Annotated in this window: 46 protein-coding genes and 1 tRNA gene (1 of these 47 running past the window's edge); 15 read left to right on the top strand and 32 right to left on the bottom strand. The window is 34.1% G+C overall.

All coding sequences use genetic code 11. The features are described from left to right. Positions 1 to 69: 69 nt before the first annotated feature. A complete protein-coding gene (gene ruvB, locus ACRBBL_RS14245; RefSeq protein ID WP_431369739.1) occupies positions 70 to 1,092 on the bottom strand; it encodes a Holliday junction branch migration DNA helicase RuvB in 1,023 nt (340 codons plus the stop codon). A 227-nt stretch (positions 1,093 to 1,319) separates the two neighbouring features. Here ruvB and ACRBBL_RS14250 point away from each other — a divergent pair, with 227 nt between their 5' ends. Then, positions 1,320 to 1,514, top strand: a complete 195-nt coding sequence (locus ACRBBL_RS14250) for a hypothetical protein (protein WP_431369740.1) — start codon at positions 1,320 to 1,322, stop codon at positions 1,512 to 1,514. 102 nt (positions 1,515 to 1,616) lie between these two features. On the opposite strand, the gene ACRBBL_RS14255 is transcribed toward ACRBBL_RS14250, so the two are convergent. From ACRBBL_RS14255 to ACRBBL_RS14290, 8 genes are read right to left on the bottom strand one after another with little or no spacing between them, the layout of a single operon-like run. Beyond that, complete coding sequence (locus ACRBBL_RS14255) at positions 1,617 to 3,416, bottom strand: cytochrome c oxidase subunit I (RefSeq protein ID WP_431369741.1); 1,800 nt, start codon at positions 3,414 to 3,416, stop codon at positions 1,617 to 1,619. A gap of 39 nt (positions 3,417 to 3,455) precedes the next feature. Beyond that, positions 3,456 to 4,517 carry a cytochrome c oxidase subunit II gene (locus ACRBBL_RS14260; protein ID WP_431369742.1) on the bottom strand — a complete coding sequence of 354 codons (1,062 nt, stop codon included), beginning with the start codon at positions 4,515 to 4,517 and terminating at the stop codon, positions 3,456 to 3,458. A gap of 26 nt (positions 4,518 to 4,543) precedes the next feature. After that, complete coding sequence (locus tag ACRBBL_RS14265; RefSeq protein WP_431369743.1) at positions 4,544 to 5,950, bottom strand: quinol:cytochrome C oxidoreductase; 1,407 nt, start codon at positions 5,948 to 5,950, stop codon at positions 4,544 to 4,546. Positions 5,951 to 5,978: 28 nt separating this feature from the next. Next, positions 5,979 to 6,548, bottom strand: a complete 570-nt coding sequence (locus ACRBBL_RS14270) for a c-type cytochrome (protein ID WP_431369744.1) — start codon at positions 6,546 to 6,548, stop codon at positions 5,979 to 5,981. Between the two features lie 8 nt (positions 6,549 to 6,556). Next, positions 6,557 to 7,081 (bottom strand): DUF3341 domain-containing protein, encoded by a 525-nt coding sequence (locus ACRBBL_RS14275; protein WP_431369745.1) that lies wholly within the window; start codon positions 7,079 to 7,081, stop codon positions 6,557 to 6,559. Further along, positions 7,074 to 8,465 (bottom strand): NrfD/PsrC family molybdoenzyme membrane anchor subunit, encoded by a 1,392-nt coding sequence (nrfD, locus tag ACRBBL_RS14280; protein WP_108113223.1) that lies wholly within the window; start codon positions 8,463 to 8,465, stop codon positions 7,074 to 7,076. The genes ACRBBL_RS14275 and nrfD overlap by 8 nt, the downstream gene beginning before the upstream one ends. 47 nt (positions 8,466 to 8,512) lie before the next feature. Beyond that, positions 8,513 to 11,677, bottom strand: a complete 3,165-nt coding sequence (locus tag ACRBBL_RS14285) for a TAT-variant-translocated molybdopterin oxidoreductase (RefSeq protein WP_431369746.1) — start codon at positions 11,675 to 11,677, stop codon at positions 8,513 to 8,515. Between the two features lie 33 nt (positions 11,678 to 11,710). Beyond that, positions 11,711 to 13,009 (bottom strand): cytochrome c3 family protein, encoded by a 1,299-nt coding sequence (locus ACRBBL_RS14290; RefSeq protein WP_431369747.1) that lies wholly within the window; start codon positions 13,007 to 13,009, stop codon positions 11,711 to 11,713. A 213-nt stretch (positions 13,010 to 13,222) separates the two neighbouring features. On the opposite strand from ACRBBL_RS14290, the gene ACRBBL_RS14295 reads away from it, so the two are divergent. Then, positions 13,223 to 13,630: an SPOR domain-containing protein gene (locus ACRBBL_RS14295; RefSeq protein ID WP_431369748.1), complete on the top strand. Its 408-nt coding sequence runs from the start codon at positions 13,223 to 13,225 to the stop codon at positions 13,628 to 13,630. 74 nt (positions 13,631 to 13,704) lie between these two features. On the opposite strand, the gene infB is transcribed toward ACRBBL_RS14295, so the two are convergent. From infB to rimP, 3 genes are read right to left on the bottom strand one after another with little or no spacing between them, the layout of a single operon-like run. Beyond that, a complete protein-coding gene (infB, locus tag ACRBBL_RS14300; RefSeq protein ID WP_431369749.1) occupies positions 13,705 to 16,596 on the bottom strand; it encodes a translation initiation factor IF-2 in 2,892 nt (963 codons plus the stop codon). Between the two features lie 48 nt (positions 16,597 to 16,644). Next, entirely contained in the window at positions 16,645 to 17,877 is a 1,233-nt protein-coding gene (gene nusA, locus ACRBBL_RS14305) for a transcription termination factor NusA (protein ID WP_431369750.1), read from the bottom strand. A gap of 13 nt (positions 17,878 to 17,890) precedes the next feature. Then, positions 17,891 to 18,355: a ribosome assembly cofactor RimP gene (rimP, locus tag ACRBBL_RS14310; RefSeq protein WP_431369751.1), complete on the bottom strand. Its 465-nt coding sequence runs from the start codon at positions 18,353 to 18,355 to the stop codon at positions 17,891 to 17,893. Between the two features lie 152 nt (positions 18,356 to 18,507). On the opposite strand from rimP, the gene ACRBBL_RS14315 reads away from it, so the two are divergent. Next, positions 18,508 to 19,332, top strand: a complete 825-nt coding sequence (locus ACRBBL_RS14315; protein ID WP_431369752.1) for a universal stress protein — start codon at positions 18,508 to 18,510, stop codon at positions 19,330 to 19,332. A gap of 77 nt (positions 19,333 to 19,409) precedes the next feature. Here ACRBBL_RS14315 and ACRBBL_RS14320 read toward each other — a convergent pair whose 3' ends face one another. Next, complete coding sequence (locus ACRBBL_RS14320; RefSeq protein ID WP_431369753.1) at positions 19,410 to 20,795, bottom strand: hypothetical protein; 1,386 nt, start codon at positions 20,793 to 20,795, stop codon at positions 19,410 to 19,412. A 321-nt stretch (positions 20,796 to 21,116) separates the two neighbouring features. Between ACRBBL_RS14320 and ACRBBL_RS14325 the strand changes: the two genes are divergently transcribed. The 3 genes from ACRBBL_RS14325 (at position 21,117) to ACRBBL_RS14335 (ending at position 23,718) form a co-directional block, all read left to right on the top strand. Continuing rightward, on the top strand, positions 21,117 to 22,874 hold the full coding sequence (locus tag ACRBBL_RS14325; protein WP_431369754.1) for a helix-turn-helix domain-containing protein: 1,758 nt from the start codon (positions 21,117 to 21,119) through the stop codon (positions 22,872 to 22,874). 121 nt (positions 22,875 to 22,995) lie between these two features. Next, on the top strand, positions 22,996 to 23,166 hold the full coding sequence (locus ACRBBL_RS14330) for a hypothetical protein (RefSeq protein WP_431369755.1): 171 nt from the start codon (positions 22,996 to 22,998) through the stop codon (positions 23,164 to 23,166). A 405-nt stretch (positions 23,167 to 23,571) separates the two neighbouring features. Next, a complete protein-coding gene (locus ACRBBL_RS14335) occupies positions 23,572 to 23,718 on the top strand; it encodes a hypothetical protein (RefSeq protein ID WP_431369756.1) in 147 nt (48 codons plus the stop codon). Positions 23,719 to 23,805: 87 nt separating this feature from the next. On the opposite strand, the gene ACRBBL_RS14340 is transcribed toward ACRBBL_RS14335, so the two are convergent. The 5 genes from ACRBBL_RS14340 to ACRBBL_RS14360 all read right to left on the bottom strand — a co-directional run bounded on the left by ACRBBL_RS14340 (position 23,806) and on the right by ACRBBL_RS14360 (position 29,132). After that, complete coding sequence (locus ACRBBL_RS14340) at positions 23,806 to 25,206, bottom strand: TolC family protein (protein ID WP_431369757.1); 1,401 nt, start codon at positions 25,204 to 25,206, stop codon at positions 23,806 to 23,808. Positions 25,207 to 25,208: 2 nt separating this feature from the next. Next, positions 25,209 to 26,561 (bottom strand): HlyD family secretion protein, encoded by a 1,353-nt coding sequence (locus ACRBBL_RS14345; RefSeq protein ID WP_431369758.1) that lies wholly within the window; start codon positions 26,559 to 26,561, stop codon positions 25,209 to 25,211. A 5-nt stretch (positions 26,562 to 26,566) separates the two neighbouring features. After that, complete coding sequence (locus ACRBBL_RS14350; protein ID WP_431369759.1) at positions 26,567 to 28,225, bottom strand: peptidase domain-containing ABC transporter; 1,659 nt, start codon at positions 28,223 to 28,225, stop codon at positions 26,567 to 26,569. Between the two features lie 507 nt (positions 28,226 to 28,732). Next, positions 28,733 to 28,805 (bottom strand) — tRNA-Gln (locus tag ACRBBL_RS14355). Between the two features lie 135 nt (positions 28,806 to 28,940). After that, complete coding sequence (locus tag ACRBBL_RS14360; RefSeq protein WP_431369760.1) at positions 28,941 to 29,132, bottom strand: hypothetical protein; 192 nt, start codon at positions 29,130 to 29,132, stop codon at positions 28,941 to 28,943. A gap of 184 nt (positions 29,133 to 29,316) precedes the next feature. On the opposite strand from ACRBBL_RS14360, the gene ACRBBL_RS14365 reads away from it, so the two are divergent. Both ACRBBL_RS14365 and ACRBBL_RS14370 read left to right on the top strand, forming a co-directional pair. Further along, a complete protein-coding gene (locus ACRBBL_RS14365; protein ID WP_431369761.1) occupies positions 29,317 to 32,586 on the top strand; it encodes a protein O-mannosyl-transferase family in 3,270 nt (1,089 codons plus the stop codon). Between the two features lie 15 nt (positions 32,587 to 32,601). Then, a complete protein-coding gene (locus ACRBBL_RS14370; protein ID WP_431369762.1) occupies positions 32,602 to 33,255 on the top strand; it encodes a polysaccharide deacetylase family protein in 654 nt (217 codons plus the stop codon). Here the strand turns inward: ACRBBL_RS14370 and ACRBBL_RS14375 are convergent. The 4 genes from ACRBBL_RS14375 to cphA all read right to left on the bottom strand — a co-directional run bounded on the left by ACRBBL_RS14375 (position 33,252) and on the right by cphA (position 38,887). Continuing rightward, complete coding sequence (locus ACRBBL_RS14375; RefSeq protein WP_431369763.1) at positions 33,252 to 33,548, bottom strand: thioredoxin family protein; 297 nt, start codon at positions 33,546 to 33,548, stop codon at positions 33,252 to 33,254. The genes ACRBBL_RS14370 and ACRBBL_RS14375 overlap by 4 nt on opposite strands. A gap of 88 nt (positions 33,549 to 33,636) precedes the next feature. Beyond that, a complete protein-coding gene (locus tag ACRBBL_RS14380; RefSeq protein WP_431369764.1) occupies positions 33,637 to 34,944 on the bottom strand; it encodes a metallophosphoesterase in 1,308 nt (435 codons plus the stop codon). A gap of 150 nt (positions 34,945 to 35,094) precedes the next feature. Beyond that, positions 35,095 to 36,108, bottom strand: coding sequence for a LamG-like jellyroll fold domain-containing protein (locus ACRBBL_RS14385; RefSeq protein ID WP_431369765.1), 1,014 nt, complete (start codon positions 36,106 to 36,108; stop codon positions 35,095 to 35,097). Between the two features lie 124 nt (positions 36,109 to 36,232). Beyond that, a complete protein-coding gene (gene cphA, locus ACRBBL_RS14390) occupies positions 36,233 to 38,887 on the bottom strand; it encodes a cyanophycin synthetase (RefSeq protein ID WP_431369766.1) in 2,655 nt (884 codons plus the stop codon). Positions 38,888 to 39,073: 186 nt separating this feature from the next. Here cphA and ACRBBL_RS14395 point away from each other — a divergent pair, with 186 nt between their 5' ends. Continuing rightward, the gene (locus ACRBBL_RS14395) at positions 39,074 to 39,937 is read left to right on the top strand and encodes a cyanophycinase (RefSeq protein ID WP_431369767.1); all 864 of its coding nucleotides are present in this window, start codon (positions 39,074 to 39,076) and stop codon (positions 39,935 to 39,937) included. A gap of 291 nt (positions 39,938 to 40,228) precedes the next feature. Here ACRBBL_RS14395 and ACRBBL_RS14400 read toward each other — a convergent pair whose 3' ends face one another. The 6 genes from ACRBBL_RS14400 to ACRBBL_RS14425 all read right to left on the bottom strand — a co-directional run bounded on the left by ACRBBL_RS14400 (position 40,229) and on the right by ACRBBL_RS14425 (position 44,696). After that, positions 40,229 to 41,680: a S41 family peptidase gene (locus tag ACRBBL_RS14400; protein WP_431369768.1), complete on the bottom strand. Its 1,452-nt coding sequence runs from the start codon at positions 41,678 to 41,680 to the stop codon at positions 40,229 to 40,231. A gap of 103 nt (positions 41,681 to 41,783) precedes the next feature. Further along, complete coding sequence (locus ACRBBL_RS14405) at positions 41,784 to 42,923, bottom strand: helix-turn-helix domain-containing protein (protein ID WP_431369769.1); 1,140 nt, start codon at positions 42,921 to 42,923, stop codon at positions 41,784 to 41,786. A gap of 21 nt (positions 42,924 to 42,944) precedes the next feature. Then, positions 42,945 to 43,880 (bottom strand): isoaspartyl peptidase/L-asparaginase family protein, encoded by a 936-nt coding sequence (locus ACRBBL_RS14410; RefSeq protein ID WP_431369770.1) that lies wholly within the window; start codon positions 43,878 to 43,880, stop codon positions 42,945 to 42,947. Positions 43,881 to 44,055: 175 nt separating this feature from the next. Beyond that, on the bottom strand, positions 44,056 to 44,190 hold the full coding sequence (locus ACRBBL_RS14415) for a hypothetical protein (protein ID WP_431369771.1): 135 nt from the start codon (positions 44,188 to 44,190) through the stop codon (positions 44,056 to 44,058). A 108-nt stretch (positions 44,191 to 44,298) separates the two neighbouring features. Further along, the gene (locus tag ACRBBL_RS14420) at positions 44,299 to 44,433 is read right to left on the bottom strand and encodes a hypothetical protein (protein WP_431369772.1); all 135 of its coding nucleotides are present in this window, start codon (positions 44,431 to 44,433) and stop codon (positions 44,299 to 44,301) included. Positions 44,434 to 44,597: 164 nt separating this feature from the next. Beyond that, positions 44,598 to 44,696, bottom strand: coding sequence for a bacteriocin (locus tag ACRBBL_RS14425; RefSeq protein WP_431369773.1), 99 nt, complete (start codon positions 44,694 to 44,696; stop codon positions 44,598 to 44,600). A 140-nt stretch (positions 44,697 to 44,836) separates the two neighbouring features. On the opposite strand from ACRBBL_RS14425, the gene ACRBBL_RS14430 reads away from it, so the two are divergent. Next, positions 44,837 to 45,634 carry a hypothetical protein gene (locus ACRBBL_RS14430; protein ID WP_431369774.1) on the top strand — a complete coding sequence of 266 codons (798 nt, stop codon included), beginning with the start codon at positions 44,837 to 44,839 and terminating at the stop codon, positions 45,632 to 45,634. Positions 45,635 to 45,708: 74 nt separating this feature from the next. Here ACRBBL_RS14430 and ACRBBL_RS14435 read toward each other — a convergent pair whose 3' ends face one another. Beyond that, complete coding sequence (locus ACRBBL_RS14435; RefSeq protein WP_431369775.1) at positions 45,709 to 45,906, bottom strand: hypothetical protein; 198 nt, start codon at positions 45,904 to 45,906, stop codon at positions 45,709 to 45,711. Between the two features lie 274 nt (positions 45,907 to 46,180). Between ACRBBL_RS14435 and polA the strand changes: the two genes are divergently transcribed. Further along, positions 46,181 to 49,012: a DNA polymerase I gene (polA, locus tag ACRBBL_RS14440; protein ID WP_431369776.1), complete on the top strand. Its 2,832-nt coding sequence runs from the start codon at positions 46,181 to 46,183 to the stop codon at positions 49,010 to 49,012. 373 nt (positions 49,013 to 49,385) lie between these two features. On the opposite strand, the gene ACRBBL_RS14445 is transcribed toward polA, so the two are convergent. Both ACRBBL_RS14445 and ACRBBL_RS14450 read right to left on the bottom strand, forming a co-directional pair. Beyond that, positions 49,386 to 49,913 (bottom strand): hypothetical protein, encoded by a 528-nt coding sequence (locus ACRBBL_RS14445; protein WP_431369777.1) that lies wholly within the window; start codon positions 49,911 to 49,913, stop codon positions 49,386 to 49,388. A gap of 204 nt (positions 49,914 to 50,117) precedes the next feature. Next, positions 50,118 to 50,636, bottom strand: a complete 519-nt coding sequence (locus tag ACRBBL_RS14450) for a hypothetical protein (protein WP_431369778.1) — start codon at positions 50,634 to 50,636, stop codon at positions 50,118 to 50,120. Positions 50,637 to 50,869: 233 nt separating this feature from the next. Between ACRBBL_RS14450 and ACRBBL_RS14455 the strand changes: the two genes are divergently transcribed. The 3 genes from ACRBBL_RS14455 (at position 50,870) to ACRBBL_RS14465 (ending at position 53,922) form a co-directional block, all read left to right on the top strand. Next, entirely contained in the window at positions 50,870 to 51,292 is a 423-nt protein-coding gene (locus tag ACRBBL_RS14455) for a hypothetical protein (RefSeq protein WP_431369779.1), read from the top strand. Positions 51,293 to 51,373: 81 nt separating this feature from the next. Then, positions 51,374 to 53,296, top strand: coding sequence for a tetratricopeptide repeat-containing sensor histidine kinase (locus tag ACRBBL_RS14460; RefSeq protein ID WP_431369780.1), 1,923 nt, complete (start codon positions 51,374 to 51,376; stop codon positions 53,294 to 53,296). After that, positions 53,293 to 53,922, top strand: coding sequence for a response regulator (locus ACRBBL_RS14465; RefSeq protein WP_431369781.1), 630 nt, complete (start codon positions 53,293 to 53,295; stop codon positions 53,920 to 53,922). Before ACRBBL_RS14460 ends, ACRBBL_RS14465 begins: the two co-directional genes overlap by 4 nt. Before the next feature lie 44 nt (positions 53,923 to 53,966). Here ACRBBL_RS14465 and ACRBBL_RS14470 read toward each other — a convergent pair whose 3' ends face one another. Next, complete coding sequence (locus ACRBBL_RS14470; protein ID WP_431369782.1) at positions 53,967 to 56,594, bottom strand: DUF5916 domain-containing protein; 2,628 nt, start codon at positions 56,592 to 56,594, stop codon at positions 53,967 to 53,969. 307 nt (positions 56,595 to 56,901) lie between these two features. Between ACRBBL_RS14470 and ACRBBL_RS14475 the strand changes: the two genes are divergently transcribed. Further along, positions 56,902 to 57,671: the 5' portion of a nucleotidyltransferase domain-containing protein gene (locus tag ACRBBL_RS14475; RefSeq protein ID WP_431369783.1), read on the top strand. 13 nt of this gene lie beyond the right edge of the window; only the first 770 of its 783 coding nucleotides appear in the window; it begins with the start codon at positions 56,902 to 56,904; its stop codon lies off the right edge, out of view.

The following is a 57,671-nucleotide window of genomic DNA, read 5'->3' on the forward strand; positions in this document are numbered from 1 at the left end:
GCTCTTGGCTCTTGGCTCTTAAAAGAAACCTTTTTTCAATTTAAAATTCAACATTTAGAATTTTTCATTTCAAAAAAGTCCGCCTTGCGTTCCACCTTTTACTCTTCCGAGATGTTTGTAAGCAAGTTCAGTGACTTCTCTCCCTCTTGGTGTTCTGATGATGAACCCTTGTTGTATGAGAAATGGTTCGTACACTTCTTCGATGGTTTCACCACTTTCGGAAACTGCCGTTGCTAAGGTTGTAATTCCAACTGGTCCACCTTTAAATTTGTCAATAATTGTGGATAGGATTCTATTGTCCATTTCGTCCAAACCGTATGCATCCACATTTAATGCTTTTAGACTGAATCGTGCTATTTCTATATCAATAGTACCGTTTCCTTTGATTTGTGCAAAATCACGCACTCTACGCAATAATGCGTTTGCAATACGCGGCGTTCCACGACTCCTTCCTGCAATTTCAATAGCAGCTTCCATACTTATTGGAACATTGAGTATTTGTGCACTTCGCTGAACGATTGTAGATAACAATTCTGTTGAATAGTATTGTAATCTACTTGCGATTCCGAATCGTGCACGCATTGGTGCTGTTAATAATCCTGAACGTGTGGTAGCTCCAACTAGTGTAAATGGATTGAGGTTGATTTGAACTGTCCTAGCATTTGGTCCAGATTCAATCATGATATCAATCTTATAATCTTCCATTGCCGAGTAGAGATATTCTTCTACTATTGGGCTAAGTCGATGTATTTCATCTATAAATAACACATCACGTTCATCAAGATTGGTAAGCAAACCTGCTAAGTCGCCTGGCTTATCTAATACAGGTCCCGAAGTTACCTTGATACCTACACCAAGTTCGTTTGCTAGAATATGTGCTAGTGTTGTTTTTCCTAATCCGGGAGGTCCGTGAAATAAGGTATGATCTAATGCTTCATCACGAAGATTTGCGGCTTGTACGAAGACTTGTAAATTTTCTAGTACTTGATCTTGTCCTGTAAAGTCTTCAAAAGATAATGGTCTTAATGCTTTTTCAACGTCTAATTCTTCTGGCGAGTAGTTATCGCTATTGGGATTTAAGTGTTCGTTCATAAAGATTTGTGTTCAGATATAAGCCATTATTCTTCTACTTCTACATATAACAGCTTCATAACAAAGATAAGAGAAAAACACCATAGCATCATGATTAGAACTTTGTTGTTTTTACAATTTCAACATCTGGCTATATCTCGACTTTTATAAAAATAGACATGTAGGATTTTTATTTCGAAATAAAAAGTAATAATATCACATTTTATATAACCAAAAATTATTTAATCATGTTAAAAAACATTTTACAATTGGAAGGTTTAAAACCTTTATCAAAAGAAGTACAAAGAGAAATTAATGGCGGAATGTTTCCATTTAGATGCGATGTCTTATGTCCAAATGGATGTCATTGTATAAATGCCTACAATGATTATTGTGTATTTAGCAGTGGACCAAGGCAAGGAGACTATTGCGTATCATTGTAATACTCAAAAAAAAAGAGTCGTTTAAAATTTAAACGACTCTTTGTATATATTTTACTCACTTGAAACTTTGATTTCTATGAGATCTTTATTTTCGTGGAGATTTTAGTGATGTAACTCTTCTTCACCTTCTTTCATTGGGACTGTTTGAGGAACAAAGTCATCATCATGTCCTGGTTTACTATAATCATACGCCCAACGGTGTACATGAGGAATTTCTCCTGGCCAGTTTCCATGAATATGCTCTACAGGAGTTGTCCACTCTAATGTATTTGATCTCCATGGGTTTTGAGGTGCTTTCTTTCCGTAGAATATACTACTAAAGAAGTTGTATAAGAATACCAACTGGAAGATTCCACCAACAATAGCAAATAATGTGATTACAACATTTACGTCTGCTAAATCGTCGAATAATGGAAATTCTGAGTTTGTATAATAACGTCTTGGTAATCCTGCCATTCCAATAAAGTGCATTGGGAAGAATACTCCGTAAGCACAGACTGCTGTTACCCAGAAGTGAATATAACCTAAGTTTTTATTCATCATTCTACCAAACATTTTCGGGAACCAGTGATATATACCTGCAAACATTCCGTATAGTGCAGAGATACCCATCACCAAGTGGAAATGCGCTACTACAAAGTACGTATCATGCACGTTAATATCTAATGTACTATCACCTAAAATAATACCTGTTAATCCACCAGTGATGAATGTAGATACTAATCCGATAGAGAATAACATCGCAGGGTTTAACTGCAAGTTACCTTTCCAGAGCGTAGTGATATAGTTAAATGCTTTTACCGCGGATGGTATGGCAATTAATAGTGTTGTAAATGTAAATACAGATCCTAGGAATGGATTCATTCCTGAGATAAACATGTGGTGACCCCAAACAATTGTAGATAAGAATGCAATTGCCAAAATTGAGGCGACCATGGCTCGATATCCGAAAATCGGTTTTCGCGAATTGGTGGCTATAATTTCGGAGGTTATACCTAATGCTGGAAGTAGTACAATATATACTTCAGGATGCCCTAAGAACCAGAATAAGTGTTCAAATAGTACGGGCGATCCACCTTGATAATGCAATACTTCACCTTGTATAAATATGTCTGACAGATAGAATGATGTTCCAAAACTTCTATCAAATATTAATAATAAAGCTGCTGATAATAATACTGGGAATGATACAACACCAATAATAGCTGTTACAAAGAATGCCCAAATTGTTAATGGCAATCTTGTCATAGACATTCCTTTTGTTCTAAGGTTGATTACCGTAACGATGTAGTTTAATGATCCTAGTAAAGAAGATGCAATAAATATTGCCATTGATACTAACCATAATGTCATTCCTAATCCTGATCCAGGAATTGCTTCTGGTAACGCACTTAAAGGAGGATATATTGTCCAACCTGCAGATGCTGCTCCACCTTCAACAAATAAAGATAATATCATGATTACACTTGAAATAAAGAATAACCAGTATGATATCATGTTTAAGAAACCTGAAGCCATATCGCGAGCTCCAATTTGCAATGGAATTAGTAAGTTACTAAATGTACCACTTAGTCCTGCCGTTAGTACAAAGAATACCATGATGGTACCGTGAATGGTAACTAATGCTAAATATTTATCAGCACTTAATACTCCATCAGGTGCCCAATTCCCTAAGAACATTTCAAATATTGTAAATGATTCTTTTGGCCATGCAATTTGCATACGGAAAAATATAGACATCATAACCCCAATAACTCCCATGATAGTACCTGTGATTAGATACTGCTTGGCAATCATTTTGTGATCTTGACTAAATATATATTTAGTCATGAATGTCTCTTTATGATGATGTCCGTGATCGTCGTGTCCGTGATCTCCTGCGTGTGCTGCTGTTGCTGACATATCTATATATTATATCTTTAAATTTATTTTTTATTTATTTTATTTTCCGAAAGTTGCTTGCTGTGCAATCCACTTATCGTAATCTTCTTGGCTTTCTACAATTACTTTCATTTGCATATTGTAGTGAGATTCACCACAAATTTTATTACATAATAAAAGGAAATCGAATTCGTAAGGCTCTAAAGCTTCTTGACCTTCGTCAACTAGTTTTTTACTTTTCTCTGCTCTGATTAAATTGATACGACTCACCTTATTGATAATTTTAGGTGTTTCGCGCATTTCTACAGTTGTTTTTGTAGGTTTCATTGCAAATTCAGTAGTTTGCCCAGGAACACAGTTCATTTGCATTCTGAAGTGTGGCATGTAAGCAGAGTGTAATACGTCTTGTGAACGCATTTTAAATACTACTTTTCTACCAACTGGCAAATGCAGTTCTTGTACAATGATATCATCTTGAGCATACTTGTCCTCTCTGTCTAAACCTAAGATATTTGGATTATCGCCTAAGTCAATTAAACGAACATTTGCTTTTCCAAGAACATTGTCTTCTCCAGCGTATCTAGCTTTCCAGTTGAACTGTTGTGCATATAATTCTACTACGATTGGATCATCATCCATGTTTACATCCATGATTTCATTCCAAGTAAACAATCCATAAAGAATTAAACCTGCTAATGTAATTACTGGAATAATTGTCCAAATAAATTCTAATTTATCATTATCAGCATAGTACAATGCTTTTCTTCCTTTTTTACCTCTGTATTTGAAAGCAAAATAGTGTAATAAAGCTTGTGTAATTGTTTGCACGAAAAAGATCAATACCATTGATATGATCATCAATGTATCTACACTTGTTCCATGTTCAGAAGCTGAATTTCCGATTAGTGGCAAATCTCCCCATTTCCAGAAACAAACTATCGTGATGATGTATATGAACATCAAGAATCCCATCATAAGGTATCCATTGATGTTATTATCCTTGTCATTCGCTATTTGAGTATTATCAGCTTTCGCTTGTGATAAGTCAAATATCTTCGTCAACTGCCAAATTGCGATTGCAATTAGGATAAGTACTATAAACGTTAGTAAACCAGTAGTCATCTTATTTTATACTGTTTTGAAATTAATTAATAATGAAATTGTTTACTTTCTTCAATAAACGGATTTCGCTTTGCCAATAATGGTTTCTTTGTCAATGCTGTAAACACTACAAAGATGAATAATCCTAGGAATAATAATACTGCTCCTATTTCTGCCAATCCAAGTGACCAATTTGGTCCTACCGTTGCTGGCATTACCATGTTGAATACATCTATATAGTGACCGAATAGGATTATAACTCCTGCGATTACAATAATCCAATTTAACCTCTTGAAATCACTATTCATTAAGATTAATAATGGGAATATTAAGTTTAAAGCTAACATTCCAAAGAATGGTAGATTATAGTCGTCAATTCTTGTAAGGAAGTATGTTACTTCTTCTGGGATGTTTGAGTACCAGATTAACATGAATTGAGAGAACCATAAGTATGTCCAGAAAATACTAATACCGAACATAAATTTTGCTAAATCGTGTAAATGGCTATCATTTACATATTCTAAATATCCTCTTGATTTAAGATATATTGTAACTAATGCGATTACCGTGATTCCAGATACAAACATACTTGCAAATACGTACCATCCAAATAATGTACTAAACCAGTGGTGATCGAAAGACATAATCCAGTCCCAAGACATCATAGATTCTGAGATTAAGAATAATACTAAGAATACCGCAGCCAATCTGAAGTTTTTCTTGAAGTTGCTGTTATCTGTTGCATCATCTTGACGAGATGAGAAGCGTCTTGAAAGAATACTATACACAATCCAAATAGAACTATATATTACAGCTCTGATGATGAATCCTGTTCCGTTTAACCAAGCACTTTTTCCGTAGGTAAGTTTGTCAAATTTATCATTGTCAGGCATTATCAATTCTGGATCCATCCAGTGAAATAAGTGGTTTAATTCACCCACTGAAATCGCAATTAATATAATAATCGTAATTGTTCCTGGAATAATGTACGATCCAATACCTTCCATAACTCTAAATAATACTGGAGACCATCCAGCTTGCGCTGCTCGTTGTATTGCATAGAATGCTAATACTCCAAGAGAAATCATCATAAAGAAGAATGCAGCAACATATATAGCTGCCCAAGGTTTGTTTTGTAATTGACCTAGTTTGTGTTCGTCCGCATGTGCATCACCGTGATGACCAGCTTCTGCTCCATGAGCATCAGCAGTTTTTTCAGCATGATGATCTTCTGTTGCGTGTGCAGCATCTGTTTTTTGATCGTCATGATGTGCTGTTTTTCCATCATCATGTTTTGCTTCTCCATGACCTGAATCATGTCCATGAGCTGCTTCCATTGCTTTCATCTCAGGAATATCTGCAGGTGTGTTATAAAAACTCAACCCTACCATGATAGCTCCAAGCGCAAATGAAATAATTGCAAAAAGTCTTAATCTATTTGAAAACGTATACATTGTATATAATTCTATATCGTTATTGGTCTTATTTTAATTCTAATTTCAATTTTAATACATAATCAACAACTTGCCAGCGTTCTTCTGTATTTAATTGATTAGCGTGCGATCCCATATTGTTTTTACCATACATAATTACATGATAAATACTTCCTTCAGTAATTCCTCTTACAGAATCATTGTATTTAGGTATCCCTAAGAATTTTTCGCGCTTTACTAAAGTTCCTTGTCCATCACCTTTATTTCCATGGCAAATGGCACAGTAAAGTCCGTAAAGCTCTTTTCCTTTTGCTAGATTTTCTTCAGAAGCTACTAATGGATTTTTCAATTCAATTTTTGCTGCTTCATATCCTTCATTTGTATTGTCATACTCATAAGGCATCCAACCTCTTTTCACACTTCCATCAGCAGGAATTTGTGCTTCCATTTTAGATTCGAATCCTCCATAAGGCACACCATTAACTTCTTGATATGCTTCATAGCCTACAGATTCATACATATTTGGAAAATACTGATAGTTTGGCTGTGATTTATCAAAGCATGAAGTCACAAGCAACGCTGCTCCAAAAATGACTCCTATTTTTATAAGGCTCTTCATAATTCTTATTAATGCTTTTCTGTAACTTTAATTTCTGTAGCACCAGTTTCTAATAAAAGTGCTTTTAACTCTTCTTCATCTCCATGAACTGATACTTCCATTAAAAAGTGATCATCTGTTGTTCTTGGGTCTGGGTTTTCAGCTTCTTTAAATGGCCACAATCTACTTCTTAAGTAAAAAGTGATTACCATTAAATGCGCTGCAAAGAATACCGTCATTTCAAACATAATTGGTACAAATGCTGGCATATTTTCTAAGAAAGAAAAACTTGGCTTTCCTCCAATGTTTTGCGGCCAATCTTTAATCATGATATAGTACATCATGGTAACTGCAACAGACAATCCAATACATCCATATATGAATGCTGTAATGGCAAGTCGTGTAGGCTCTAATCCCATCGCTTTGTCTAGTCCGTGTACAGGAAATGGTGTATACACTTCTTCGATATGATGATTTTCTTGACGTACTTTTTTCACTGCTGACATTAGCACATCGTCATCGGTATACATTGCTTGTATTACTTTACTACTCATGGTTACCGTCTCTTAGTTTTTTATATTTTTCTCCTGATGATTTTAAGATTGATTTTACTTCTGCCTGTGCAATTACAGGGAATGTTCTTGAGTATAGTAAGAACAATACAAAGAAGAAACCGATCGTACCAATAAATATTCCTATATCTACAAACGTTGGTGAAAACATCGTCCATGAAGATGGAAGATAATCTCTGTGTAATGATGTTACGATAATTACGAAACGCTCAAACCACATTCCAATGTTTACAACAATAGAGATTATGAAAGAGAACATAATACTTGTTCTTAATTTCTTAGACCACATAAATTGTGGAGAGAACACATTACATGTCATCATTGCCCAATATGCCCACCAGTAAGGACCTGTTGCTCTGTTTAAGAATGCATACTGCTCATATTCTACTCCAGAATACCATGCAATAAATAACTCAGTAATATATGCACATCCTACGATAGAACCTGTAATCATGATTACAATGTTCATTAGTTCGATGTGTTGTAATGTAATATAGTCTTCCATATTACATACTTTTCTCATAATGATTAATAAGGTGTTTACCATGGCAAATCCTGAGAAAATCGCTCCTGCCACAAAGTATGGTGGGAAGATTGTAGTATGCCATCCTGGTATAACTGACGTTGCGAAGTCAAACGATACAATTGTATGTACAGAAAGTACTAATGGTGTTGCTAAACCTGCAAGTACCAATGATACTTCTTCAAAACGTTGCCAATCTTTTGCACGTCCACTCCATCCGAAACTAACTAAGCTGTATATTTTCTTTTGGAAAGGTTTTACCGCTCTATCTCTAATCATTGCAAAATCTGGAAGTAAACCTGTCCACCAGAATACTAATGATACAGATAAATACGTAGAGATTGCAAATACATCCCAAAGTAGTGGTGAGTTAAAGTTTACCCAGAGTGATCCAAATTGGTTTGGAATTGGCAATACCCAATATGCTAACCAAGGACGTCCCATGTGAATGATTGGGAACAATCCTGCTTGCACTACCGAGAATATGGTCATGGCTTCCGCAGAACGGTTAATTGCCATTCTCCATTTTTGACGGAAGAGTAAAAGTACAGCAGAAATCAGTGTTCCTGCGTGACCAATACCAACCCACCAAACAAAGTTTGTAATATCCCAAGCCCAACCAACGGTTTTGTTAAGACCCCAAACTCCAATTCCGGTAGAGATTGTATAAATGATACATCCAATTCCCCAAAGGAATGCTACCAAAGCAATTGAGAATACTATCCACCATTGCTTATTTGCTTTTCCTTCTACTGGAGCTACAATATCAAGAGTTACATCATGATATGATTTATCTCCAGTTACTAAGGGTTTTCTTATAGGTGCTTCGTAATGCGACGCCATAATCAGTTTATAATTATTTCTTATTAATTATTTTTTTATGCTTCTTCTTAAGTGTTTCTCACTTTTACGTGATACTGAACATTTGGTTTTGTTCCTACATGCTCCAATAAATGGTACATACGGTCATCTTCATGCAATTCAGCAACTTTACTTGACTTATCGTTAAGATCTCCAAATACCATTGCTCCAGAGCTACACGCCGAAGAACACGCTGTTTGGAATTCACCATCTTTGATTTGGCGACCTTCACGTTTTGCATCCAAGATTGTTTTTTGTGTTTTTTGAATACACATAGAACATTTTTCCATCACACCTCTAGAACGTACAACTACATCAGGGTTTAATACCATACGACCTAAGTCATTGTTCATGTGGTAGTCAAACTCATCATTCTTGTTGTATAAGAACCAGTTGAATCGACGTACTTTATATGGACAGTTGTTTGCACAGTAACGAGTTCCAACACAACGGTTATATGCCATATGGTTTTGACCTTGACGTCCGTGTGATGTTGCTGCTACTGGACATACTGTTTCACATGGTGCGTGATTACAGTGTTGACACATTACAGGTTGGAAAGCCACTTGAGGATTCGCTGAAGGATCTTCCAATTCCACGAAACCACCTAATGAACCTTTCTCTCCAAATAATCCACTAAATTCTTCTTTCTTTTTATCGTCTTCAGAGAATGTTTCTTCAGATGAATAATATCTATCAATACGCAACCAGTGCATATCTCTACTTCTTCTTACTTCCGTTTTACCAACTACTGGCACATTGTTTTCAGCGTGACATGCAATTACACATGCTCCACAACCTGTACAAGCGTTTAAGTCTATCGATAAGTTGAAGTGATGTCCAACAGAACGATCAAACTTAGCCCACATATCTGCTTCTTGACTCGTAGCATCAATCATTTCATGATCTCTAGATACATGTGGCGGAATATTCCATCCATGTTTCTTATCAAGTTTAGAATATGTATTAAATATCTCTAAAGTCGTTTCTTTAACGATATCACCTCTACCCATTAAGGTATTGTGCAACTGCACACATGCAAATTCATGCGCTCCTTCTGCACCACCAATTGAAACATTTTGAACACTGTTAAAGTTGTTATACACTTTATAAGCATTCACTCCTGTTTGCATGTCTTTTTTGATCCCGGCTTTTTTACCGTAACCTAATGCTAAACCAACTGTTCCTGGCGCTTGACCTGGCTGAATGATTACTGGAACTTTTAAATCGACTCCATTTACGGTAATTTTCGCATACGAACCGTTTAAACCTCCATTTGCAACATTCCAGTTTTTTATTTCTTTCGCTTCAGCGTCTGCTTTAGAAATTGTTAAGTAGTTATCCCAAGAAGCTCTAGTAATTGGATCAGGGAATTCTTGCAACCAAGGGTTATTTGCTTGCTGTCCGTCTCCCATTCCTGTTTTTGTATACAATACTAACTCCATTCCTGAAGCTTGTGCAGTTCCAGCTAATTTTCTAGCTTGTGCAGAAACATCAGTAGTAGTTGTTGCAACTTCTTCTGTTTCGTTTTCTTCAGCAGCATCCGCAGCTTCTATAGCAACATTTGCTTCCTCAGCTAAACTAACTGTAGCAGTTGTTTTGAATACTCCATCATGTACTGCTTGATTCCAAGGTGTTCCGCCTAAAATATCGGCAGTCCAACTTTCTCTTAAGTATTGATAGTATGCTTTGTCATTTCCAGTCCACTTTAATAAAGCGTCTTGAAATTGTCTTGTATCAAATAATGGACGAATTGTAGGTTGCGTAAGACTGTAGTGACCTTTTTTAAGCTCTACATCTCCCCAAGATTCTAAGTAATGTGGAGTCGCAGCTACATATTTCGTATTTAAAGCAGTCTCATCTTCTTTTTGAGTAAACGTTACCGCTAAATCTAATCCTTTTAAGCTTTCGGCAAATTCATCGCCGTTTGCTAATGTATATACAGGATTTACTCCTGCCATAATGATTCCGCCAACAGCGCCACCTTTCATATCACTGATAAGTTTTGCTACAGCCTTGTCATTTCCTTGTCTTATTTTACGTGGTGCTTCTTTATCAAAAACTTCGCTACCAATTGTTTCATTAATTGCCAACACTACGCTTTGTGCATCTACATCATTGATTCCAGATACTACAACAGCTTTTGACCCAGCCATTTTAATTTGACCGATTGCATTTTTGATTGCACTTTCTGCTTTGTCAGACAATTGTCTTCCTGAAACACTGTTCCCAGTAACACCTGCATAAATTTTTGCCAATGCTACTTTCTGATCTGCTACAGATAATGGCACACGCTTATCAGCATTTGCTCCAGACAATGTCATATTCGCCTCAAACTGGACGTGTCTTGACATTTTTTGATGTCCTTTTTTTCCGTGTGGAATTCTTCCTTTAGCATATCCGTCATCATATCCACCACCTTGCCAGTCTCCTAAGAAGTCTGCTCCGACAGATACAATTATTTCAGCTTTAGAAAAATCGTAATCAGCTAATGCTCTTTCACCATACTTCGCTTCAAACGCATCTAAAGCAGTTGATTCAGAAACCGCATCATATACTACATGGTTTACATTTCCATACTTTGCTTTGAACTCTCCAACTAATTTAGCTACAGATGGACTTGCAAAAGTTTGTGTTAGTAAAACAATTTGTTTTCCAGAAGCACTGATTTGATTTAATTTTTGACCAACTTCAGCATCTAACGTTTCCCAAGAAGCATCTTTTCCGTCAATTTTTGGATTTTTCACCCTCATGCTATCATATAAAGATAATACAGATGCGTGAACTCTTGCATTTGCACTTCCTTTAGTAGCTGCTTCTTTATTGTTTTCTACTTTGATTGGACGACCTTCTCTTGTTTTAATTAAGATACTAGCAAAATCGTATCCATCTGCAATTGTTGTTGCATAATAGTCTGCTACACCAGGAATAATAGTTTCTGGTTGCACTACATAAGGAATCGATTTGATTACTGGTCCTTCACAGGCAGCAAGTGTAGCTGCGGCTGTACTAAAACCAACGTATTTAAGAAAGTCTCTACGAGAAGTTGAAGAAGACTCTAACGTCTCTTTATCCCCTAAGAATTCATCTACAGGAACTTCTTCTACAAACTCATTCTGTCTAAGTGCCTCAACAATAGAACTATTCTCATTTAGCTCTTCAACACTTTTCCAGTATTTCTTGTTTGATGCCATATTATATATATAAAATTAGCTTCTTAATTAATATTAATAGTGACATTTTCCACATTCTAAGGCACCCATTTTAGCTGCTTTGAATGTTTCAACACCATATTTTTCTTTTAACTGCTCGTGAATTTTGTCGTAATATGCATTTCCTTTGAAATTCACATCTGTATCTCTGTGACAGTTGATACACCATCCCATTGTTAATGGCGCATGCTGTTCAACTATTTCCATTTCTTGAATTTCTCCGTGACATGTCTGACATTCTACTCCTGCAACTGAAACGTGTTGCGAGTGATTGAAATATACAAAGTCAGGTAAATTATGAACACGTATCCATTTTACTGGCTTAGGTTCATTTACATAATCTTGCTCTGTTGGATCCCAACCTGTAGCTCCGTATAATTCTTGAATTTGTTTATTGTAGTCCACTCCGTATTTAACAACACCTTCTTGCTGCACATCATCTGAAACTTGTGCAATGTTTTTATGACAGTTCATACAAACATTTAAAGATGGAATTCCTGAAGTCTTACTTACTCTAGCAGAAGAGTGACAGTACTTACACTCTATTTTATTATCACCTGCGTGAATTCTGTGCGAGAAGTGAATTGGTTGTATTGGCTGATATCCTTCATCAACTCCAACTTGCATAAAGTATCCATACGCAAAGTACGCTGCTCCCAACATAAAGAAGATCACAGTTACAATCACTAAGAATTGATTGTGAACAAATGCTTTCCAAAGTGAAGGCTTCTTAACCTCCTCTTCTAAGTTTAACGTTCCATTAGCCGTTGCAAACTTTCGAAGTGTTTTGTTCACTAAGAACAATCCTAATGCTAATAGACCGAATAAAACAATTAAAGCAATTAATACTACTTGTGTAGAAAAACCTCCACCAGCAGTCTCTGTACTTGGATCTACTTTAGATTTTATTGGCGTTGGTTTTGGCTGAGCTGTATACGCCAAGATGTTATCTATATCCTCATTTTTCAATGTAGGAAATGGCGTCATGATACTTTTCTTGTTATCATTAAACACCTTGTTTGCATACTTATCTCCTGATTTGATTAACGCTGAACTATTCTTAATCCATTTGTATAACCATTCTCGATCTAAGCCTTCCTCTTCTGCCAAACGTGCTTCCACACCTCTTAACGCAGGACCAGTTGACTTACTATCTAACTTATGACAAGCAGCACAGTTTGCATTAAACAAAGCTTTACCAGCTGTAACCGCCGCATCGTCTTGTGCAAATGCAGAAGCTGAAAATACTAACATCAGCGCTAGTGCGGTTCCTAAAATTCTTGAAATTGAATTGCGGTGATTCACCTTTTTCATATCTTAAAGTCTTCTTAATTTGGCATGGTTTTTTCTAAGTATATTTTTAACTTAGACACTCATGCTTGTTCCAAATTTGAGCAAAAATACAAATAGCGTTGAATTTGCGAAATTATAGTGAACTCTTAATTGTTAATTTATAGTAATTCTAAATAAGATTTTAGCATGTTTGTTCGTTAGGTTATTTTACATTTGTATAAAATTGTATTCATTATGAGATTTTTAGCTATTAAAAAAAGCACCATTTTTACCGTTTCAGCACTTTTCTGTGCCGGATTCGCATTTGCACAACAAGGAGAGATTACCATCTCTAAAGACCCAAATATTGATAAATTACTTACATATCAGAAGGAAATTAACCAAGAAACAGACAATGACAATCGTTTGAAGATTCAAATCTTTAACGGAAATCTTAAAAATGCAGAGAGAGCAAAGCGAGAATTTGAGAAATCACACGAAAAAGATATCCCTGCAAATATTAAATTTGAAACACCTAATTATAAAGTTTGGGTAGGAAATTTTAGAAATAGATTAGAAGCAGAACGATATTTAGTAGAAGTTAAAGAAACGTTTCCTAACGCATTTATTTTTACACCTCTAAAAAAGAAGAAGAAAAATTAGCTTTAAAAACTAATTTATATAAAAAAAAGGATCGCAAATGCGATCCTTTTTTTTCTTTTATACTTGTGTATATATTATTTCAGCTTTTTCTTCACTGCAACTTCTTGGAATGCTTCTACAATATCACCTTCTTTGATGTCGTTATAGTTTTTAACTTGCAATCCACAATCGTATCCTTTGCTTACTTCTTTTACATCGTCTTTGAAACGTTTTAAAGAAGCTAATTCCCCTGTAAAGATTACAACTCCATCACGAATCAATCGAATGTTAGAGTTTCTAAAAATCTTACCATCTGTAACCATACATCCAGCAATTGTACCAATTTTAGAGATTTTGAATGTTTCTCTAATTTCAGCATTACCTGTGATTTCTTCTTTCATTTCTGGCGACAATAAGCCTTCCATTGCATCTTTTACATCGTTGATAGCATCATAGATAATTGAGTATGCTCTGATATCAATTTCTTCTTTATCAGCAACCATTCTTGCATTTCCTGCAGGTCTTACATTAAATCCGATAATAATCGCATCAGAAGCACTTGCTAGCAACACATCACTTTCCGTAATTGCACCAACACCTTTGTGAATGATTTTTACTTCAATTTCTTCTGTAGATAGTTTTTGGAATGAATCTGTTAAAGCTTCAACCGAACCATCTACATCACCTTTAAGAATAATGTTTAATTCTTTAAAGTCTCCAATTTTGATTCTTCTACCAATATCAGATAATGTTGTTCTACGCTGCGTTCTTACAGATTGTTCTCTGAGTAATTGCGTACGCTTTGCAGCAATTTGTTTCGCATCTTTTTCATCTACGAATACATTGAACTTATCACCTGCTTGTGGCGCACCATCTAAACCAAGAATTGATACTGGCGTTGAAGGATTGGCAGTTTTCACTTTGTTACCACGCTCATCAAACATTGCTTTGATTTTTCCACTATGCTTACCAGCCAATAGATAATCTCCAATTTTTAATGTACCGTTTTGAACAAGAATAGTTGATACATATCCACGACCTTTGTCTAAGAATGCTTCTACTACAGTTCCTACCGCATTTTTATCTGGATTTGCTTGCAACTCTAATAACTCTGCTTCAAGCAATACTTTTTCTAATAAGTCATCAACACCTAAACCAGTTTTTGCAGAGATATCATGCGATTGAATTTTTCCACCCCAATCTTCTACCAACAAGTTCATTGCTGCTAGTTTCTCTTTAATTTTATCTGGATTTGCTGTTGGTCTATCAATTTTGTTGATTGCAAATACAATTGGAACACCAGCTGCTTGTGCGTGACTGATTGCTTCTTTTGTTTGTGGCATTACATCATCATCCGCAGCAATTACAATAATTGCGATATCGGTTACTTTCGCACCACGTGCACGCATCGCCGTAAAGGCTTCGTGACCTGGTGTATCTAAGAATGTAATTCGTTGTCCACTTTCAAGCGATACTCCATACGCTCCAATATGCTGTGTAATTCCTCCTGATTCACCTGCAATAACATTTTCTTTACGAATATGATCTAGTAGCGATGTTTTACCGTGATCTACGTGACCCATCACCGTTACAATTGGCGCTCTTGCTGATAAATCTTCTGGTGCATCTTCTTCTTCCTGAATAGCTTCTTCAATATCTGCTGATACGAAGTCTACCGAGAATCCAAATTCTTCTGCAACTATTGTTAAGGTATCTGCATCTAGACGCTGGTTCATGGTTACCATGATTCCCAACATCATACATTTAGAGATAATATCATTGATACCAACATCCATCATTGTAGCAAGTTCTCCAACAGTTACAAATTCTGTTGCTTTTAATACTTTGCTTTCTGCTGCTTGTTGCTCTAAATCTTCCTCCGTTTTCTGCCTACGGATATCACGCTTGTCTCTACGATACTTAGCACCTTTTGATTTGCTGCTTTTCCCTTGAAGTTTTTCAAGCGTTTCACGTACTTGTTTTTGTACTTCTTCTTCTGTTGGTTCAACTTTAACCACAGGTGGTTTACGGTTTCCTCCACCTCTTCGGTTTCCACCACCTCGGTTTCCGCCTCCGCTTCCACCACCTTTGTTTCCAAATCGGTTGTTTCCACCAGAACGGTTGTTATTATTATTTCCACCAGAACCAGTTTTAGAAATACGCTTACGCTTCTTTCTTTTATCTGCTTCCGATTCTTTTTTAGAATCTTCTTTCTTCTTTTTCGTTTTGTTAAACTGAGTCAAGTCAATTTTTTGACCTGTCATTTTTGGACCAGAGAGTTTTTGGTATTTTGTTTCAATTACCTTTTTCTCAGGTTCTGCAGCAACAGGAGCAGTAGGAGTAACTTCTGCTTTAACCTCTTTCGTAGCAGCAGGCTTCTCTACAGTTTTTTGTTTTGGCTCAACTTTTTGAACTTGCTTAGGCTTTGAAAATTTTGGCCTGTTAGAAATTACTTCAGGTCGCTGCGGCTTCTTCTCATTTTTATTATGTGAAGGCTTTGGTTTCTCTGGCGCTTTTTCTTCTTGCTTTGGCTTAGACTTTTCTTGAACTTTTTGCTCAGGAGCTTTTGGTGCTGGCTCTGCTGGTGCTGGCGCAGTTTCTTTCTTTTCCGTAGACGATGTATCTTTTTGAGGGTTTAGATCTATTTTTCCAATCGTTTTCGGTCCAGATAAGTTTGCTTTAGCACGCACTACTTTTTCACGCTCTTCACGTAAACGTTGCGCTTCTTCTTGCTCTTTTACAAGTTGTTCTCGCAATGCTTCTTTCTCCTTCCTTTTCTCTTCTCCAAGCTCTTTAGAAGCTACTTTTTTACTCTTGTCGGTCTGGAAACCATCAAGTAGCACATTGTATACTTCTTGCGATATTTTTGTCGTTGGTCTTTTTTCCACAGAAACCCCTTTCTGCGTCAAGAAGTCGACAGCTCTATCGATCGAAATATTTAATTCGCGTAGTACTTTACTAAGCCTTATTTTGTTCTGTTCAGCCATAAGCTATTTTAAATTTTACCCTCTTTTTAAATAAAAAACTGCTTTTGATTAATCTTCGAACTCCTCTTTTAGAATTCGTATTACTTCCCCAACAGTTTCTTCCTCTAAATCCGTTTGTTTTACAAGGAAGTCCATTTCTTGATCTAAGACACTTTTTGCAGTATCTAAACCTATTTTCTTAAATTCTTCTATTACCCAAGCTTCAATTTCATCAGAGAACTCAGTTAATTCAACATCTTCTTCAACACCTTCACGATATACATCTATTTCATATCCTGTAAGCTGTCCTGCTAATCGAATGTTAAATCCACCTTTACCGATTGCTTTTGAAACTTCTTCTGGTTTTAAGAATACTTCAACACGCTTTGTTTCTTCGTTAATTTTTAACGAACTCACTCTTGCTGGACTTAAGGCACGCGTTATATATAGTTGTAAATTTGTTGTGTAATTGATTACATCTATATTTTCGTTCCCTAACTCTCTCACGATTCCATGGATACGAGAACCTTTCATTCCCACACATGCTCCCACAGGATCGATCCTATCATCATAAGAATCTACAGCTACTTTTGCTTTTTCACCTGGAATTCTTACTACTTTTTTAACTGTAATTAATCCGTCAAAAACTTCTGGAATTTCTTGTTCAAATAATTTTTCCAAGAATTCTGGCGCCGTTCTCGACATGACAATCATAGGCTTATTTCCTTTTAAGTCTACTCTGTCAATAATTCCTCTTACATTTTCTCCTTTACGGAAGAAATCAGATGGAATTTGGTTTTCTTTTGGCAACACGATTTCGTTTCCTTCATCATCTAACAAAATAACTGCTCTGTGTCTAATGTGATGCACTTCTGCAGTATATATGTCTCCTACTAAATCTTTAAATTGCTTATAGATTGTTGTATTATCGTGTTCGTGTATTTTTGAAATTAAATTTTGACGTAGGGCTAAAATTGCTCTTCTTCCTAAGTCGATTAATTTTACTTCTTCAGACACATCTTCACCAACTTCAAAATCTGGCTCAATTTTTCGTGCTTCTGCAAGCTCTATTTCTTGATTTGGCTCTTCTACTTCTCCATCTGCAACTACAATTCTGTTTCTCCAAATTTCTAAATCTCCTTTATCGGGATTTATAATGATGTCAAAATTGTCATCTGATCCAAATTTCTTTTTTAATGCATTTCTAAAAACATCCTCCAATATCGCCATTAGCGTTACTCGATCTATTAGCTTATCGTCTTTAAACTCTGAAAACGAGTCAATCAATGCTAGATTCTCCATGACATGTCTTTAATTAAAATGTTACCATAACTTTTGCTTTTACAATATCTTTATAAGGTATTTCCAGTTCTTTTTGAACTGTCACTTTTCCTTTTCCAATGGGTTTTGGCTCGCGCGCTTTCCATTGTAATTTTATTTTTTCATCATCGGCAGTTACTAAAGTACCTTCTACTTTTGAACTGTCTTCGATAATTACTTCTAGTTTTCTACCCACATTTTTCTTGTATTGACGAATGTGTGTAATTCCTTCAGAGATTCCGGAAGAAAATACTTCTAAAGAAAAATCTTCTTCTTCTCTATCTAGGTTATGCTCAATATGTCGACTGACCTTCATACAATCGCTTAATGTAACTCCGTTATCGCCATCAATCACAACCACAATCTTGTTTCCAGCCTTTATTTCCTTGGAAATTAAGAACAACGAAGACTCTTCTTCTAGTACTTCTTGCAATAATTTTGTAACCTTTTCTTTAAACATTTTTAGTATGAAAAGAGGGGACTTATGTCCCCTCATTTTTAGTCTTTACTTCGTATAACGGTGCAAATATACACATTTTTTCTAATCTTAAAAACTATTCAACTAAAGGTTTTTATTTGTAACTTCCATGTATCTATAAAAATGTATCCGTAATGAAAAAAATTCTTCTTCCAACCGATTTTTCAGATCAAGCTGAATATGCACTAAAAGTAGCTGCTTCTTTAGCGAAACAAAATGATGCAACTATTTACTTGTTGCACATGTTAGAGTTGCCTACACATTTTTTATCTGGCGATACTAATGTAAATGTACCCGAACAACTATTGTTTATGAAAATTGCGAACGAACGTTTTGAAAAAACGATGGCGCAAGATTTTATGAAAGATGTCAACGTAGATATTACTGTAGAAACACATAAAGCTTTCGACGGAATTACACAAGCAATTCGTCAACACGAAATTGACTTAGTTGTTATGGGATCAAGTGGTGCTTCTGGATTGAAAGAAATGTTTATTGGATCAAATACAGAGAAAGTTGTACGTACTGCTGATGCACCAGTTTTGGTAATTAAGAATCATATTGAAAATTTTTCTGTCGCTAATTTTGTATTTGCTTCAGATTTTTCCGAAGATCAGAAATTAGTGTTTGAACAAGCAATTGATTTTGCAAATAATTTTAATGCAAAACTTCATTTACTGTTTGTAAACACTCCTAACCGTTTTGTAACTACCGATGCCGCCGAGAAGAAAATGAAAACCTTTATTGATGGCTTTGATGAACTTGGCGAGCATGAATTACATATTTATAATGACAGTAAAATTGAAACGGGAATTTTGAATTTTTCTCGTTCTATCGATGCCGATTTAATTGGAATGAGCACACACGGAAGACAAGGATTGGCGCATTTCTTTAATGGAAGTATTAGTGAAGATTTGGTAAATCATTCGTTGCGACCTGTGATTACTTTTAAGATATAATTCTTTTAAATATAGAAAGCTGTTCGATTTGTAATGTATTACGCATCGAACAGCTTTTAACCTAAAAACTTATTTTTTTATCTTTCGTTGTGTTGTACATCTACAGCTGATGCTGGATGGTAGATAAATCCTCCAGAACCAATATCGTGGCAATATTCAACGATATATTCTCCAATTAGATCATCGCCATTATTAATAGTAAAATCGATTGGCAATTCTACATCAATAATATCAAACACTTTAAAACTCAACTTTGTTTCAAAGTTTTTTGTGCGTCCTCCATCTGACTCAAAACATACTACTTTCATACGGTTTCCATCTGGCTTTGGGTTTGTAGTACTAGCATGAGGATTCCAAATGATGGAGCTAAAATTTGGGTAAAACCAAGTATCGTCACCAGTTACTTTTGTGATTTGACCAGTGCGAATGTAACTTAGCGCCGATCCACTTGTTACTACCGCACCATTTTGAATGGTATAATTAGCTCCATCTGCCCATATAATTACAAAGAACCATTCTCCTTTACCGGCTAAGAATCCGTCGTAATCATCAGTTGTTCTGAATCTCCATAAGTTTTCTGTTCCATTTTCGCAGTCGCGCTCACAGTCTTCTCCACACGGTGTTCCAGATCCTGGCGTCCCTGATCCTGGTGTTCCAGACCCTGGACTTCCTCCTCCTGTATTTCCGCCTCCTACATATGGATCGTCATCATCTCCTGGATCTTCATCTCCTATAAATGGACTTCCATTATCATAAAGTTTAGAGTTTGGAGGTTCAATAGATCCTGCATTTACTACAACCGATCTTCCATCATCATAAGTAAATAATACAGCACTGCCTCTATCTGACTTATCCAATCCGCTTGTTGTTACTCCTTGATATACTTCACTATTTCGTACTACAAACGACTTTTCATAACGATATACAGATAATAATTCAGTATGCATCACTCCATTTTCATAATAGTGAACAACTTCCATTGGATCGCTATCGTCAAAGTTATTATCAACATACACTCGGTTTGTAAATGTTTTTGTGTGTCTATCTCCAGCTAACAGTACAGACATTCCAGGGTTCACATTTAAAAACTCTTTGATATTTACATTTGACTTTGCTTCATCAATATTTGCCAAAACTTGATTTAATGATTTCCCTGAAAAATCTTTCATTTCAGATTTCCCTTGCATTCCTACAAAAAATTCTTGTTCGTAATATCCGCGTTTTTCTAGTCGCAATGCTTCTTGCTGCAATAGATCATTCATATTATCATGCTTATTAATTGCAATAGACATTAATCGTGCATATTCAAATAATGCTTGGTGTTCTACAGATTGTTTACTGACGTCTATTTTATCTAATGCTATTGGATCGTTTTCTGCATCAAAAGCTTCATCTTTAGAACATGAATTCAAGCCTACAATTAATAGTGACAAGAAGAATAACTTTATATACTTTATTTTCATAATAATTTAATTTATGGTTTTTTTTCGTACTCTTTTATTCTATATAGAACTTAGGATTTTCCGAATGACTCCTTTGTTTTTCATATATACTTTAGCTAGTTAAGCAGTGTATATGAAGTGTTGCAACAGGGTAAAATTAGGTTTGTATTTTGAGCTAAAAAAGTGTTCTATTTTGCTTTTTATGAATTGCAGCTATCAATTTATAAATTGACAGATTCTATTTTTTAAACTTTTCTTGCGAATTTACTGTAACGTTATTAACAAAAAAACTACTATATTTAGACAGAGCCATTCACATAAAGTTTACGACTACTACCTATTATGATGACTAAATTTACTCAGAAGTATTTCTCTTTTACATTAGCAAATACACTGCTTTCCTCCATATTTTTTTTCTTCTGCGCTTTTTCTTTTGCACAGCAAGAATTTAAATTTAGTATTCCTGATTCGCTACAATCTAAATCTTATAAAGAGTTGAAAGCTGCTTTTGATGCAGATCGAAAAGATTCTATTCGACGATTTATTTATGCTAAATCCTATATCGCAAAGGCAACAAAAGCTAACATTCCTTTAGAAATGACCAAAGGGTATGAATTGCTAGGATTTGCCTATGATCATAATTATAAGAAAAGTTTCACCTTTTACGACAAAGCTATTGAGATAAGTAAGGATTTAAAAAACATGCGCTATCCTGCTATTTTATACACATATAAAGGAGCCATTTTATCTGAGAAAGGAAATTATAAAGACGCATTAGAAAACCACTTGAAAGCTATTGAATATGCAGAAACCAATAATAATATAGAATTAGTATATGTTAACAAACACAATATAGGAATTCTAAAACGACATTTAGAGCTGTATGATGAAGCATTGCAAATTTACAAAGAATGCTATGAATATGAATTGAACAACCCAAACCGAGATGAACTTGATTTTTTAAATTCACACTTCTCTATTGCAGATATTTATATAGAAACGCAAGCAATAGATTCTGCCATAATTTATAACAACAAAGGATACAATTTAGCACTCAAAAGCAATGATCCTTTAATACTTCAAATTTTCACATTAAATAAAGGAATTATTTTTTTTCATCAAAAAAAATATCCAGAGGCCATTAAACTTATAAAGAACTCAATGAGCATTTTGGAAGGAAATATAGAAAAACGAGTCGTTATCAATGGGCTTTTCCATATTGCAAAAGCATATGATTCGCTACAACAAAAAGAAGATGCCATTTTACATTATAGAAAAGTAGACTCTGTTTTTACAGCACACCCATACAATATTTCATCCAATATAATGAATACATATAAAGCTTTGTATAGTTACTATAAAACAAAAAAAGACAAAGCGAATGAAATCCTTTTCATTGAGAAAGCATTACTTGCTTCCGATATTAATAAAAAAGACTATAGAACATTAAGTAATAAAATTATAAAAACATTTGATCGTAGAAAGCTTATAGAAAAACAGAAAAAATTGAATGAAGCATTGAATCGGAAAGATAAAAAATATGTGACATTTAAAATTATTGCTTTGATCGTTTTTTGCATCTTCATTTTTGCGTTAACTGCATTTTACACTAAACAACGACAAATAAAAAAACGATTTCAAGAGTTTGTTAGAAATCACGAAAAAGCTATTGAAACACCTAAACAACCTATTAAGATTGTTAATGAAGAAGCTACTGAAATTGGTCTTGGTAAAGATGTAATTGATCAACTATTAACATCATTGAATAATTTTGAAGTAAAACATGCGTATATAAAACCAGATATTACATTACCCAGTTTATCTAAACGTTTCAAAACTAACTCTGCCTATCTTTCCAAAGTGATCAATACTTATAAAAACAAAAAATTTGCTGAATACTTGAACGATTTACGCATCGATTATGCAATTGACAAGATTCAAACAGACAAACACTTTCGCCTATATACTATTAAAGCAATTGCATTGGAAGTTGGCTTTAATAATTCACAATCTTTTGCAAGAGCTTTTAAAAGAAAAACAAACATTCAACCCTCAGATTTTATTAAACAAACTAAAAATATTATTGAGATGAAAGCATAATCCTATAGGTACAAAAATAAAACGCATGCAATTTATAAATTGCACGAAACACAGCACAAAACACACATTAATTCCTGTAAACTTATAATACATTTACATCAAATCACAAAATTATTTGACTATGCGTAAAACGAAAAAAAAGCAGTTAGTATTACAAAAATTTAGTATTGCTACTTTAACAAAATTGGAAAGTATTAAAGGAAGATCCGTTGGATCTGGTGGAAGTATGGGAGGCAATTCTGAATTAACATGTACTGGTCCAAAGACGAAACCAGATACTGATTGCACCTGACCTGAAGTAAGTTGTTAAGTTATATTTCTACAATATTTACTTAAAAGCAATATCTTTCTTAAAGAAGATATACACTGATTATTATGAAATTGAAAAATCCCAGTTGTACGACTGGGGTTTTTAGTTTACAATTTTTCCACATATACTTTTATAACATATTTGTCATAATATTGAATAAATTGGCTTTGGTTGCGAAGCATTTATTTTCTCCTAAGACATACAGATACTTACACTAGAAATTGATTTATACAACTCACAATCAACAATATGAATTTTCAAACAAAAACTTGTATTCACTTTTTTAAATCTCATTAAACAACTGAAAAATATGACAAAGCGATTAGGAAATGTCAGAGTTTTTTTTAAAAAAAGTTATCTTTAAAGAAATCTTAAAACTATTTGATCATGCGTAAAAAAATGAAAAAACAATTAAAATTACTAAAACTTAATGTTGCTTCTTTAACAAAATTGGATTCAATTAAAGGAGGCGATGAGAATTATGAAGAAAAAACAAAACCTAGAACTCGTGATGGAGTTGCTATTTGTCAATAAATTAATAAATTTCTTTGAAACAAAGCAACAGTATTAATCTATATATATAAATCCCAATCAAACTCGATTGGGATTTATATATTCAAATTACAACACATTCGCCATAATATTGAACAAATTGGCTTTGGTAGTAAAGTATTTATTCTCCAAATCAATAGCTTTTATTTTGTTTTCTATGAGTTTTGCTTCGCGCGAATTAACTAAGAATAACGAACTTTCTCCCAAAAAGAATTTACGCTCTTCCGCTTTGAGCATCACTTCATAATCATTTACCAATTCTTGTGTGAGTTGGTTTTGGATTTGATAGGATTCTATTTCTTGCGAAACTGCATCAATTTTGTTTTTTAGATTGACACGTGTTGTTGTGCGTTCAAATTCGACATCTTGCAGTTTTAGTTTTGCCAAGCGCAAATCTCCACGTTCTTTTCGTAAGAATAATGGAACACTTATGCTGAGTCCTGCTTTGTAATTCTGTGTGTTAAACGTTCCTGTTTCATCAGGTGTTTGCGATAAAAAGTTGTACTGCAGATCTATTTTTGGCAATAGATTGTTTTGCTTTAAACGCTTGTTGAGCAATAGACTTTCATATTTTAAACTGAGCGATTGAATTTTAGGATGCGCTTCTACATCAAAATCTTCACTATCAAACCCAGTTACGTTTAAAATATCGTCAATGCGATTGAACGTTGTCGTATCTGGCTGAATTGATGAACGCAATTCTACAGGCGTATCATTATTCAACCATAAAAAATTAGACAATTCTAATGACGATTTTATATACTTGATGCGCGCTTTTTCTAAATCGAGTTTTCGTGTATTTAAGGTTAATCGTGCTTCTAGCGTATCAATTGCAGCTCTTTCACCTTCTCGATAACTTCTTTTGATTCCATTAAAACGCAATGTCGCATTGGATAGAAACGATTGATACACTTCACGATTTCGAAACGATTTTAACCATTTAAAATATGTAATTGATGCTTCATACAAAATTTCATTGACTAACAACTGCTGATCTGCTTGTGCTTGCCGTGTGAATAGTTTTGCTTGTTTCAACATTGCCATTCGCTCATTAATCAACAATCCTTTTGCTAAAGACACGGAAACTCCTGCGCTGTACAAACCATCAGTTGGTACACTAAATTCTGGATTTAAGAACTCACCAGTGTTTTCTTCAAAGTTTGCTTTAAATTCTACACCATACCAGGTTGGAATTTTAAATGTTGCATTGAGTTTATCGTAGTATTCTGTGTTTTTGAATTTCTTGCGATCATAATCGACTTCCAATTTCGGATCAAACGCACCACGCGCTTTTAACAATTTGGCTTCACTTTCGTTAATGATCAAATTTGCCTGTTTCACAATAGGATGATACGTTTTTACATAGCCAAGATATTCATCTAAAGACAATAATGAATCTAACGGATTATCAATTTGAGCAGTGACATTTCCACTGAAAAGAAAAATAAGGAACAGAAAAATATATCTCATAATTACTTTTTCTTAATTGAATTGTTTTTGCCTTTTGGCTGATAGTAATTTGGAGGAAAACTATTTAGTTGTCGCCAAAGCTCAAACCAAATCGGCACATCATTTAATAAGGCAATTGTTTTTGCTCCTGAACCTACACGAATTGCTGTTGGCCATTTATGATCGTTTTCATCTGGTGCAAGCAATATTCTGTATTTACCGTTTTCACTGATGAAATTTTCAACAGCAACCACTTTTGCTCCATAGGTTCCGTAAGAAACATTTGGCCATCCACTGAATACTATTGCTGGCCAACCATCAAACTGCACACGTACTTTTTCGCCGATATGAATTAGTGGTAAATCAATTGGACGCACATAACTTTCTACAGCCAATTCGTACTTCGCAGGCATAATACTTACCAATTTCTCGCCCGCCTTGAACGTTTCTCCAATTCCACCTTTTAAAGCTTTGTTGATAAAACCATCTTGCGGCGCTAAAATGTATAATAACTCGCTTCTTACTTTGTAATTTGTGTACTGATTTTCTAGCTTAGTTACTTGTGCTTCTGTATCAAATTGACTCGATTGTGCCGTAAACATATTACTTTGCGCTTTTGAAACTTTATCTGCATACGCCGCTTTGGTGCGCGACAATTCTATTTTCGCATTGATGATGTTATTTTTATTTGCCAAGTACTTATTTTCTATTGAAATGAGTTTCGCCTGAGTTTCTTGCAGTTTTAAACGCTTTTCCTCTACATCTTTTACCGCTTTTAGACCTTCTTTTTCCAAAGTTGCCGTTCGGTCATACTGACGCTGTGCAATTTCTTCATTTATACGCGCTGCTTCTACATCAATACTATCTCCTTTAATTTTTAGTTGTGCTTGCAAAAGCTTGTTTTCTGTTTGCTCTAATTTTAAATCTCTTTCGCGCAACAAAGCACTCACTTGACGTTCCAACGCACTGATTTTACCTTTATAGGCAGTTACCGAAGAAGATTTCGCTTTGATTTGATCGCCAGTTCTTTCCACCAATTTATTGTCAAAATATTCACTTTTTACTTCTGATATTTTTAAAATGGTATCTCCTTTATGAATCGAGTCACCTTCTCGCACATACCATTGTTCAATTCGCCCTGGAATTTGTGATTGAATGGTTTGCGGACGTTGATCTGGTCGTAATGTAGTTACTTGCCCTTGTCCAGAAATGTTTTGTGTCCACGGAAGAAATAATATAATAATTACAATTACTGCAAATACAAATAAGAACCTATTTAACTGCTTGTAATATTTTTTATTAAAGACACGCTTTCCCGATGCGTACTCCGTAAGTTTCACCTTTTTATTTAGCTGATTGTTTGAAATGTTTAGCATGTCTGTTATTTTTTAATTTCTCCTTTTTCTAGTGTAATCAATTCTCCACAATGTGTTTTCCAGCGTTCGTTGCTACTGACAACAATTAATGCCCACGGATTTTTCTCGTCCGTTATAAAGTCAATAATCTTATTGCTTTCATCTACATTAAATTGATCTAATGGATCTTCCAGAATTAATATTTTTGGCTTTTTGATAATTGCTCTTGCCAATACTATTTTCTTAGAAATGTTATATGAAATCTGTTTCCCTTCCGGATTTAAAATAGTTTTCAATCCTTGCGGCTGTTCTTTTATAAATTGTGTGAGTCCAACTTTGTCCAATGCCCAAAAAATAGATTCGTCAGATACATCTTCGTTTCCAAATGCTAGGTTTTCTCGAATTGTTCCTTCAAATGGTGTTTCTTCAGAAAGTGATAATCCTAAATGCGATCGGTAATGATTTAGATGCAAACTTTCCATCGCATACGAATTCACATAAATACTTCCAGCTGTTGGCGCAATAACACCCGCAATAGTTCTTAACAAACTCGATTTTCCAGAACCACTTTCACCCTGAATAAGGATTCGGCTTTTCGGCGTGATTTTAAAAGAGATATTATTCAAAATTGATTTTTCTCTATTGTGTACTCCGTAAGCAACCTTATCAAGCTCAATGTTCATTTCTTTTGCAAAGTTTGGCTCTTCACCATCTTGCTGCTCTAAACCCTTATCAACTACTTGTCCCAATTTTTCAATAGAGGTTAATACGTCATAGAAAGATTCTAAACCAACAATTAATTTCTCTACAGAACCGATAACTAATAGAATGATAATTTCTGCTGCAACAAATTGCCCAATATTCATTTCCTGATTCAATACCAAAGCACCACCAATTAATAACAATGAAGCTGTTACCAATACTTTAAAAGATATCATTTGAATGTACTGCAACACCAATACACGAAAGTGACTTTCTCGTGCTTTTAGATATTCTTCTACCAATACATCGTTCTTTTTTAATGCTAGACTTGTATTTCCTGAGAGTTTAAAACTTACCATTGTTCTGGCTACTTCCTGAATCCAGTGTGCAACTTTATATTTGTTTTTAGATTCGTCTAAGCTTGTTTGCAAACCTCTTTTTGCAGTGTATTTGAATGCCACAAAGATGAGCGCAACTAACAATACCCCGAAAATGATAAAAAATGGATGGTAGAATGATAATAAGATCAACGCAAATAAAATTTGCAGCAAAGCGGATGGCACATCAATCAATATTTTAGAAAGTCCTTTTTGAATTGTTAAGGTATCAAAGAATCTGTTTGCTAACTCTGGCGGATAGTAATTACGTAACTCGTCCATTCTGATTTTTGGAAAGCGATAACTCAACTCAAAAGAAGCACGCATAAAAATACGTTGTTGAATGGTTTCAATAATTCTCAATTGCATTAACTGTAATGCTCCAGAGAACACAACTCCTAGCGTAACTAATATGACAAGCACAACCCATGAAGTTGATACTTGCGCTCCTTGTATTAAATTTATTATGGACTGAATTCCCAGCGGTAACGACAATGCTACAATTCCCGCAAAAACGGCATAATAGAGAATTTGAAGAATATCCTTCTTCTCTAATTGAAGCAAGCCAACAAAACGCTGCCAAGGTGATAATTGTGTATTTGCCATAGTATATACTTTAAAAAAGTGTTGTCTTTTACTGTTTTTTCACATATAAAAAAGTCACTTTTAATATTAACGAACGCAAATATAATAGTATTACTATTAACATTGCATATAAGAATATCAATATTAACATTTAAAAAACATAAAATACTAATTATCAACTATTTAAAGTTTAGTGAATTTAAAATTTTAACAAATAGTCCTGAAAAAATTGATTAAAAGGGTGTTTTTTTTGAAGCTTTACACTAAAAAAATGCTGGTAGAGCGATTTAAAATATTGAAGGACTTTGAGATAAACTACTGAAGAAATTTATGTGACTGCACTTTGGAGGCAAATAGAAAAAAGAAAATAATACAAATAAAAAAGCCCCTTTCATATTGAAAGGGACTTTTGTTGGCCCACTAGGGCTTATCTCGACATGGCTCGACATAAACTTCTCGCCTAAACTTTGTAAATCATAGAAATACCAAAAAAATAAAAAAGCTCCTCTCAATATGAGAGGAGCTTTGTTGGCCCACTAGGGCTCGAACCTAGACTCTTCTGGACCAAAACCAGACGTGTTGCCAGTTACACCATGGGCCAATTGTGTAATGCGGTTGCAAATTTAAAACAAAGTTTGACAAGTGCAAACATTTTAATAAAAAAAACGAGACAAATTTTAAAATTTATCTCGTTCTCATTGTTACATCAAATAAAAATTGATTTTAAAAATTCCTATTAGCAGCCTAATGACTTAATAACTGGTGGTTTTGGACAACCAATTTCTGTCTTAACTTTACACCAAACTGGCGTTGTTTTACATTCTCTTTCAGGATTTGTAAGTCCATTTCCACCTACTGTTGTTTTTAAAGTATTTAAATCGACAATACTTTTCTTTTTTAACTCTAATTTTCCAAATTGCTTTTTCATAACTAATTGTTTTTATGTTAATACTTATTTTTAAAAGTAATAATTACTATGATTAGCAGTGAAAAAAATACATAAGCGTTAAATTTTGGCTTTAGATTGTGGTTTTCTTAACGTTTTCCAAAAAAACACACTTGGTACATTATAAATTCTTAAATTCGCCGTTAGTCTTATTAAAAGGAATTTCATGACGTCTCTGAACTTTAAAAAATGGAACATCATCTTAGGATGGATAGTTTTTTTAATAGCACTTATCACTTTTAGCTTAACTGTAGAACCTACAGCAAGTTACTGGGATTGTGCCGAGTATATAGCAACTTCTGCAAAACTTCAGGTAGGACATCCGCCAGGAGCACCATTTTTCCAAATGATGGGTGCTATTTTTGCCACCTTTGCAACTGCACAGGAAGAGATTGCCAAAATGGTAAATTACCTGTCGGTATTTTCAAGTGCGTTTACTATTTTATTCATGTTTTGGTCTATTACCAACTTAGTGCGTAAGATGGCACTGAAAAGAAGAAATGAAAACGAAGAAGCTCCAGAGTTTACAATGGCAAAGAAAATTGCTGTTTTAGGAAGTGGTTTAGTAGGTTCGTTAGCATTTACATTTTCAGATAGTTTTTGGTTCAGTGCTGTAGAAGCAGAAGTGTATGCAATGGCAATTTGTATTATGTCTGTACTGTTTTGGTTAGCTTTACGCTGGGCAGACGAAATGCACACACCACGTGGGAATAAATGGTTGATTTTAATTTCATTGGTTGTTGGGCTTTCTTTTGGAGTACACTTTATGGGATTATTAACCATTCCTGCAATTGGAATGATTTATTTCTTTAAGAATTATAAAGTAGTTACAATTCAGAATTTTATAGTCGCCAATGTAGTTTCTATTGGAGTTTTATTGTTTATTTTTAAGCTATTACTACCTAATGCTTTACGCCTATTTGGATATTTGGAAGTATTTTTTGTGAATACGTTTGGAATGCCTTTCAACTCAGGTTCTATTATAGCTGCACTATTGGTTATTGGTGGTTTTTATTATGGTTTAAATTATACTCGAAAGAAAAATTTACCATTACTAAACACTATTCTACTTTGTACTATTTACATTTTAATAGGATTTTCTACTTGGTTGATGATTCCAATTCGTGCCAACGCAAATACAATTATTAATGAAAATAACCCTTCAGATGCGCGTTCGCTCTTAGCATATTATAACTTAGAACAATATCCAGAAACACATTTGTTGTATGGACCAATGTATACGGATATTTATGGCGGACTTGATGCAGAAGAACCGTATGTTGACGATAAACCAAAATATGAGCGTGATTACAATTTAGGAAAATATGTAATTGTAAATCAATGGAAAGGTGCTAGACAGAATTCTGATAGCAACCACAGAGGTTTTTTACCACGAATGTGGAGTTCCGAACATGCAGAAAATTATATGGAATATAGCGGATTGCTAGATTTTGAAATAAATCCGAGATTTAGTAGAGATCCTAGAGCTGTAGATTTTGTTGATTCACTCCGAATAAAAATAGAACGAAATGCCGTCACCGCGGAAGAGTTTATAGAATATATAAAATCAGATGTTATTATAGTTGAGCCTCCATCATTACTACAAAACATTGATTACTTAATCAATTACCAAATGGGGCACATGTATTGGCGTTATTTCATGTGGAACTTTGTTGGAAGACAAGATGATATTCAAGGAAAACTTGACAATCATGGAAATTGGCTCAGCGGAATTAAGCTTATTGATGAATTGCATTTAGGAAGATCACAAGACAATCTTCCATCGGATGTTTTGAATAATAAGGCACGAAATACATACTACTTTTTACCATTACTTTTTGGAATTTTTGGGTTTGTATTTTTATTAACTCGTGGTCAAAAACAGTTTTGGGTGTTGTTTGTATTCTTTATGTTTACAGGATTAGCCTTGAAACTATACTTAAACGAACGTCCTTTTGAACCTAGAGAACGAGATTATGCCTTAGTAGGATCGTTTTATGTGTTTGCCATGTGGATTGGATATGGCGTCTACGCATTGTTTGACACCATAAAATCTTATGTTGCTAATAGAACCGCTGTAGCAGGTTCACTAACCGTTATTGCATTGTTAGCAGTTCCTGTATTAATGGCAAGTCAAAACTGGGACGATCATGACAGATCAAATCGTTATACTGCACAATCTACCGCAAAAGCTTATTTAAATTCTATTCAAGAAGATGTTGGCGCTATGATTTTCACCATTGGTGATAATGATACGTTTGCACTTTGGTATGCACAAGATGTAGAAGAATATAGAACTGACGTACGAACAATTAACACCAGTTTATTAGGAACAGATTGGTATATAGATCAAATGAAACGCAAAGCTTATAAGAGCGAAGCTGTTCCATCAGAAATGATACATGACCAATACAAACATGGAACACGAAATTATATTCGTTACCATCCTAATCCTAAGTATCCAGATAGTACCGTTTGGGAATTAGATCGTTTTATGAATTGGGTGTTAGATGGTAAAAAAGAGTCAAAATACGGATACGTAGTTGACGAATTATATCAATATCAAGAAGAAATACCAGAAAGTCAACGAAACGTTATTTATTATCCTGTAAATAAAGTGCGTGTTCCTGTAAATAAGGAAAATGCGAAGAAGTATGTTGACCCAAAAGATTACGATAAGATAGTAGATTATATAGATATCGAATTGCCAAAATCTGCGATTTATAAGAATAGCTTGATGATGCTTGATATCTTAAATCAAAACGATTGGAAACGTCCAATTTACTTTACCGGTGGAAGTTTTGATAAAGCCGAATATATTTGGATGAAAGATTATCTTCAACTAGATGGCTTGGTCTATAAACTAATCCCTATAAAGACAGAATTTCCGAATGAACTTGATATGGGACGCGTGAATTCTGAACTGATGTATAAGAATGTTATGAAGTGGGATTGGGGGAATTCTGGAAGCGACGATATTTATCACGATCCGCAAACGCGACGTCAAAGTATTTCGTACCGATTGAATTTATCTAAATTAATAGAACAATTAATTATTGAAGGTAAAAATGATAAAGCAGAAAATGTAATCGACTTAGCTTTTGAAAAAATGCCTGTAAAGTATTTTGATTTCTACGGATTGAACGAACCGTTTATTGATGGTTATTTCAAGATTGGAAAGACTGAAAAAGCACTTGAACAATACAATGCGATAAAAACAAAGTATCTTGAATATCTAGATTATTACAAAGGAGTTTCTTTGAGTCAGAAGTATAGAGAGGTTGATGATATTTATATGAATTTGCAGAAATATAAGAGCTTAACAGAGTTGTTAGAAATCAACGATCAAGATGAGTTATTAGAGAAAGAATTGGAAATTCTCCAACAGTATGCTGCCGAATTCGGACCAATTTTCAGAAGCTTCAATGGAGAGTAATATAACACTGCTCTGATGAAATTGTATACTGCAAAAACTCCCAAGCTCGTTAAATGGTTATTTCCATCACTAGTTTGGGAGTTTTCAGTTTCTAAGAAACAACTCTTCCTTACTTTTGATGATGGACCAATCCCTGATGTTACGCCTTGGGTTTTGGAACAACTTGCCACTTATGACGCGAAGGCAACTTTTTTTTGCATTGGAGATAATGTACAGAAACACCCCGAAATCTTTAAGGAGCTCATTAAAAACGGACATGCTATTGGTAACCACACGCAACATCATGTAAACGGCTGGAACGCTTCTAAAGCAACTTACATTGCAGATACAATTCATGCACAAAAAACAATAGAAAACAATTTAGATAATTCAGCGGAAGCGACTCCACTTCTATTTCGTCCGCCATACGGTAAAATTACACCTCAACTTTCTAAAAGACTTAAAAAATTAGGCTATAAAATTATTATGTGGGATGTATTGAGCGGTGATTTTGACAAAAGTTTATCACCTGAAAAATGCCTTTCAAATGTAATTGACAATACAGAAGCAGGAAGCATTATTGTGTTTCACGACAGTTTGAAAGCATCTAACAAACTACAATATGTGCTTCCAAAAGTATTGAAGCATTTTCATGAATTGGGCTATACGTTTGAGCGTATCCCTTTTTAAACGTATTCAGAAATTAATCCGATCAAAGTATTGGCATCTTGCTCTCCGCTTTGTCTCCACACCATTTCTCCACTTTTGTAGATCATTAATGTTGGAAGTCCTTTAACGCGTAAAGCTTCAGCTAATTCTTTGTTTTTATCAACGTCTATTTTTATAACTTTGGCACTATCGCCAACAGCTGCTGCTACGTCACGTAACACAGCATGCATTGCTTTAGATTGCTCATTCCATTCTGTGTAAAAATCTAACAGAATTGGAATATTTGCACTAATTAATTCACCAAATTTAGACATAAGCGAATGTTTTTATTTTTATTAGATCACTATATTTTTAACTAAAAAAGCAGCAACCCTCTATTACAAATGTACTATTTTCTTGCGATTATGCCACTTTCTTACGTTTTTTCAACTCTATCACTGTAATTTCTGGCCAAATTCCAACACGTCCAGGAAACGCCAATACACCAAATCCGCGGTTTACATGCAGGTATTTTCCAGCTTCTTCATACAAACCTGCCCAGCGTGGATATCTGTATTTTACAGGACTCCATTTAAAGTTTAAAAACGGAATTTCAATTCCAAACTGCATTCCGTGCGTATGTCCAGCAAGTGTTAATTGAATTTTTTTATCGAAATCAATAATATTAGATTCATCAACGATATCAGTTGGACGAATGACATCTTTCCCGTTTTTATCTTTTGGCATGTCCATTTTTTTGTAATCAAAATGTGAAGGATCATGCGAAAGCAAAATATTGAATTCTCCATCTTCTACACATTCTGTTGCTTGTTTTAGACTTCCTTTTTTTGGAAAGTGACTAGATGCACCCCAATTTTCAACACCTAAAATATGTAGCTTTTCACCATTTCGTTCTAAGGTTTTTTTATCGTTCTGCAATAAATTAAAACCAACAGCTTTATGTACTTCTTCTATTTTTTTATGATTTTCCTGAATTTCCTTTTTCGTCTTATACGCATAAAAACCATAATCGTGATTCCCTAGCACAGAATACAAACCATCTTTTGCTTCCATCCGTTTAAACGTATCAATCCAAGGATGCATTTCTTCTGCCACAGCATTTACAATATCGCCAGTAAAGAGAATGACATCACTTTTTTGTTCGTTGATTAAATCGACTGCATATTCAACTTTTTCTTTGTTGTCAAAACTTCCTGCATGAATGTCTGAAATTTGCGTGAGTTTATAGCCATCAAACGCTTCTGGAAGATCGTCAAAAAACATCGTATGCTTGATGACTCTAAAGTCATATCTACCTTTAAAAACTCCGTATAGAAATCCTGCGAAAGGAATCGCCGCAATTCCAAGTGCTAGTTGGCTGATAAATTTTCTTCTGCCAGGTAAGGCTTCTGAAATTGTTCCTGTTTGTTGAAAGTAATTAAATAAACCGACGAAAAATCGGAAGATGTCTTCTATAAATAAAATAGCAAATACAAATAGTTTTGGCACTGTGAGCGTAAGCAACATTGCAATGGCATACCCAGTACTCATATTGAAACGTCCCGCACGTTGTGAACCGCTCATTTGATAGAAAAAGAATCCATATACCAACACCATAAAAATCCAAAAACCAATAAGGATAAATTTATTACTTGTTAGTGTACGAATGGAAAAGAAAGTATACAGTTCTAGAATGAATACTAGAACGATGGGAATTATAAATCGTAGCATTTATTAAATTTTAACAAATTTAATTCTTCTCTGCAAAAGGATTTTCTCTTTTAGAGGAACTTTAACATTATGAGGCAATTAACAGTAAAACCTGTAGCTAGATATTATACAAACTACAGGTTCTTTATTATTTTAGACAAAGCTACTCTTTTAATTGAGCGTATATTCTTCAGATAAATAGTCTATCTCACATGATGTTAGTACTCGATTGTAGATTCTTACATCGTCAATTTTTCCATTGAAACCTTCATGAGAATTAGGCAACAAATTTCCAATGGTCATGTATCCACCATTCCATAATGGCTCTACATTATAATCTGCTGATACTTTTACCAAATCTCCATTTATATAAATTTTCCAATTCGTTCCATCCCAAGTAGAAACAATATGCGTCCACGTATTTAAACTTATGGTATAATCATTAAACCAAGCTCTATAGTACGTACTTCCTTCTGCAAAATGAGCATCTATCCCAACATTTGTAAGTTGTAAGTTAAAATCTCTATTAGGTGTTACTTTAGAAATTATGTTATTATGTACATTTAAGAAGTCTGGATTTACCCAAGCAGAGAGTGTAAATTCACTTAAATCATCAAAAGCTGCTACGTTTTCTATACTTATATAACTGTTGTTAGAAAAGTGATAAGCATTATCGTTTGTATTTGCTCCATCTGTAGTTAAATCAGCTCCATATACAACTCCGTGGTTGTCATTACCACTTTCATCGTTAGCGTTTCCAGAGAAAGGATAATATCCTAACAAACCAGATGACAAATCTTCATTAATAGTACTAGAAATAGTAACTGTAACTATATAAGTGTCATTGATAGTACCATCTGAGTTTAGTGTTACGACTGTAAGTTCATAAACTCCTTCCAAATCAACTATTGAGACATCAAGACTTGTTGCTATTGTAATTTCTCCTGTTACTGGATCAATAGTAAACATATTACTATCACTCCCCAATTCTAATGAAAATGTAATTGGTGTCGTTAAATTTGACGTAATAGTTCCTACAAAAGCTCCAGAAGCAGCTTCATCACAACCTAAGACTTCAAAATCTACCGCAACAGATACTATATTTACATCTTGATCATCATCATTAGCGCAATTGTAAAAAGTAAAAAATAAACCTATTAATAATAATAATTTAAAATATTTCATAATTCTTTTTTTTAGTAAGAACTAAAAGTACTTTTCTTGAACACTAATTAAAAATACATTTGTTGACAGTTCATAAAAACGCACCAATTTATATGAATATTAACTACTAAAAGGTTATTATCAGTTAGCTCAAATTCGGAATATCGTCTGGCGTAAAGTCATACAATTCGTTTGCTTCCTCTTCTTTTAGTTTTTTCACTAAGTCTAAAGCATCTGGAATAACATCACTACATAAAACAATTAACGCTCCTTTTTTAGCATTTTTCACTGCATGCAAAATAGCTTCTTTTTCAGAAGGAATGATCGTTGTTTTCTTGTTTGGATCTTTCATTTTGATTCCATCATTCAACATTTTAATCAATTCTTCTTCAGTTTTCCCGCGTAAGCGTTTGTCTTGACGAATGATTACTTCATCAAACATTTCTGCGGCAATTCCACCCATTTCATTATTATCTTCTACACGTCTGTCTCCAATTCCTGCAATGATTCCAACTTTTACCGAAGCATTTAAGTTATCTACAAATTGTTTTAATGCGCGCATCCCTGCTGGATTGTGTGCATAATCAACTAAGATCTGGAAGTTTTTGAATTTGAATAGATTTAAACGTCCTGGCGTTTGTGATGCAGATGGAATGAATGTTTCCAATGCAGCTCGCATGTCTTCTAATGTAAATCCTTTTAAATAAGCAGTTATCACCGCTGGCAATACATTTTGAATCATGAAGGTAGCTTTTCCTCCAAATGTTAGCGGTACATTTACGGCTTTGATGATTCGCATTTTCCATTCACCTCTACAAAGTGTGATGTATCCGTTTTCATAGATTGCAGAGATTCCACCACGTTTTTGCATGGCTTTGATTCGTGGATTGTTTTCATCTAAAGAGAATAACGCCACATTACATTCTACATTTTTACGCATTGCATATACCAAATCGTCATCAGCATTTAAAATTGCAGTTCCTTCTGGCAATACTGTTTCTGGAATTACTCCTTTTACTTTTGCCAATTGTTCTACAGTATGAATTCCTTTCAATCCTAAATGATCGGCAGCAACATTAGTTACGATACCAATATCACAGTTTTTGAATCCTAAACCTGCTCGTAGCAATCCACCACGCGCACATTCTAAGACTGCAAAGTTCACTGTTGGATCTTTTAATACAAACTCCGTACTCGCCGGTCCTGTACAATCTCCTGTCATTAATAATCTATTCTGAATGTATACACCGTCACTTGTAGTATATCCAACTCTATATCCTTTCATTTTTGCCATGTGGGCAATTAATCGAGTTGTCGTTGTTTTTCCGTTTGTTCCAGAAATTGCTACAATCGGAATTCTTGAGGTAGATCCCGGAGGAAATAATTTATCTATTACTGGTGCGGCAACGTTTCTTGGCAATCCTTCTGTTGGTGCTAAGTGCATACGGAACCCTGGACCTGCGTTTACTTCTAAGACAGCTCCGCCAGTTTCTGAAAGTGGCTTGCTTATATCGGAAGTCATCACGTCAATTCCGCAAATATCTAAATCGATAATTTTTGAAATACGTTCTGCCATGAATACATTTGCTGGATGTACAATATCTGTAACATCTTCAGCAGTTCCACCTGTACTTAGGTTTGCTGTATCTTTTAAGATCATTACCTCATCTTTTTCTAAGACTGTTTCTAAGGTGTAACCTTTTGCAGCAATTAAGGTTTCTGTAAGTGTATTTACCTTAATCATGGTCAACACTTTTTCGTGTCCGTAACCTCTACGCTCATCTTTATTTACCTCATCAATCAGTTCTTGAATCGTCGATTTTCCATCACCAACAACATGTGCTGGTGTACGTTTCGCCGCAGCGACTAGTTTATTATTGATTACAAGCAGACGATAATCTTCTCCTGTAATAAATTTTTCTACAATAACCGAGCGAGATATTTCTTGTGCTTCTTTAAACGCAACTACCGCTTCGTCATACGTATTGATATCAACCGTAATTCCGCGTCCGTGATTTCCGTTAATTGGTTTTATTACTAATGGATATCCTACATAATCACAGGCACCTTTTAAGCTTCTTTCTCTACGAATAATGTCTCCTCTCGGAACTTCTACTTCTGCTTGTTCTAGTAAATACTTTGTATCTTCTTTATCGCAGGCAATTTCGACACCAATATTACTTGTTTCGCTTGTTACAGTTGCTTGAATACGTTTTTGATTGGCTCCGTATCCTAATTGACATAATGAATACTTATTCAATCGGATCCATGGAATTCCTCTGCTTGCTGCTTCTTCAACAATAGAACCTGTACTTGGTCCTAAACGTGCTTCTTCACGAATTTCTCGCATTTCCTGAATGTCATCTGCTAAATCGTATGCTTCTCCAGAAATCAACGCTTCACAAATACGAACTGCAGCTTTTGCCGCAAAACGTCCTACTTTTTCTTCCATATACGAGAATACTACGTTGTACACGCCTTCTTCTCCATAACCACGTGTTCTTCCGAACCCAGTGTCCATTCCCGCCAAGGTTTGTATTTCTAAAGCAATATGTTCAATGACATGTCCCATCCAAGTCCCATCATCAACACGCATAAAAAACCCACCTTCGCAACCTTCAGAACATCTATGTGAATACATGGAAGGAAACATAGCTTTCAGTCGATCTCCAAAACCATCGACTTTATTCGTTGGATACTCTTCCATCTCTTGAAGATCTAGCACCATTACGATTAATTTATGTCTTCTCACTGACCAATAATTTGGTCCACGCATAGCGTTTATACTTCTTATTTCCATGTGTTGTTTGGTTTGCTTGGTTAACTAAGAACTGTTTTTATAACAAGTTCTGTCATAAATATAGAAAAATTTCACAGATTTACCCGTTCTTTTCCAGATTCTGTAGGCTTAGATTAAGATTACACTAAAAAAAGGTTAAGAGATAGAAATTTATTTTACTTTTGCACTCACAAAAATTACGATAACATGCAGCAGATCAAAGGAACTTTAATTCCAATTGGAGGAAACGAAGACAAAGGAATTGAAGAGAATGAACAGTATACACTAGAGTTTATTGATGAAGGAATTCTTTTTCATGTTGTAAAAGAAGCTGGTGGTATTGATGCTAAAATTGTGGTGATTCCTACTGCTTCAAGTATTCCTGTAGAAGTTGGAGAGAATTATTTAGACGCTTTTCACAAATTAGGTTGCACAAATGTTACGGTGTTAGATATTAGAAGTAAAGAAGATTCTGAGAAGCCTACTTCTATTGAGCTGATTAAAACTGCCAATTGTATTATGTTTTCTGGCGGAGATCAGTCTAAGATTGCCAATAAAATTGGTGGAACTACAATTCATACAATTTTAACAGATCGTTACCTAAATGAAGAAGGTTTTGTTATTGCTGGAACAAGTGCTGGTGCCATGGCTATGGCGAATGAAATGATTGCTGGTGGAAGCGCTTCGGAATCGTTTATTAAAGGTGCTGTACGCATGCATCATGGTTTAAGCTTGATTCCTGAGTTGATTATTGACACACATTTTATCCGTAGAGGACGTTTTGGTCGTCAGTCGGAAGCTGTGGCTAAATTTCCTAATTTGATCGGAATTGGATTGGCAGAAGATACAGGAATGATTATTAAGAACGGAAACGATTGTACTGTAATTGGTTCTGGAATGGTGATTGTTTTTGATGGCGCTACATTAACTCACAATAACGAAAAAGTATTGAAAGAAGGCACACCAATGACTATGGCAAATATGACAGTTCATGTACTTTCTAACGGAGATAAGTTTGATGTTAAAAATCGTACTGTTTCTGTGTTACCGATTGAAGCACCTTTTATTTAAGAGATGTTAGACCGCTGCGCTGTTAGATATTAGATCGCTTTGCTTTTAGATTTTTCTTACTCTTGCTTAACTCTTATACAATGTCATTCCTGCGGAGGCAGGAATCTCTTTTGATCTTAGATACTAAATTGTTGCTTCGCCTTTGTTCAATGTAAACGCTGTTAGATGTTAGATCGCTTTGCTTTTAGACTTTTCTTACTCTTGCTTTTTTTTGATTCACTCTTATAAATAGGAAAAGGCACTACAGTTCCTTTTATCATTGTAGCGCCTAATGTATTTATTAATTTAAGGTTAGTTTTCTTTTACTAGTTCGAGTACTTTTTCAACAGCTTCATCTTTCTTTTGATCTTGTAGTTTGCTGACAAATTTATAGCCGCTTTCTCGATTGTATTCTATATGATGATGCGCAGGAATTCCAATGTTTTCATAATTAACTCCATCCATGCTTTCATAAATTTCATTTGACAGTCCATAACTCCAACCATTTGGCAATTGTTTGTCTAGTATATCAGAAAAAATTCCTTCCGTATTAGAACCAACTCGAATTGCATTTGGCGTAGCTTTCAATGAACTTAATACAAATATTTCGGTAGCACTTGCCGACAATGGACTTGTTAGTATATATAAATCTCCATTAAATACTTTTTTTGCAGGAGAAATACGAATTACATTTGCGGTAGTATATTCTCCTTCTTTGATATATGCTTTCTTTGAAAATACGGTAGTTTCTTCTTTTGTAAAATAGCTTAGTATTTTTAAAGCTACTTCATCTGTTCCTCCACCATTAAATCGTAAATCAATAATACACGCTTTTGTTTTTGCCAATTCTGGAAAAATAGTGTCCATAATATATGCTGCGCCATCAACTTCATCTTGTGTCTGATTGTCACTTTCCTCAGCATATTGCTCATACAATGCTTCTGCTTTTTCAGGATCATCACCTAAATTGTAATGAGCAAATCCCATCATTCCATTAATTTGAAGAAACATAACATCTTCATTGATCAATCCCCAATTCAGTATTCCATAATTGTAGGTTTTATAATCAGATACATATTTTCCAAATTGCTCAAATTTAAATTCATCAAAATTAATTTTCCTTCTTTGTTTTTTAGGATTGCTTTGAGTTTCAGATTTTTTGTACGCTACATATTCTTCTGCAATCTCTTCTGGTAATGGAATTCCAACATGTCCATCTTTCATTTCTTTAAGCATATCTCGTAATACAACATACAATTCTAAAGGGGAAGACTCTGAAGATAGTTTGCTTTTATATTTAGATTTCATCGCATTCCAATCAATATTTCTTTCCTTGAAATAGCTGTAATGCTCGTTAAATGTTTGCCACAATGATTCAAAATTAAATAAGGGATCATTTTTTTCTGTTTCACTTAATGGAGTACAATTTTTAGGCATTTTTTCTAAACGCACAAAATCATAGGTTGTGATGCCCATTTTCACTTTTAGTGTGTTTTCATTTTTCAGTTTTAGCGAAAGAAACTGTTCTGCTGCTTCACGAGGAAATTCTTCAGATGGCAAGCAACTTATATTGTTTACATCATACAACGATACAACTTCATCCGTAATGTTTACGATTCTTCCGTATCCAACACTTTTCCAAGTTCCGTTTATAGTAGCAGTAATTTTACTTGTTTTGTTTTCCGTTTTTTGATGTGTATTGCTTTTGCATTTTAAAAGGCAAATAATCGTTACTAGAAAAATTAATGTCTTCAGTTTTTTCATTTGATACTTGTTTTTGTTTTAGATTGATGATATTTATTTTTACCACAAACTAACGTCATTACAGTGTACCAAACGCTCCAATGCTTCTATTGGAACCTATTTTCTAGCTTAAATTGGCTTTTTTGTATTGTGATGGAGAAAGTCCCGTTTCTTTTTTGAAGATTCTGTTGAAACTTGTTTTTGACTTAAATCCACATTCGTATGCAATTCCTAAAAGTGTATAATTTTCAAAATCTTTTGAAGCTAATTTGTCTTTTACAGCAGCCACACGATATTTATTTATGATGTCGTAAAAAGTGATTTTCATATGTTGATTCAACATTCCAGATAGTTTTTTATCCGTGGTTGAAATCATCTGTGCCAATTTATTCAATGTTAACGCTTCATCTAAATATGGCTTATCTGAAATAAAAATGTTTTCTAATCGTATTTGCAATTCTTGAAACATTTCTTCATCAGCAATTGATGTCACTTTGCTTTTTTCTACAATTTTTGATTGCGAAACAGGTTCTTGAATCAAAAAATCAGGCACAAATATTTTAGATTGTCGCACTCCATAGTATCCTAAATATCCTATCAATATAACAACTAATATTAGCGTAATAAAACTAGTATCTATAGCATCTTCGCCTACATATATTTCATAACAACTTCCCAGCAAGTCCAATATTGCTACTAGTAATGTTCCTAGCAACATTTGTTTTACCCAACCAAAATCTGTTTCAGAAATTGTAGAAAAGTTAGCTTCCATTGCTTTTTTATATCTGTAAAACAGTTTTAAAGAGAATGCTAAATAGATAAGCAAATACACTATCAAACTCATAAAAAAGACTGCATTGTTATCATTTAAAACCTTTAAATAATTGAAGACAAATTTTTTATTTACAATTGAAATGATAAATGGAATGCTAATTACGCCTATGTATAGAGTCAAAGGAATAAAATGAATCCAATTTTTCCTAAGCAGTGTTTTATGATCTTCAAATAATGATTTTATGTATATATATAATAACGGACCAATAAAAAGTTCTATGGTATCATTAAAAATAAACGTAATTATGTAGAGCAACTTAACTTTATGTACTTCAGCATACGCATGAAACATGTATAAAAATATAATTCCAAAAAAGAGTATTAATAACTTTTGGGGAAGTTCTTTTTTCTTTGACTTAAATAATATGAGAAGAATCAGGGCGTTAATTACAATTCCTCCAATTAGCATAAAGTCAATGAGTAGTTTCATAAAATTTGGCTACTGTGAATATTAGTTACCTTTATAAATAGAAACTTCTTCAGTTCCGTTTGAAGATTTACAAGCTCTATACATTCCTTCTGTATTAAAAGGCATTGCAATATTTCCTTTGGCATCTACAGCTATTAATCCGCCATCGCCACCAATTTTTAGAATACGCTCGTTAATTACCGTATCTGCTGCTTTTTCAAGTGAATACTCTTTATATTCCATCAAGCTAGATACATCATACGCCACAACGCCACGAATAAAATATTCGCCACTTCCCGTACAAGAAACAGCACAGGTTTCGTTGTTTGCATAGTTTCCTGCACCAATCATTGGAGAATCACCTACACGGCCAAAACGTTTGTTTGTCATTCCTCCTGTAGAAGTTGCTGCAGCAATATTTCCGTCTTGATCGCAGGCAACTGCGCCGACGGTTCCGAATTTTGAATCTTTTTTAAGCGAATGATCTAACTGAAAAGTATCTGTATCTTTGATTTCTTGCCATTGACTATATCTTAATTCATCGTAAAAATACGATGGGTCTTCAATTTCATAATCGTGCATTTTAGCAAAAAACATAGCGCCTTCTCCAGCCATAAACACATGCTCACTTTTATCCATCACATCACGCGCCAAACATACTGGATTTTTAATTCCTGTGATGAGCGAAACTGCACCTGCATTTAAGCTTTTCCCCTCCATAATAGCTGCGTCCATTTCATGTGTTCCTTCCGCAGTAAACACACTTCCCTTTCCAGCATTGAACAAATGAGAGTCTTCCAATAACTTTACAGCTTCTTCTACGGCTTCTACGGAAGTTTTTCCAGCTTCCAATAACGCATAGCCAGCATCTAATGCTTTTTGCAAAGCCGCTTTGTATTGAATTTCTAATTCAGGTGTCATCATTCCCTTTACTAAAGTTCCTGCGCCTCCGTGAATGGCAATCGAGATAGTTTGCATTTCGCTTCTTATTTGATGACGCAAAACTACAAATTTGTCTTCATTAAAATTCAAGAAGCTATGTCAAAATGTTTTAGAAGTATTTAACACAAAAAAAGCGAACCAAAGCTCAGTCATGGTCAGAAGATTTTTTCTTCCGATCATGATTGACCAAAGTTCACTTTTAAAAAATAAATTATTTACAAGTTTGACAATACGTAGGACTGTCTGAAGCCAAAGGAGCTGGTCTTCCTCCTTTTATAGATTCTGGCTTTAGAATAGAAATAGACTTCTTGTTTAGCGCTAATGATTTAAGATTTCTTTTTTTCATGATATAAAATTTTAATTAGATCAGAAAGTATAAAAACAAATTACGAATCACTTACGGGAACGCCGTAATTAACATTTAAAAGAAAAGCGACCGAAGTCGCTTGAAAAATTATTGTGGGCAATGATGACGAAATGAAACCCAACAAGCCCATCCAGTTTTTCCTCCTTTTAAGGTTTTTTGAGAATTCATATCAACGATTAATTTTTTATTAAGCTTTAATGACTTAAGATTTCTTTTTTTCATAATTACATGATTTTAAAATTAATAATACCCTGAAATTAAAGCTGAAAGGAGTTAAAAACAAGAATCGTAACATCTGTTTTATAAAATAAAGGATACAGTCTGTTGCATGAAGAAAATATTTTCAATAACCTATTTAAGGAATTAATAAAAACAGTTTTACACTGCTAGTTCGGTTGCGTTCTGTTAATATCTTCAACCGTTTGAGCGCCGCCATTAATTGAATTCATTTGTTCTTTCGTTAATTGTTCAAATTTTTCTAACATAATTAAGGTTTTAAAATTAATACTAACATATGCATCAAAAATTAAACCATAGTAAAAGCATAATTAAATAGTAGTGTGTCAATTAATTTCATGTTGCCAAATAAGTTTTGTAGTTTTATTCCGTAACCAATACTTCGATCATGTCTATAAAAAGTTATCTTTTTTGCTGTGTTTTTTTATCATTGCTTTTTACAAGTTGCGCTCCTTCTTTTGATCTAAAGAAAGAAAGCGCCAACATTATAAAGTCCTTTGAAAAATTATCGAGTCCAGAGAAAAGAGTGGATATTTTTTATCCAGATTCTTATAATAAGGATAGTATCAAAAATATACTTAAAGAAAACTCTCATATTATAAATGGTCTAAAAAAGTACACTAACAAATCTGATGTAAAGATTAACACCTTCAGTTCAACGATTACCATACAAAATCGTCTTTTTAGAATTGTCAATGTGACAGAGACATTAACTATTCCAAAAAAAGAGATTGATATTCCAATGAAAAATCTTAAAGCTTATTTACAAAACAATCTATATAAATACACTGAAGATACTACAAAATTGACTGCTACAGGAGATACCGATTTTATTGCCATTTATCATGAAAATGCTTGGGAATATTTCGATTTTAATGTTTCCATCATGTATCATGCTTATGGCTTGAAAGACACTAAAAAATTAGTGCGATTGTATTATGATGAAGTTTTTGTTCCTGCTGAAGAAAAATGGGAAGCAGAAAGCATAAGAGACTTTAAAGAAATGTACAATGAAAGCAAAGGTCTTCCGCAGTATAAAGACTTAGATTTTGACGCATACTGCGATTGTATGCTACAATATTATGAAAAGTTAGATTATGATAAAGATATTCCTGATGGTTATTTTGAAAGTGAAACGTTTCTTAATAATATCTATAGTTGTCGAATTTTAACCAAACGCGAATAACTTATCGGTTTTTCAGAGAATCTACCTAACGTGAAAGAGAAAAGCGAACCGAAGCTCGCTTTTACTATTAAAGTTTATTTAGGAGCAGTACAAATTCCTGGAGAACCCGTATTGTAGCACCATCTATTTAATGTCCAGTTACAAAATTCAGGTTCTACAGAACAAATTGGATGACCAGAAGTTATACCAAAACCTCCTTTTGCTTTCTCAGCAGTTAATGAAGAAACAGACTTCTTGTTAAGCTTCAATGATTTAAGATTCTTTTTTTTCATGATATAAAATTTTGATTAGAATAGAAAAGTATAAAAACAAATTACAAACCACTTACGGTAAAGCCGTAAGAGAAAGAAAAGTAATGTTCAATTTATAAAACGAACAATAAAATAAAAGTAATTATTAAACCATAAACTAATTACCAGCTCTCCTAGAAAAGTAACAGTAGTATGATTTAAACATTTCTTTTTTAACTACTCGTGAATAATTTCTTTTTTATTCGAGAATCTTAGTAATATTCTTAAATTTGAATTTCCATCAAATTTTCGATTCATGGCAGACCAAAAACGACTTTTTTTACTCGATGCGTACGCGCTTATTTTTAGAGGATATTATGCTTTTATTAAAAACCCCAGAATCAACTCGAAAGGGTTTGACACCTCAGCAGTTTTAGGATTTACCAATTCTTTGTTGGATGTTATAAAACGTGAACGACCAGATCATTTGGCGGTGTGTTTTGATAAAGGTGGAAGTGTAGATCGTGTAGAAGCGTTTCCAGAATATAAAGCTAACAGACAAGAAACTCCAGAAGCTATTCGGCTTGCAGTTCCATATATAGAAAGCATTTTAAAAGCAATGCACATTCCAATTATCGTAAAATCAGGATATGAAGCCGATGATATTATTGGAACACTTGCCAAAAAAGCTGAAAAAGAAGGATACAAAACGTTTATGGTAACGCCCGATAAGGATTTTGCGCAACTAGTTTCTGAAAATATATTTATGTACCGTCCACGATTTGGTGGCGGATACGAAACGTGGGGAATTCCTGAAGTACAAGAAAAATTTGGTGTAGAACGTCCAGAACAAGTCATTGATTTCTTAGGAATGATGGGCGATGCTGTCGATAATATTCCTGGATTGCCTGGTGTTGGAGAAAAAACTGCCAAGAAGTTTTTAGCAGCTTATGGAAGTATGGAAGGTTTACTTGCCAACACACACGAGCTAAAAGGAAAGATGAAGGAGAAAGTGGAAGCAAATGGCGAATTAGGCTTGCTTTCAAAACAACTAGCCACAATTATGCTAGATGTTCCTGTAGAGTTTCATGCAGAAAATTTTGAGTTGTCTCAACCAGATTTGGATGCTGTGAAAGAAATTTTTATGGATTTAGAATTCCGTAGGTTACTAGACAACTTAATCAAAACATTTAAAGCACCAGAAGAAAATTCCGCGGAAGCGAACACAAAAACAACTTCTAAAGCTTCAAAACAAGCGGCGGCTACTGGACAATTTGATTTGTTTGCAGCACCTGGAGGCGGAAATGTTTCAGAAGAAGCAACCATTTCTGGATATGAAACCATAAAAACTACCGATCATTTTTATCAATTAGCCAATACACCAATGGCTCGCAAAATGTTACTTAAAAAGTTACTTAAACAACAAAGTGTGTGTTTTGATACTGAAACAACAGGTTTAAAAGCGCTTGAAGTAGAATTGGTTGGGATTGCATTTTCATGGGAAAAAGGAAAAGGATATTATGTGGCGTTTCCAGAAGATCAAACAGAAACAAAAGAAATTTTAGAAGAATTCCGTCCGTTTTTTGAAAGTATGACGATTGAAAAAGTAGGACAAAATTTAAAATACGATATCAAAGTATTGTCAAACTATGATATGCCTGTAAAAGGACCAATTTTCGATACGATGATTGCGCATTATCTAATCAATCCAGATATGCGTCATAATATGGATGTGTTGGCGGAAACATATTTGAATTACCAAGCAGTTTCTATTGTAGAATTGATTGGTAAAAAAGGTAAAAATCAATTATCAATGCGACAAGTTCCGTTAGATCAACAAACCGAATACGCCGTAGAAGATGCAGATATTACCTATCAGTTAAAAGAACATTTTATCAAAGAATTGGAAAGCGGTCATTTGACAAAATTATTTACAGACGTAGAAGTTCCGTTGGTAAGTGTACTTTCGGCAATGGAGATTGAAGGAATTAATTTAGATCCTGACTTTTTAGGTGGTTTATCTAAAGATTTAACAACTGATGTTGATCGTTTAGAGAAGAATATTTTTGAGCAAGCTGGCGAAGAATTCAACCTAGCTTCACCAAAACAATTAGGTCCAATTTTGTTTGATAAATTAAAGTTAGTTGACAAACCTAAGAAGACTAAAACTGGACAGTATTCTACCGCAGAAGATGTACTTTCCTATTTAGCCAAAGACCATCAAATTGTTGCTGATATTTTAGAGTGGCGACAATATCGTAAACTACAAAGTACGTATGTAGATGCGTTGCCAAATGAAATTAATCCAAAAACCAATCGTATTCATACTGTGTATGCACAAGCCGTTGCTGCAACTGGAAGATTGAGTTCTAATAATCCGAATTTACAGAATATTCCAATTCGTACAGAACGCGGACGACAAGTGCGAAAAGCGTTTATTCCTAGAGATGAAAATTATGTGTTGCTTGCTGCCGATTATTCTCAGATAGAATTACGCATTATTGCAGCTTTGAGTGAAGAAGATACGATGATTCAATCATTTAAAGATGGCGCGGATATTCACGCTTCTACAGCTGCAAGAGTATTTGATGTGCCGCTGGAAGAAGTAACACGTGAGCAACGTAGCAATGCAAAAACTGTGAACTTCGGAATTATTTATGGAGTTTCTGCTTTTGGATTGAGCAATCAAACCGATTTGACACGAAGTGAATCTAAAGAGTTGATTGACACCTATTATGAAACCTATCCAAAGTTAAAAGCCTATATGGCAAATCAGGTAGCGTTTGCGCGTGAAAACGGATATGTAGAAACGGTTTTAGGAAGACGTCGTTATTTAAAAGACATCAATTCTAGAAACGGAATTGTTCGTGGTGCAGCAGAACGAAATGCTGTAAACGCTCCAATTCAAGGAAGTGCAGCAGATATTATTAAGTTGGCAATGATTACGATTCACAATCGTTTTGAGAAAGAAGGTTTCAAATCGAAAATGTTATTGCAAGTACATGATGAATTGGTGTTTGATGCTCATAAAGACGAGTTGGAAACAATCAAACCAATTATCAAAGAAGAAATGGAAAATGCTTTTAAAATGAGCGTTCCATTAGATGTAGAAATTGGTATTGGACAAAATTGGTTGGAAGCACATTAAGATTTTTGATTGACGATTTCAGATTTTTGATTCTTCGCTGAACTTTTGATTGACGATTGATGAGGTGTCATTCCTGCACAGGCAGGAATCTATTTTATGAATGCACTCATCTTTCTTATACTATTTTTAATTTGAAACGTCTTTGCGAGGAGTTCCGACGCGGCAATCTGTTTTTTTTAGTAACAGATAGCTTCACTTTGTTCGTTATGGTATTTAAAATCTCTCAATACTAATATCTCAAAACTGTTTATTAGTTTGTTTATCGGCACAAGTTTTAAACTCGTGCTAACAGTAAGATATTTCAAATAGAAAAGCACTAAAACAATGTTATGTTCTAGTGCTTTTTAGCTTTAAGAGTAGAATCTCACTTTATTTATTGTTTTTCATACATAAGAAGTATGTCTTCCTCTGCATGAACCGTAGTTCCATCATCTAGCAAAATTTCAAACCCTTCTGGAATTGAAAACGTAATGAAATTTCCACCGTTGTACTGCGCTTGAGATACGAAACCATCATCTTCAATAAGTGACAACAAACCACCACTTGTCATTGACCAAGTAACGGAATAAATATCACTATCGTTAACACAATCACTTGTGTACGTGTACAAATCTTCTGTTTCCGCTACCAAGGAAGCACTTATATTTAAAAATGACGAAGAACTTACGACAGCTGTTCCGTCTTGATTAAACGTAATGGTTTCATTTTGATAACAGTTTGTTTGTCCGACTAAATCAATGGTTTTCTCAGTATCTTGATCAAGTAGATACGCATTTTCTAATATAAGATTCGTCATTTTCCAGGTGCCCGGAATAAAAGATTCTAGAGAAGGAGCATCATCATCTGATGAACATCCTAACAATAAAGTACTCATTACATAAAATAGTAATAGTTTTTTCATAATAATTGGTTTTAATTAGTATTAATGTTGTGTCAAACATAAGTACTAGCAAAAAAAAACTCAACTATTTAAGAAAACCTTAGTGCAGTTTTGTAAAATTTTTAACGTGATTGATCCACTTTACAAATACAGAAATAAAAAAAGCACTAAACATTACATTTAGTGCTTTTCTATATTTATAAAGCTTACAGGCGTATTTGTCGCTTATTGTTTTGTATATGTAATGGTAACGTCTTCTTCCGATACAACATTAAATCCTCCTGAATAAATTTCAAAACCTTCAGAAACTACGATTGTAAATTGGTTGCTTCCATTATATGTAGCTGTAACGGTGAATCCATCATCTTCTTGAAATGATAAGGTTGAGCCATTCAATGTCCAATTTGTTGGAGTAATCTCAGCTTCATTTTCACAATTTATTGTATATGTGAATTCATCTGTTGTTCCTACTACTAAATCTGCTACAACAGTTAAGAAAGAATTTGAAAGTGCCACAGCAGTTCCGCCTTCATTTATTTGAATTGTTTCGTTTTGATAGCAATTTGTTTCAGAAATGATTTCTCTACTTGCAGTTCCGTCGCCGTTGAAATCATACGAATTTTCTACTTCAAACGAAGTCATTTTCCAAGTTCCTATTATAGGATCTACAGTTGGCGCATCATCATCTGATGAACACGAAAATAAAAATAAACTTAATGCCGATAATAGTAGTATTTTTCTCATAATAATGGTTTAAATTGTTAACGCATACAATTTATCAAATTGCATGCCGAAATTAGTGAAAAAAATCGTCATAGTATCTACCTGATTCCTTGATAGATATCTGAAATAGATTTGTAAGATTAGTTCTATAACTCATTAAAGAATTCCAGATTAATCGCATACCTAATACTAGGTAGTTTTATCATGTATACACAAGTTACTTTTATAGTATCTAACATTTAAAAGATACCATTATGAAAAGTAAACACATTCTAAAAATTGCCTTGTGCATAGGTTGCTTCTTCTTTATCACGAATAGTTTTGCACAAAAAAAGACCATTAATTACTATCCGTATGCTATGTATTGGGTAAACTTTGATGCTAAAAAACCTAATCACTTAAATTCTGTTCAAGTCATGTTCATTGGTTCAATAAAATCCACAAAATGTTCAGAAAATGGACGCTATGGTTGGCAATCTGGAATTGGGCATCAATTTAGAGAACATGTAGAAGCCTATTACAAAAGCAAACTAGGCGTATATTCTAAACGTGCAAAAGATGCTGGCGGATATTGGCGTTTTGGCGCTATTCAAGATTTACCTGGAGTTCGTGCTCGAATGGCAAAACGCTACCCAAGAGTCGTTTTTGTCAATGACTTTACATTTTATTGTAAATAGTCTATCCAAAAAGAGATAGGGAATAAAACAATTCACCACAAAATAATTCAGTATATTTAAGTAATTATTATGATCAATCGTATGAGAAGTATCATTATATTTTTCCTCTTATTCCCTGTCTATCTTTTAGGACAAAATGCTCAAATAGATAGTCTTTCTAACGCATTCAAAAAAACAACAGATTCATACACTAAAGCAAAAATAGCACTCCAATTGGCAAAGTTGCACGAACGTGTCGATTTAGCAAAAGCGAAAATGTATGCATACCAAGCATTAAACTTTACTACAAATGATTCTTTAAAAGCAGAAACCACAAACGAAATTGGTCGCTTGCATTTCTTTACAGGAAAACTAGATTCTGCTTCTATTTATTTTGAAAAAACTAAAAACACTTTTACCGTTTTAAAAGACAGCAATCGCGTTGCATCTGTAAATATTAGTTTAGGTGCTATTTATCTTAGAAATGGAGATTATAAAAAAACAATTGCTACCTTAACTGAAAGTGCTTCTTTTTTTGAGAATCATGATGATGAATTAAATGCTGCAAAATGTTATAGTAATATTGCGAGCGCTTTCGCAGAATTAGAAAACTATGATACTGCTATAACCTATAGTGAAAAAGCACTTCGCATATTTAGCGCAAATAACTTAGTTCAGTATGAATTGATTACGCTACCCAATTTAGCTACACAGTATTTCAAAAAAGGTGATACTATAAAAGCAATTGGTTATTACAATAAAGCTGAAACTTTAGCCGAAAATTTAAGCAACAAACGATCTTTATCCATGATTTACAATAATCTTGGAAATTTATATTTAGATAGCGATTCCGAAAAGGCAAAAACATATCTTGAAAAAGCATACGTATTAAAAAATGAATTAAATCTTAAATCTGGAATTGAAGTAACCGAAAGCAATCTTGGTTATTTATATTTAAAAAATAAAGAATACGCCAAAGCAATTTCGCTCTTGCAAAAAGCAACACACACAATTAAAGGAAAGCAATTAGCTATAATATATACGTATTTAAAAGATGCATACGAAGGATTGGATAATACAGCGAAAGCATTGGAATTCTCTGAAAAATCAAGAGTTTTAAATGATAGTTTGCTTAGTGCTGAACATCAAAATATAATTCTCGATATACAGGCAAAATACGAAAGTGAGAAAAATGAAAAACAGATAATTCAACTACAATCCGATAATCTTGAGGCAAATTATAAGAGAAAGAAAAACAGAAATCTTCTATTTATAGCTTTAGGCATTTTAGCAATTACGCTTTTTGTCGTGTATATACTTCTTAAAAATGCAAAACGAAAACGTATTATACTAGCACAGAATAATACAATAAAACAACAAGAGTTTAATCAGGTTTTAAAAGCAAAAGAACTTGAAGGAATTGACGCAATTCTTACTGCACAAGAAGAAGAACGCTCTGATATTGCTGCGGATTTACATGATAATTTAGGGAGCAAAATAGCGACTTTAAAGTTATATGTAGAAAACTACGATACTGCCGAAGATTTTTATAGTTACTATGACAAATTGAAACTTTTGATTAACGACACGTATGGAGAAATTAGAGCAATTTCAAAGAACAAATTTTTTGGCGCTCGAATAGACAAAGGACTTATTGCTTCTACAAAAGCTATTGCCAATCAAATTTCTGACACTAAAAAATTAACGATCAAAGTCATCAATGTTGATGTAAATAAACGCCTTGAAAACGCTGCGGAAATTCAAATTTTCAGAATCATACAAGAGTTGCTAACCAATAGCATAAAACATGCGAACGCCAGCGAGGTTATCATTCAGTTTTCTGAGGAAAATAACATCTTAAATATTATTGTAGAAGATAATGGTAAAGGATTCGACATTACAAAAAACACAACAGGAACTGGACTTATTAATATTGAAAAAAGAGTAGAAAAATTGAATGGTGAATTGGTAATCGATTCCACCTTAAACAACGGAACAACCGTTATTTTAAACATTCCAATGTGAGTATTAAAATTATTATAGCAGACGATCATCAACTTTTTATTGATGGAATTAAATCTATTCTATCAAAAGAAATAGGCATATCCATCATCGGGGAAGTTAACAACGGTTTGCAGCTATATAAACTCATTGAAGAAGGTTTGCTTCCAAATGTGGTATTAACAGATATTAGAATGCCTGTTCTTGATGGTGTTTCTGTAACCAAAATGCTTTCTAAAGACTATCCAAACATTAAAGTTCTTGCACTAAGTATGTATGACCAAAGCTTGGATGTTATAGAAATGCTAGATGCTGGCGCTAAAGGATATGTCACCAAAAATGTAGAAAAAGCTAAACTCATTCAAGCGATTCATACACTAGCAAAAGGCGACTATTATATCAGTGATACGCTTCCCGAAGATATCAAAGCTTGGTTTTCAAACGAAAACATCAACTCAGAAGAAACCTTAACTCGTAGAGAAAAAGAAATTTTACATCTTATTGCCAAAGGTCGAACAACTATTGAAATGGCAAAAGAGTTAAAACTAAGCAGATTTACTATTGATACACACCGAAAAAACATCCACAAAAAGCTCGGCATTAAAAGCAATACTGGTTTGGTAAAATATGCTTTGAAGAATTTGAAATAGTCAAACTTCATCAAACAAAACAAATACACACCGAGCAACGCGAGCTACAACACAAATCGATACGTAAACTTCATCAAGAATATATTTTCTGGTTGCTGTCCTAAAATCTGATTGTCTAAACTACGTAGTAAATGATCTTTCACATTTCCAAAACCTGTGGTTCCTTGCGACCAAACCAAGAACAATTCTGAACCTGGAATGTATTCCCAACGCAAGACCAAATTTGAACGAAATTGCACAAAAGCAAAATCAGGATTTCCAATAGAGTAATCTACATTTCCATCTGTATTCTCATCAACCAAATACGAATCTGAACCAGCATCAAAGGTAATTTCATTTGATTGATACTGATAAAAACGATTGCTCAAATTATCTGCAATGGAATTCGTTACATACTTAAAATCCTTGTAACGACCAACAGACACAAAAGGCTGTCCGTAATACTGAATCGACAAGTTCGGATTGATTGTATAGTTAAAACGAATTGCTGCGCTTAGGGTTTGATTGTCAATATTCCCTAATATATAACGCGTTGTTCCGTTATTATCAGCTTGCGTTACGTATTGTGTTTTATTAGGATTTCTATTGTACGCTGGATTGATAGAAATTCGCATCGCATTTGTTGGTTGATACGTTACATCGGCTCCGATTTCAAAAAAGCTAAAATTGTTATCTTTTGCTTGTGAATACACAACATTCCAACTTGTACGCAACTTTTTACGTTCGTCTGTTCCAAAGGCAAAATACCCAAAGTTTTCTTGCGAAAATCGCCAACGCGGTCCGCCACGTAAAAACGTATTGATAAAAATTCTTGGTTTGTGCGCACCTCCAAAATCAATAAACCAATTGTTTAGAAAACGAAAATTTCCATTCACTTCATATTGAATTCGATTGTAGTTTCCTTCAAAATCGTAGGTTGTAAATTGTGAAAATCGCGCCGAGATTCTTCTAAAGTTCCCAAAAGATTTTGTGGTTTGATATCCTACGTTTGCATACTGACGAATTTCATCTGCCTGACGTAAAAACCCAATATCGTTCAGTTCCAATTCTGGCGAACGCCATATTATTCCGGCATCATAACGCCAAATTCCGCCACCACGTTTTCCAAATTCTAACTTTCCTCCGGTTCCTGTTAAAGATGTTTTATTTGGATCTACATTTACATGTCCTGCATCTACTCGTTGAAATAAATGTGTGAGTGAATTTTGTGTGTTTGTAATTGCTTCTTTACTTCCTTGTACATGACTTGTCACAACATTTCCTTCCAAATAAAAGGTTCTGTCTTTCCAATTATGTCTAAAGTCTAAACCTCCTGTATATGCTGATTTATGCAAAAAATTAAGGTTGTCTTCCAATCGACGATTGGTTGCTGTAAAAATTCCGCCAATATATGTATTTCGTTCATTGAAGTCTTTTTGCAATCGTCCTACAAAATAGTTTGTCAATGGTTCAACGAGTTCTTTTCTACGTGCTCCATTATTATCTATTTCGGCAAATTCTTTTCCTGTTACACTTTCCAAAACACCAATAGACCAACCATTTTTTGTTTTTCCACTAAACTTTGCGGCACCTAAAATGGTAGAGTTTTGAGGTTGATCTACAAATTCTCCCGAACTCGTATTTGGAAAACCCTGTGGATTTCTACCAATTCGCCGCGAATAGAAGACATTGTCTTGTCCATTGGCAAATCGGTAATCAAAAATGTTTTTATTCTCTACAAAAAACGGTCGTTGTTCACGAAAGAAAATTTGAAAACCATCCAATGCAATCGCCGCAGGATCTGCTTCAACTTGACCAAAATCTGGGTTGATTGTAAAATCTAAAGTCAAATCATTGGTCACACCAATTTTTCCATCAATTCCACCATTTAAAGTAAAATCGTCTCCATCACGAAACGGATTTCCATTTTCTTCAGGATAAGTATCATATTTCGTAACAACATACGGTTGAATTTCTAATTGTCGTTGCGGTTTTATATCTTTTAATCCATGTAATTCGCCAAATTCACTTACCCAACCTGGCGCATCTAGTGGAATTCGTTGCCAAGTAGAACGCTCTTCTTTTCTAAAAAAACGACGTTGCACTTGCAATCCCCAAATTTGTTCTGCACTTTTTCCAAAACGCAACTGACTAAATGGAATCTTCATTTCGGCAGTCCAACCTTCTTCATCAACATTGGTTTTTGTGTACCAAATCGGATTCCAACTTCCATCCCAATCATTCCCATTATTCGAAATAAACTCATCTCCTTTTACACCTGCTGCAGTCACCGTAAACGAAAATCCGGTTCGCAAATCGTGATAACTATCAATATTAATTTCTACCCAATCGCCATCAAAACCATCACGTCGAGACAAACGCTTAACAATTTGATCTGGATTTTTGTCATACGCACGCACTGCAACATATAAAAACTTTGCGTCGTACATAATTTTAAACTTCGTTTGTTCTGTTGGTGGTGTATTTTCGTCTGGACGATTTTCTATGAAATCACTTGCCCATTCCACAGAATCCCAGCTTGCATCATTGAGTAAGCCATCAATTTTTGGAGCTTCACCTTTAATATTGTTTGTAGTGTAAATTCTTTTGGGAATAATTTTTGATGTTTCTTGTGAAAACCCACAAATGGGAATACACAAAAACCCTATATATAATAATAGGAAAGATCTCATAAGTCGCTTTTTGATTGATTGATTGTTATAAAAGTAACAAACCCTTGTAAAATTACGCCAACAATTAATTAAATATTAACACTTATTAAGAAAAAACATAAATAAAAACACTTTGTTTTTTTATTGGATATACGTACCATTACGTATATAATTTTAAGTACATTTGATTTGAAAACAAAAAACAGTGAGTGCCTTAAGAACTATATTATATTTTTCCCTCTTTAAGTACCCGTTAACGAGAACTGAAATCTTTCAATTTTCGAATAATACGGATCAAAAAGAAATTGATAGTGAAATTGATTTGCTATTGAAAAAAGGCATCATTTTTAATTTTGACGGTTTTTATATTGATGTAAATAATCCTGATCGTGTAGAACGCAGATTGAAAGGAAATGAAATGGCTCGAAACATTATGCCCAAAGCAATAAAAGTTTCGAGAAAAATAGCCAAATTTCCGTATGTAAAAGGTGTTTGCTTGTCTGGCGCATTATCAAAAGGGTTTTATGATGATGATGGTGATTTTGACTTTTTCATTATTACAGAACCAAATCGTTTGTGGATTGCCAGAACACTTCTTGTTTTATACAAAAAAATATTTTTACTGAACTCTAAGAAGTATTTCTGTGTCAACTATTTTATTAGTACAGATAAATTGGAGATTTCTGAACAAAACTTGTTTACTGCTACTGAAATTGCAACACTTATTCCTTTGTATGGAACAGATGTTTTTAATGACTTTTTAACGAAAAATCAATGGGCGACTCCTTATTTTCCAAATAAACCGTCTCCTAAAATGAGTACGATTAGAGATACTGAAAAAGGCTGGTTTTCTAAAATGATTCAAAATGCGTTTAATGGTTCATTTGGATTAAAATTAGATCAGTACTTACAAAAATTGACGATTAAAAAGTGGAGAAGAAAGTTTAAGAATTTAGCTCAAGAAGACTTTAATATTGCCATGAAATCAACAAGGCATGTATCAAAACATCATCCACAAAACTATCAAAATAAAGTCATTACACGTTTAAACGAACGTTACAGTGAAGTTATAAAAGAATACAATTTGAAATATCCCGA

Source organism: Kordia sp., from assembly GCF_050633145.1.
Taxonomy (GTDB): Bacteria; Bacteroidota; Bacteroidia; order Flavobacteriales; family Flavobacteriaceae; genus Kordia.

What these genes read in the sequence shown, in the direction of transcription:
- infB (WP_431369749.1), bottom strand. Translation starts at nt 16,596, where the DNA reads ATGGCTGAACAGAACAAAATAAGGCTTAGTAAAGTACTACGCGAATTA.
- ACRBBL_RS14350 (WP_431369759.1), bottom strand. Translation starts at nt 28,225, where the DNA reads ATGGCAAATACACAATTATCACCTTGGCAGCGTTTTGTTGGCTTGCTT.
- ACRBBL_RS14335 (WP_431369756.1), top strand. Translation starts at nt 23,572, where the DNA reads ATGCGTAAAAAAATGAAAAAACAATTAAAATTACTAAAACTTAATGTT.
- cphA (WP_431369766.1), bottom strand. Translation starts at nt 38,887, where the DNA reads ATGGAAATAAGAAGTATAAACGCTATGCGTGGACCAAATTATTGGTCA.
- nrfD (WP_108113223.1), bottom strand. Translation starts at nt 8,465, where the DNA reads ATGGCGTCGCATTACGAAGCACCTATAAGAAAACCCTTAGTAACTGGA.
- ACRBBL_RS14255 (WP_431369741.1), bottom strand. Translation starts at nt 3,416, where the DNA reads ATGTCAGCAACAGCAGCACACGCAGGAGATCACGGACACGACGATCAC.
- ACRBBL_RS14315 (WP_431369752.1), top strand. Translation starts at nt 18,508, where the DNA reads ATGAAAAAAATTCTTCTTCCAACCGATTTTTCAGATCAAGCTGAATAT.
- ACRBBL_RS14380 (WP_431369764.1), bottom strand. Translation starts at nt 34,944, where the DNA reads ATGCTACGATTTATAATTCCCATCGTTCTAGTATTCATTCTAGAACTG.
- ACRBBL_RS14415 (WP_431369771.1), bottom strand. Translation starts at nt 44,190, where the DNA reads ATGAAAAAAAGAAATCTTAAATCATTAGCGCTAAACAAGAAGTCTATT.
- polA (WP_431369776.1), top strand. Translation starts at nt 46,181, where the DNA reads ATGGCAGACCAAAAACGACTTTTTTTACTCGATGCGTACGCGCTTATT.
- ACRBBL_RS14275 (WP_431369745.1), bottom strand. Translation starts at nt 7,081, where the DNA reads ATGAGTAGTAAAGTAATACAAGCAATGTATACCGATGACGATGTGCTA.
- ruvB (WP_431369739.1), bottom strand. Translation starts at nt 1,092, where the DNA reads ATGAACGAACACTTAAATCCCAATAGCGATAACTACTCGCCAGAAGAA.
- ACRBBL_RS14445 (WP_431369777.1), bottom strand. Translation starts at nt 49,913, where the DNA reads ATGAAAAAACTATTACTATTTTATGTAATGAGTACTTTATTGTTAGGA.
- ACRBBL_RS14295 (WP_431369748.1), top strand. Translation starts at nt 13,223, where the DNA reads ATGAGATTTTTAGCTATTAAAAAAAGCACCATTTTTACCGTTTCAGCA.
- ACRBBL_RS14360 (WP_431369760.1), bottom strand. Translation starts at nt 29,132, where the DNA reads ATGAAAAAGCAATTTGGAAAATTAGAGTTAAAAAAGAAAAGTATTGTC.
- ACRBBL_RS14365 (WP_431369761.1), top strand. Translation starts at nt 29,317, where the DNA reads ATGACGTCTCTGAACTTTAAAAAATGGAACATCATCTTAGGATGGATA.
- ACRBBL_RS14270 (WP_431369744.1), bottom strand. Translation starts at nt 6,548, where the DNA reads ATGAAGAGCCTTATAAAAATAGGAGTCATTTTTGGAGCAGCGTTGCTT.
- ACRBBL_RS14450 (WP_431369778.1), bottom strand. Translation starts at nt 50,636, where the DNA reads ATGAGAAAAATACTACTATTATCGGCATTAAGTTTATTTTTATTTTCG.
- nusA (WP_431369750.1), bottom strand. Translation starts at nt 17,877, where the DNA reads ATGGAGAATCTAGCATTGATTGACTCGTTTTCAGAGTTTAAAGACGAT.
- ACRBBL_RS14400 (WP_431369768.1), bottom strand. Translation starts at nt 41,680, where the DNA reads ATGAAAAAACTGAAGACATTAATTTTTCTAGTAACGATTATTTGCCTT.
- ACRBBL_RS14325 (WP_431369754.1), top strand. Translation starts at nt 21,117, where the DNA reads ATGATGACTAAATTTACTCAGAAGTATTTCTCTTTTACATTAGCAAAT.
- ACRBBL_RS14375 (WP_431369763.1), bottom strand. Translation starts at nt 33,548, where the DNA reads ATGTCTAAATTTGGTGAATTAATTAGTGCAAATATTCCAATTCTGTTA.
- ACRBBL_RS14425 (WP_431369773.1), bottom strand. Translation starts at nt 44,696, where the DNA reads ATGTTAGAAAAATTTGAACAATTAACGAAAGAACAAATGAATTCAATT.
- ACRBBL_RS14330 (WP_431369755.1), top strand. Translation starts at nt 22,996, where the DNA reads ATGCGTAAAACGAAAAAAAAGCAGTTAGTATTACAAAAATTTAGTATT.
- ACRBBL_RS14430 (WP_431369774.1), top strand. Translation starts at nt 44,837, where the DNA reads ATGTCTATAAAAAGTTATCTTTTTTGCTGTGTTTTTTTATCATTGCTT.
- ACRBBL_RS14460 (WP_431369780.1), top strand. Translation starts at nt 51,374, where the DNA reads ATGAGAAGTATCATTATATTTTTCCTCTTATTCCCTGTCTATCTTTTA.
- rimP (WP_431369751.1), bottom strand. Translation starts at nt 18,355, where the DNA reads ATGTTTAAAGAAAAGGTTACAAAATTATTGCAAGAAGTACTAGAAGAA.
- ACRBBL_RS14285 (WP_431369746.1), bottom strand. Translation starts at nt 11,677, where the DNA reads ATGGCATCAAACAAGAAATACTGGAAAAGTGTTGAAGAGCTAAATGAG.
- ACRBBL_RS14370 (WP_431369762.1), top strand. Translation starts at nt 32,602, where the DNA reads ATGAAATTGTATACTGCAAAAACTCCCAAGCTCGTTAAATGGTTATTT.
- ACRBBL_RS14420 (WP_431369772.1), bottom strand. Translation starts at nt 44,433, where the DNA reads ATGAAAAAAAGAAATCTTAAGTCATTAAAGCTTAATAAAAAATTAATC.
- ACRBBL_RS14435 (WP_431369775.1), bottom strand. Translation starts at nt 45,906, where the DNA reads ATGAAAAAAAAGAATCTTAAATCATTGAAGCTTAACAAGAAGTCTGTT.
- ACRBBL_RS14260 (WP_431369742.1), bottom strand. Translation starts at nt 4,517, where the DNA reads ATGACTACTGGTTTACTAACGTTTATAGTACTTATCCTAATTGCAATC.
- ACRBBL_RS14470 (WP_431369782.1), bottom strand. Translation starts at nt 56,594, where the DNA reads ATGAGATCTTTCCTATTATTATATATAGGGTTTTTGTGTATTCCCATT.
- ACRBBL_RS14385 (WP_431369765.1), bottom strand. Translation starts at nt 36,108, where the DNA reads ATGAAATATTTTAAATTATTATTATTAATAGGTTTATTTTTTACTTTT.
- ACRBBL_RS14345 (WP_431369758.1), bottom strand. Translation starts at nt 26,561, where the DNA reads ATGCTAAACATTTCAAACAATCAGCTAAATAAAAAGGTGAAACTTACG.
- ACRBBL_RS14290 (WP_431369747.1), bottom strand. Translation starts at nt 13,009, where the DNA reads ATGAAAAAGGTGAATCACCGCAATTCAATTTCAAGAATTTTAGGAACC.
- ACRBBL_RS14265 (WP_431369743.1), bottom strand. Translation starts at nt 5,950, where the DNA reads ATGTATACGTTTTCAAATAGATTAAGACTTTTTGCAATTATTTCATTT.
- ACRBBL_RS14410 (WP_431369770.1), bottom strand. Translation starts at nt 43,880, where the DNA reads ATGCAAACTATCTCGATTGCCATTCACGGAGGCGCAGGAACTTTAGTA.
- ACRBBL_RS14455 (WP_431369779.1), top strand. Translation starts at nt 50,870, where the DNA reads ATGAAAAGTAAACACATTCTAAAAATTGCCTTGTGCATAGGTTGCTTC.
- ACRBBL_RS14340 (WP_431369757.1), bottom strand. Translation starts at nt 25,206, where the DNA reads ATGAGATATATTTTTCTGTTCCTTATTTTTCTTTTCAGTGGAAATGTC.
- ACRBBL_RS14320 (WP_431369753.1), bottom strand. Translation starts at nt 20,795, where the DNA reads ATGAAAATAAAGTATATAAAGTTATTCTTCTTGTCACTATTAATTGTA.
- ACRBBL_RS14405 (WP_431369769.1), bottom strand. Translation starts at nt 42,923, where the DNA reads ATGAAACTACTCATTGACTTTATGCTAATTGGAGGAATTGTAATTAAC.
- ACRBBL_RS14250 (WP_431369740.1), top strand. Translation starts at nt 1,320, where the DNA reads ATGTTAAAAAACATTTTACAATTGGAAGGTTTAAAACCTTTATCAAAA.
- ACRBBL_RS14395 (WP_431369767.1), top strand. Translation starts at nt 39,074, where the DNA reads ATGCAGCAGATCAAAGGAACTTTAATTCCAATTGGAGGAAACGAAGAC.